This window comes from Gordonia asplenii (assembly GCF_012933505.1).
GTDB classification, from domain to species: Bacteria; Actinomycetota; Actinomycetes; order Mycobacteriales; family Mycobacteriaceae; genus Gordonia; species Gordonia asplenii.
The window spans coordinates 55,162-112,333 of record NZ_JABBNB010000020.1; the positions used below are offsets into that span (position 1 = coordinate 55,162).

Annotated in this window: 54 protein-coding genes (2 of these 54 running past the window's edge); 23 read left to right on the plus strand and 31 right to left on the minus strand. The window is 66.8% G+C overall.

Annotation, left to right across the window (positions count from 1 at the left end):
• Positions 1-851: the 3' portion of a MarP family serine protease gene (locus tag HH308_RS18235; protein WP_170195654.1), read on the plus strand. 349 nt of this gene lie to the left of the window's left edge; the window shows 851 of its 1,200 coding nt (coding positions 350-1,200); its start codon lies off the left edge, out of view; its stop codon occupies positions 849-851.
• Positions 852-1,184: 333 nt separating this feature from the next.
• On the opposite strand, the gene HH308_RS18240 is transcribed toward HH308_RS18235, so the two are convergent.
• From HH308_RS18240 to acs, 4 genes are all read right to left on the minus strand, one after another.
• Complete coding sequence (locus HH308_RS18240) at positions 1,185-1,946, minus strand: hypothetical protein (protein WP_170195655.1); 762 nt, start codon at positions 1,944-1,946, stop codon at positions 1,185-1,187.
• Positions 1,928-2,863, minus strand: coding sequence for an alpha/beta fold hydrolase (locus tag HH308_RS18245; protein WP_170195656.1), 936 nt, complete (start codon positions 2,861-2,863; stop codon positions 1,928-1,930). The genes HH308_RS18240 and HH308_RS18245 overlap by 19 nt, the downstream gene beginning before the upstream one ends.
• A 5-nt stretch (positions 2,864-2,868) precedes the next feature.
• Positions 2,869-3,399, minus strand: a complete 531-nt coding sequence (locus HH308_RS18250; RefSeq protein ID WP_170195657.1) for a phage holin family protein — start codon at positions 3,397-3,399, stop codon at positions 2,869-2,871.
• 140 nt (positions 3,400-3,539) lie between these two features.
• Complete coding sequence (acs, locus tag HH308_RS18255) at positions 3,540-5,480, minus strand: acetate--CoA ligase (protein ID WP_170195658.1); 1,941 nt, start codon at positions 5,478-5,480, stop codon at positions 3,540-3,542.
• Positions 5,481-5,699: 219 nt separating this feature from the next.
• On the opposite strand from acs, the gene HH308_RS18260 reads away from it, so the two are divergent.
• Positions 5,700-6,449 (plus strand): Fic family protein, encoded by a 750-nt coding sequence (locus tag HH308_RS18260; protein ID WP_170195659.1) that lies wholly within the window; start codon positions 5,700-5,702, stop codon positions 6,447-6,449.
• 10 nt (positions 6,450-6,459) lie between these two features.
• On the opposite strand, the gene HH308_RS18265 is transcribed toward HH308_RS18260, so the two are convergent.
• The 13 genes from HH308_RS18265 to HH308_RS18325 form a co-directional block, all read right to left on the minus strand.
• Positions 6,460-6,945 carry a nucleoside deaminase gene (locus HH308_RS18265; protein WP_170195660.1) on the minus strand — a complete coding sequence of 162 codons (486 nt, stop codon included), beginning with the start codon at positions 6,943-6,945 and terminating at the stop codon, positions 6,460-6,462.
• Positions 6,946-7,305: 360 nt separating this feature from the next.
• On the minus strand, positions 7,306-8,190 hold the full coding sequence (locus HH308_RS18270; protein ID WP_170195661.1) for an HAD family hydrolase: 885 nt from the start codon (positions 8,188-8,190) through the stop codon (positions 7,306-7,308).
• Between the two features lie 931 nt (positions 8,191-9,121).
• A complete protein-coding gene (locus tag HH308_RS18275; protein ID WP_312870696.1) occupies positions 9,122-10,048 on the minus strand; it encodes an NAD(P)-dependent oxidoreductase in 927 nt (308 codons plus the stop codon).
• Between the two features lie 51 nt (positions 10,049-10,099).
• Positions 10,100-11,569 (minus strand): MFS transporter, encoded by a 1,470-nt coding sequence (locus tag HH308_RS18280; RefSeq protein ID WP_170195663.1) that lies wholly within the window; start codon positions 11,567-11,569, stop codon positions 10,100-10,102.
• 10 nt (positions 11,570-11,579) lie between these two features.
• A complete protein-coding gene (locus HH308_RS18285) occupies positions 11,580-12,740 on the minus strand; it encodes a saccharopine dehydrogenase family protein (RefSeq protein WP_170195664.1) in 1,161 nt (386 codons plus the stop codon).
• A gap of 10 nt (positions 12,741-12,750) precedes the next feature.
• A complete protein-coding gene (locus tag HH308_RS18290; protein WP_312870686.1) occupies positions 12,751-14,235 on the minus strand; it encodes a flavin-containing monooxygenase in 1,485 nt (494 codons plus the stop codon).
• A complete protein-coding gene (locus HH308_RS18295) occupies positions 14,186-15,664 on the minus strand; it encodes a class I adenylate-forming enzyme family protein (protein WP_170195665.1) in 1,479 nt (492 codons plus the stop codon). Before HH308_RS18295 ends, HH308_RS18290 begins: the two co-directional genes overlap by 50 nt.
• A complete protein-coding gene (locus tag HH308_RS18300; protein ID WP_170195666.1) occupies positions 15,661-16,416 on the minus strand; it encodes a gamma-glutamyl-gamma-aminobutyrate hydrolase family protein in 756 nt (251 codons plus the stop codon). Before HH308_RS18300 ends, HH308_RS18295 begins: the two co-directional genes overlap by 4 nt.
• Positions 16,413-17,519 carry a zinc-binding dehydrogenase gene (locus tag HH308_RS18305; protein WP_211188590.1) on the minus strand — a complete coding sequence of 369 codons (1,107 nt, stop codon included), beginning with the start codon at positions 17,517-17,519 and terminating at the stop codon, positions 16,413-16,415. The genes HH308_RS18300 and HH308_RS18305 overlap by 4 nt, the downstream gene beginning before the upstream one ends.
• 28 nt (positions 17,520-17,547) lie before the next feature.
• Positions 17,548-19,038, minus strand: a complete 1,491-nt coding sequence (locus HH308_RS18310; protein ID WP_246284691.1) for an aldehyde dehydrogenase family protein — start codon at positions 19,036-19,038, stop codon at positions 17,548-17,550.
• Positions 19,038-19,916 carry a phytanoyl-CoA dioxygenase family protein gene (locus tag HH308_RS18315; protein ID WP_170195667.1) on the minus strand — a complete coding sequence of 293 codons (879 nt, stop codon included), beginning with the start codon at positions 19,914-19,916 and terminating at the stop codon, positions 19,038-19,040. The genes HH308_RS18310 and HH308_RS18315 overlap by 1 nt, the downstream gene beginning before the upstream one ends.
• Before the next feature lie 51 nt (positions 19,917-19,967).
• A complete protein-coding gene (locus HH308_RS18320; RefSeq protein ID WP_312870687.1) occupies positions 19,968-21,341 on the minus strand; it encodes a glutamine synthetase family protein in 1,374 nt (457 codons plus the stop codon).
• Positions 21,331-21,951 carry a hypothetical protein gene (locus tag HH308_RS18325; RefSeq protein WP_170195668.1) on the minus strand — a complete coding sequence of 207 codons (621 nt, stop codon included), beginning with the start codon at positions 21,949-21,951 and terminating at the stop codon, positions 21,331-21,333. The genes HH308_RS18320 and HH308_RS18325 overlap by 11 nt, the downstream gene beginning before the upstream one ends.
• Before the next feature lie 188 nt (positions 21,952-22,139).
• Here HH308_RS18325 and HH308_RS18330 point away from each other — a divergent pair, with 188 nt between their 5' ends.
• Positions 22,140-22,742, plus strand: coding sequence for a TetR/AcrR family transcriptional regulator (locus tag HH308_RS18330; protein WP_170195669.1), 603 nt, complete (start codon positions 22,140-22,142; stop codon positions 22,740-22,742).
• A gap of 464 nt (positions 22,743-23,206) precedes the next feature.
• Here the strand turns inward: HH308_RS18330 and HH308_RS18335 are convergent, their stop codons facing one another.
• The gene (locus HH308_RS18335) at positions 23,207-24,169 is read right to left on the minus strand and encodes an alpha/beta hydrolase (RefSeq protein WP_170195670.1); all 963 of its coding nucleotides are present in this window, start codon (positions 24,167-24,169) and stop codon (positions 23,207-23,209) included.
• A 105-nt stretch (positions 24,170-24,274) separates the two neighbouring features.
• Entirely contained in the window at positions 24,275-24,961 is a 687-nt protein-coding gene (locus tag HH308_RS18340) for a TetR/AcrR family transcriptional regulator (RefSeq protein ID WP_170195671.1), read from the minus strand.
• Between the two features lie 205 nt (positions 24,962-25,166).
• On the opposite strand from HH308_RS18340, the gene HH308_RS18345 reads away from it, so the two are divergent.
• From HH308_RS18345 to HH308_RS18365, 5 genes are all read left to right on the plus strand, one after another.
• Positions 25,167-26,066: a phytanoyl-CoA dioxygenase family protein gene (locus HH308_RS18345; protein WP_170195672.1), complete on the plus strand. Its 900-nt coding sequence runs from the start codon at positions 25,167-25,169 to the stop codon at positions 26,064-26,066.
• 51 nt (positions 26,067-26,117) lie between these two features.
• On the plus strand, positions 26,118-26,768 hold the full coding sequence (locus HH308_RS18350) for an MspA family porin (RefSeq protein WP_170195673.1): 651 nt from the start codon (positions 26,118-26,120) through the stop codon (positions 26,766-26,768).
• Positions 26,769-26,858: 90 nt separating this feature from the next.
• Entirely contained in the window at positions 26,859-27,515 is a 657-nt protein-coding gene (locus tag HH308_RS18355) for an MspA family porin (protein ID WP_170195674.1), read from the plus strand.
• Between the two features lie 58 nt (positions 27,516-27,573).
• Entirely contained in the window at positions 27,574-28,572 is a 999-nt protein-coding gene (locus tag HH308_RS18360; protein ID WP_170195675.1) for an NAD(P)H-dependent flavin oxidoreductase, read from the plus strand.
• 37 nt (positions 28,573-28,609) lie between these two features.
• Entirely contained in the window at positions 28,610-30,232 is a 1,623-nt protein-coding gene (locus HH308_RS18365) for a long-chain fatty acid--CoA ligase (protein ID WP_170195676.1), read from the plus strand.
• A 592-nt stretch (positions 30,233-30,824) separates the two neighbouring features.
• Here HH308_RS18365 and HH308_RS18370 read toward each other — a convergent pair.
• Positions 30,825-32,621 (minus strand): FAD-dependent oxidoreductase, encoded by a 1,797-nt coding sequence (locus tag HH308_RS18370; RefSeq protein WP_170195677.1) that lies wholly within the window; start codon positions 32,619-32,621, stop codon positions 30,825-30,827.
• Positions 32,622-32,680: 59 nt separating this feature from the next.
• The gene (locus HH308_RS18375) at positions 32,681-33,181 is read right to left on the minus strand and encodes a winged helix-turn-helix transcriptional regulator (RefSeq protein WP_170195678.1); all 501 of its coding nucleotides are present in this window, start codon (positions 33,179-33,181) and stop codon (positions 32,681-32,683) included.
• A gap of 107 nt (positions 33,182-33,288) precedes the next feature.
• Between HH308_RS18375 and HH308_RS18380 the strand changes: the two genes are divergently transcribed.
• The 5 genes from HH308_RS18380 (at position 33,289) to HH308_RS18400 (ending at position 37,953) form a co-directional block, all read left to right on the plus strand.
• Positions 33,289-34,251, plus strand: a complete 963-nt coding sequence (locus HH308_RS18380) for an esterase/lipase family protein (protein ID WP_170195679.1) — start codon at positions 33,289-33,291, stop codon at positions 34,249-34,251.
• 87 nt (positions 34,252-34,338) lie between these two features.
• Positions 34,339-35,394, plus strand: a complete 1,056-nt coding sequence (ssd, locus tag HH308_RS18385; RefSeq protein WP_170195680.1) for a septum site-determining protein Ssd — start codon at positions 34,339-34,341, stop codon at positions 35,392-35,394.
• Positions 35,391-36,578, plus strand: a complete 1,188-nt coding sequence (locus tag HH308_RS18390; RefSeq protein ID WP_312870688.1) for a TadA family conjugal transfer-associated ATPase — start codon at positions 35,391-35,393, stop codon at positions 36,576-36,578. Before ssd ends, HH308_RS18390 begins: the two co-directional genes overlap by 4 nt.
• The gene (locus HH308_RS18395; RefSeq protein ID WP_170195681.1) at positions 36,572-37,372 is read left to right on the plus strand and encodes a type II secretion system F family protein; all 801 of its coding nucleotides are present in this window, start codon (positions 36,572-36,574) and stop codon (positions 37,370-37,372) included. Before HH308_RS18390 ends, HH308_RS18395 begins: the two co-directional genes overlap by 7 nt.
• A complete protein-coding gene (locus HH308_RS18400) occupies positions 37,369-37,953 on the plus strand; it encodes a type II secretion system F family protein (RefSeq protein WP_170195682.1) in 585 nt (194 codons plus the stop codon). The genes HH308_RS18395 and HH308_RS18400 overlap by 4 nt, the downstream gene beginning before the upstream one ends.
• 371 nt (positions 37,954-38,324) lie before the next feature.
• Here the strand turns inward: HH308_RS18400 and HH308_RS18405 are convergent, their stop codons facing one another.
• The 3 genes from HH308_RS18405 to HH308_RS30480 form a co-directional block, all read right to left on the minus strand.
• Entirely contained in the window at positions 38,325-39,194 is an 870-nt protein-coding gene (locus HH308_RS18405; RefSeq protein ID WP_170195683.1) for an RNA polymerase sigma-70 factor, read from the minus strand.
• Between the two features lie 20 nt (positions 39,195-39,214).
• On the minus strand, positions 39,215-39,799 hold the full coding sequence (locus tag HH308_RS18410; protein ID WP_170195684.1) for a carboxymuconolactone decarboxylase family protein: 585 nt from the start codon (positions 39,797-39,799) through the stop codon (positions 39,215-39,217).
• A gap of 71 nt (positions 39,800-39,870) precedes the next feature.
• Positions 39,871-41,478 (minus strand): helix-turn-helix domain-containing protein, encoded by a 1,608-nt coding sequence (locus HH308_RS30480; protein ID WP_170195685.1) that lies wholly within the window; start codon positions 41,476-41,478, stop codon positions 39,871-39,873.
• Between the two features lie 169 nt (positions 41,479-41,647).
• On the opposite strand from HH308_RS30480, the gene HH308_RS18420 reads away from it, so the two are divergent.
• The 4 genes from HH308_RS18420 (at position 41,648) to HH308_RS18435 (ending at position 46,278) form a co-directional block, all read left to right on the plus strand.
• Complete coding sequence (locus tag HH308_RS18420; protein ID WP_170195686.1) at positions 41,648-42,760, plus strand: NDMA-dependent alcohol dehydrogenase; 1,113 nt, start codon at positions 41,648-41,650, stop codon at positions 42,758-42,760.
• A gap of 31 nt (positions 42,761-42,791) precedes the next feature.
• Positions 42,792-43,676 (plus strand): AAA family ATPase, encoded by an 885-nt coding sequence (locus HH308_RS18425; RefSeq protein ID WP_170195687.1) that lies wholly within the window; start codon positions 42,792-42,794, stop codon positions 43,674-43,676.
• A 107-nt stretch (positions 43,677-43,783) separates the two neighbouring features.
• The gene (locus tag HH308_RS18430; protein WP_170195688.1) at positions 43,784-44,644 is read left to right on the plus strand and encodes a vWA domain-containing protein; all 861 of its coding nucleotides are present in this window, start codon (positions 43,784-43,786) and stop codon (positions 44,642-44,644) included.
• Between the two features lie 128 nt (positions 44,645-44,772).
• Positions 44,773-46,278 carry an aldehyde dehydrogenase family protein gene (locus HH308_RS18435; protein WP_170195689.1) on the plus strand — a complete coding sequence of 502 codons (1,506 nt, stop codon included), beginning with the start codon at positions 44,773-44,775 and terminating at the stop codon, positions 46,276-46,278.
• A 162-nt stretch (positions 46,279-46,440) separates the two neighbouring features.
• On the opposite strand, the gene HH308_RS18440 is transcribed toward HH308_RS18435, so the two are convergent.
• The 5 genes from HH308_RS18440 to HH308_RS18460 all read right to left on the minus strand — a co-directional run bounded on the left by HH308_RS18440 (position 46,441) and on the right by HH308_RS18460 (position 50,048).
• Complete coding sequence (locus HH308_RS18440; RefSeq protein WP_170195690.1) at positions 46,441-47,505, minus strand: alpha/beta fold hydrolase; 1,065 nt, start codon at positions 47,503-47,505, stop codon at positions 46,441-46,443.
• Positions 47,506-47,557: 52 nt separating this feature from the next.
• The gene (locus HH308_RS18445) at positions 47,558-47,797 is read right to left on the minus strand and encodes a hypothetical protein (protein ID WP_170195691.1); all 240 of its coding nucleotides are present in this window, start codon (positions 47,795-47,797) and stop codon (positions 47,558-47,560) included.
• 111 nt (positions 47,798-47,908) lie between these two features.
• Entirely contained in the window at positions 47,909-48,346 is a 438-nt protein-coding gene (locus HH308_RS18450) for a hypothetical protein (protein ID WP_170195692.1), read from the minus strand.
• A 35-nt stretch (positions 48,347-48,381) separates the two neighbouring features.
• Positions 48,382-49,059, minus strand: a complete 678-nt coding sequence (locus HH308_RS18455; protein ID WP_170195693.1) for a YoaK family protein — start codon at positions 49,057-49,059, stop codon at positions 48,382-48,384.
• 38 nt (positions 49,060-49,097) lie between these two features.
• Complete coding sequence (locus HH308_RS18460) at positions 49,098-50,048, minus strand: alpha/beta hydrolase (protein WP_170195694.1); 951 nt, start codon at positions 50,046-50,048, stop codon at positions 49,098-49,100.
• A gap of 109 nt (positions 50,049-50,157) precedes the next feature.
• Here HH308_RS18460 and HH308_RS18465 point away from each other — a divergent pair, with 109 nt between their 5' ends.
• The gene (locus HH308_RS18465) at positions 50,158-50,640 is read left to right on the plus strand and encodes a MarR family winged helix-turn-helix transcriptional regulator (protein ID WP_170195695.1); all 483 of its coding nucleotides are present in this window, start codon (positions 50,158-50,160) and stop codon (positions 50,638-50,640) included.
• A 34-nt stretch (positions 50,641-50,674) separates the two neighbouring features.
• The gene (locus HH308_RS18470) at positions 50,675-51,625 is read left to right on the plus strand and encodes an alpha/beta hydrolase (protein WP_312870690.1); all 951 of its coding nucleotides are present in this window, start codon (positions 50,675-50,677) and stop codon (positions 51,623-51,625) included.
• Positions 51,626-51,627: 2 nt separating this feature from the next.
• Here the strand turns inward: HH308_RS18470 and HH308_RS18475 are convergent, their stop codons facing one another.
• Complete coding sequence (locus tag HH308_RS18475) at positions 51,628-52,980, minus strand: flavin monoamine oxidase family protein (RefSeq protein ID WP_170195696.1); 1,353 nt, start codon at positions 52,978-52,980, stop codon at positions 51,628-51,630.
• Positions 52,981-53,067: 87 nt separating this feature from the next.
• On the opposite strand from HH308_RS18475, the gene HH308_RS18480 reads away from it, so the two are divergent.
• From HH308_RS18480 to HH308_RS18490, 3 genes are all read left to right on the plus strand, one after another.
• Positions 53,068-53,688 (plus strand): TetR/AcrR family transcriptional regulator, encoded by a 621-nt coding sequence (locus tag HH308_RS18480; RefSeq protein ID WP_170195697.1) that lies wholly within the window; start codon positions 53,068-53,070, stop codon positions 53,686-53,688.
• A 99-nt stretch (positions 53,689-53,787) separates the two neighbouring features.
• Positions 53,788-55,113, plus strand: coding sequence for a flavin monoamine oxidase family protein (locus tag HH308_RS18485; RefSeq protein ID WP_170195698.1), 1,326 nt, complete (start codon positions 53,788-53,790; stop codon positions 55,111-55,113).
• Between the two features lie 49 nt (positions 55,114-55,162).
• Complete coding sequence (locus tag HH308_RS18490; protein WP_170195699.1) at positions 55,163-55,642, plus strand: nuclear transport factor 2 family protein; 480 nt, start codon at positions 55,163-55,165, stop codon at positions 55,640-55,642.
• A gap of 4 nt (positions 55,643-55,646) precedes the next feature.
• Here HH308_RS18490 and HH308_RS18495 read toward each other — a convergent pair whose 3' ends face one another.
• A complete protein-coding gene (locus tag HH308_RS18495) occupies positions 55,647-56,837 on the minus strand; it encodes a cation:proton antiporter domain-containing protein (RefSeq protein WP_170195700.1) in 1,191 nt (396 codons plus the stop codon).
• Between the two features lie 52 nt (positions 56,838-56,889).
• On the opposite strand from HH308_RS18495, the gene HH308_RS18500 reads away from it, so the two are divergent.
• Positions 56,890-57,172 carry the 5' portion of a phosphotransferase family protein gene (locus HH308_RS18500; RefSeq protein ID WP_170195701.1) on the plus strand. It continues 737 nt past the right edge of the window, so only the first 283 of its 1,020 coding nucleotides appear in the window; its start codon is at positions 56,890-56,892; the stop codon falls past the right edge of the window.

Consider the following 57,172-nt stretch of genomic DNA (forward strand, 5'->3'; position numbering starts at 1 on the left):
GGTTGCTGTCGATTCCGATCAGTCATTCCGCGGCGCCGTCGTTGGCGGGCGCGGTTGACGACTCGAAGACCCTCGGCGTCGTGGAAGCCATTGCGCCGCAATGGCTTCGCAATGTTCCCACGGAGTTCTCCAATCTGCTGGAGAGCTCCGGACTTCCGCAGGTCATCGGTCCGTTCGGCAGCGCACCGGTGGCGTCGGTCGACCCGCCTGACGCCGCGTTGACGAACCTTCCCGCGGTGTCGACGGCTCGACGCAGCGTCGTGAAGATCCGCGGTGAGGCGCCGAGCTGTCAGCGATCGCTGGAGGGCAGCGGATTCGTGATCTCGCCCGAACGTGTGATGACCAACGCGCACGTGGTGGCCGGCACCACCAAACTCGTGGTGATCAATTCGAACAATGTGCGGCGAACCGCGAGCGTCGTCTATTTCGATTCCAACACCGACGTCGCGGTCCTCGACGTCCCCGGACTGCCGTCGCCGGCCATGCGATTCGCCGACGCTCCGGCGGCGTCGGGCGACGACGCCATCGCCCTCGGCTTCCCCGAAGACGGACCGTTCACGGCCAGTCCGCTGCGCATCCGCGGCACCATCAACCTGGAGGGCCCCAACATCTACCAGACCGGCAAGGTGACCCGTGAGGTGTACACCGCGCGCGGCTCGATCAGGCAGGGAAACTCCGGCGGACCGATGATCAACTCCGACGGCGAGGTGCTTGGAGTGGTCTTCGGCGCCGCGGAGAACACCGCCGACGAGACCGGTTTCATGCTGACGGCGAAGCAGGTACAGAGTGCGGTGAGCCAGGGCGGCGAATCGAACACCGAAATGAGCACGGGTGCGTGCGTGAGCGGTTAGTGTGCGGTTGCGCTTCGCTCAGCCTGCGGTCCGGGTTTTCGCTGATTGAGCGAGCGCAGCGAGTCGAAATCGGAGTGACGCCACGTCATGAGTGTTTCGGTTGGGTTGGGTTCTTTGTCTCGCCGGCCCCCTCGTTACACCGAAGCTCGTTCCTCGCTTCGGCACTCGGGGAGCGAGATAGCGGCGCCTCGCTTCGGCACTCGGGGAGCGAGATAGCTGCGTCGGGTTTCGGCATTCGGGCAGCGGGTTGGTCGAGTTGCGGGCGGTCGCGCAGATGTTAGGTCCATCCCCCGTCTAAACGGCGTTGCACCTAAATTGGATCAGTTCCGGCGGTCAACGGGCGCTCTGCTCTGACTCGACCAAGTCAAGCCAAGTCTGGACCGCCGTCGGCGTTCGATCACCGTGCTTACGAAGGAGCTTGGCATAGCAGAACTGTGCACGGTAGATCGAAGCACCGTGGATGACGCGAGCGATTGCAAACGCGGCTAAGGGGAGCGCTGCGACTATGCGAAAAGCTATCAGCCAGCCCGTGTCGCAGGTGGTCCATATCCACAGTGCAGCAGCGATTGACACAGCTGCCGCCACGAGCGTGCCGAGTGGAGGTGGCCCATATCGAATCTGCTCGACACGGAAATTCGGTCGGGGATGACCGTTCTTCGCGTAGTAAAGGATTCGATATTGATCCAACACTCTTCGCTCGGCCTCTGGAATCGACCGCCTGGCCTGCTCGCCTATGGCGTTTCTGCGACGGTAGATGTCTTCGGCGTACTGACGTCGTTCTGCCATCTCTTGGGTGCGCCGCCGCCGAACGCCGAGGGGCTGCGAATCAACTCCATCGATCTCGACCACGACGGCGTGTTCTGCCGTGTCATTGTGTGAACGTTGAGTTTCGGGGGGACGCATGGCGACATCGTGCGGAACCACCGATAGTTCGCGAGCCGGTGAATGCTGAGACTTGTCGTCTTGGACCTTCTTGGTGAGATTTACCAGCTTCGCTGGCTCGACTTGCTTTTGCAGGTTTATACGTTTAGGTAGATCCACTTCCCGCTCAGACATCCCCTTGCTTTCGATCGCGCCTATTCCTTCGCCAGCCACTTCAAGATCAGCTCGTTCGCCTTGGTCGGTTGCTCTTGGTGCGCGAAGTGGCCGGCACCGGCGACCTGCCAGTAGTCCAGGCGGGAGGCCCAATTGTGGCTGGCCGCCATCAGTGAGTCGATGACGAACGGATCCTCCCGGCCGCGCAGGGCCAGCACCGGAATCGACAGTTGCTGGTCCATCAACTCCATGAACCGGAAGCCGTCGGGCCGGAACTGGGAACGGAATGCCCAGCGTCGATATTCGAGACTGCAATAGGCGACGCCGGGGATCTGTACCGCCGATCGGTTGCGCGCGACGACGTCGGAGAACTCCGCGCTGTGCTTCCAGCGCTCCGACGCCCGCTCGTCGAAGTACTGGGCGATGTAGGCGCCGTCGCCGCGAGTCAGGCGACGTTCGCCGAGTCGTGGCAACTGATTGTGCAGGAATCCGCCGAGAAAGGCGTTGCGCTGCTCGGCGTCGAACAATGCGGAATGTCGCAGTGCGCGCGGATGCGGTGACGCGATCACTCCGATGCGCGTCACCATGCGCGGGTGAAGGATGGCCGTGCCCCAGCAGACCAGCCCGCCGTCGGCGTGACCGATCAGCGTCGCCTCGGTGTGCCCGAGCGAGCGGATCAGTCCGTTCGCATCACCGGCGAGCGTCCAGCCGTCGTAACCGCGCGGTGGTTTGTCGGTGTCACCGTAGCCCCGCAGATCGACTGCGACGGCACGGTAGCCGGCCTCGGTGAGGCTCGCGAGCTGGTGGCGCCAGCTCCACCAGAACTCCCCGAACCCGTGCAGCAGCAGGACCAGTGGCCGGTCGGCGAGCCATCGGCCGTCGATCTCCACGGCATGGAAGCGGACGCCGTTGGCCCGGACGTCGAAGTGATGCCACGGCCCGTCGAACCGTACGGTCGAGGGATCGGGTTCCGGCACGTGCGTCAGTCGCGCTGGAGGTCACGCGCCGGTGGGATGCCGGGGTGTGCGGTCTCCGGCGCGCCGCCGGCGAAGGTGTTGGTGAGTACCGTGCGTGTCTCGGTCAGCGAGTCGATCGTCTTCTGCGGCGGATGCAGCCTGCGGAACACGACGTAGCCGATGAAGCCCGCGGCCGCGGAGATGAGGAGAAGCAGCAGAAACACGATGCCGAAGGCCGCCCAGCGGGGCAGCCACTCCGACAGCAGCTCGGCGAGGAAGAAGAAAAAGAAGAAGCTCGAGTAGAGCAGCATCAGGCCGGCGACCACCAGCAGACCCGTGCCGGTGCCAGCCTTCTTGGCCTCGGTGACGATCTCGGCCTTGGCCAGCGCGACCTCGGACCGAAACAGCGTCGACGCGCTAGCGGTAGCTTCTTTGACCAAGTTGCCGATCGTCGGCTCACCGTTGGCGCCCGCATTGGCGTCGGTCAGCGGGATCGACGGAACCGAATAGGACTGGCGACCGTCGTTGCCCGGACCGGCCGAGTTGCTGGGGCTCACAGAATCCTCCGTTGTTCGGGTAGTGGCGTTTATGTTGCCATGCCGCACCGACGTCGTGGGGTCAGGGCTGCGCGACACGACGCCGCCCCCGGGGAAGGAGTCTCCTCCGGGGGCGGCGCGCTCGGGTGTTCAGCAGCGGCTCAAGCGCGTTTGCGGCGGATGGCTTCGAAGACCGACGGGTCGACCAGCGTCGACGTGTCGCCCAGTTCGCGGCCCTCGGCGACGTCCTTGAGCAGGCGACGCATGATCTTGCCCGACCGTGTCTTCGGCAGCTCCGGCACGACGTTGATCTCGCGCGGCTTGGCGATCGGGGAGATCTCCACCGACACCTGCTCGCGCAGCTCCGCGATCAACGTGTCGCCGGTGTTCTCGACGCCTTCGCGCAGGATGACGAATGCGACGATCCCCTGACCGGTGGTCTCGTCGGCGGCGCCGATGACTGCGGCTTCGGCGACGCCGGAGTGCCCGACGAGAGCCGACTCCACCTCGGAGGTCGAGATGCGGTGGCCGGAGACGTTCATGACGTCGTCGACGCGGCCGAGCACCCACAGAGCGCCGTCGTCGTCGTAGCGGGCGCCGTCGCCGGCGAAGTACCAGCCCTGATCGGCGAAGCGTGACCAGTAGGTCTCTTTGAAGCGCTCGTCGTCGCCCCAGATACCCAGCAGCATCGACGGCCACGGCTGATCGAGGACGAGGTAGCCCTGCTCGCCGTGGGTTACCGGGTTGGCGTTGTCGTCGACGATGTTCGCCGAGATGCCGGGCAGCGGCTTCATCGCGGCGCCGGGCTTGGTCTCGGTGACGCCGGGCAGCGGGGAGATCATGATCGAGCCGGTCTCGGTCTGCCACCAGGTGTCGACGATCGGAGCTTTGCCGCCGCCGATGACATCGCGGTACCACTTCCACGCTTCGGGGTTGATCGGCTCGCCGACCGATCCCAGCAGCCGGATCGACGACAGATCGTGAGCGTCGGGGATGTCGCGTCCCCACTTCATGAAGGTGCGGATCAGCGTCGGAGCCATGTAGTAGATGGTCACGCCGTACTTCTCGACCACCTCGAAGTGGCGGTGCTCGTTGGGCGTGTTGGGGGTGCCCTCGTAGACCACTTCGGTGGCGCCGTTGGAAAGCGGGCCGTAGACGATGTAGGAGTGGCCGGTCACCCAGCCGATGTCCGCGCCGCACCAGAAGACGTCGCGGCCTTCCTTGTGGTCGAAGACGTTGTGGAAGGTGTAGCTGGTCTGCGTCAGGTAGCCGCCCGAGCTGTGCACGATGCCCTTGGGCTTGCCGGTGGTGCCCGACGTGTACAGCAGGAACAGGGGATGGTTCGAGTCGAACGCGTCCGGTTCGTGGTGATCCGACGACTCGCCGACGGTGTCGTCCCACCAGACGTCGCGACCCTCCACCCATGGAAGCTTCGGATCGTGGTTGGTGCGGCGGACCACCAAGACCTTCTCGACCGATTTCGCGGCGTCGTCACCGGTGCCCAGCGCGTCGTCGACGTTGGTCTTCAGCTCGGCCGGCTTGCCGCGACGGTACTGGCCGTCGGTGGTGATGACCAGTTTGGCTTCGGCGTCGTCGACCCGGGAGCGCAGCGCCGACGCCGAGAATCCGGCGAACACCACCGAATGGGTGAGCCCGAGGCGTGCGCAGGCGAGCATCGAGATGAGTGCCTCGGGGACCATCGGCATGTAGATGGCGACGCGGTCACCCGCCTGCAGGCCGATCGCGGTGAAGTAGTTGGCCGCGCGGCTGACGTCCGCGAGCAGTTGGCTGTAGGTGATGTCGCGGGAGTCGCCGGGCTCGCCCACCCAGTGGATCGCGACGCGGTCACCCTTGCCCGCCGCGACGTGGCGGTCGACGCAGTTGACCGAGACGTTGAGTTTGCCACCGACGAACCAGTTCGCGAAGGGGGCGTTGGACCAGTCGAGGACCTGCTCGAAGTCGGTGTCCCAATCCAGTCGACGTGCCTGCTCGGCCCAGAACTCCAGTCGATCGGCATCGGCTCGGTCATACAGCGCGGCGTTGGCGTTGGCCTGCGCGACGAACTCCGCTGATGGTGGGTAGACCTCGAGTGAAGCAGACATGAGTGGTGAGAGCCTTTCAAATCGACGGGCTGATGGGGCCACGGCGGCAACCTGAAGTCACGCACCACACATGGCGCACACTGTGAGAGTAGTCACTGGCCGATGCCGACGCATGGGGTTGGTGCGGGCGGCGGGGCTGGATGGCGTGGACCGCACGACAAGCGGTCGACCCCGTGCGCCGAACGGTCATCGTGCCGAGTCCCGTTAGGCTGGTCGACTGTGTCGAACGATCCCCTCGCCCCGCTCGCCGAACTTCCCGGCGTCGCCGACGCCGCCGACAAGGCCCGCGACGCGTTGAGCGCCGTACACCGTCATCCGGTGAACCTGCGCGGCTGGGTCAACACGTCCACCGAGGCGTCGTGGCGCGGCGGCAGGTCGTCGGCGGCCATCGACGGCGGCAGCGTGGAACTGCGCCGCGACGGCGACTTCGACGATCCCATCCTCGCCGGTGCGATGCGCGTCGCGCAGGCACTCGACGGGGACGCGCTGGAGTCGTTGACGACGGTGTTCCGGCGTGCGCCGATGCAAGCACTCGCTCGGCTGCACATGCTGGCCGCGGCCGACCTCGTCGACGACGCCGATCAGTTGGGGCGCCCGCGCGCCGACGTCGACGTTTCCGAACGTCTCGAACTGCTCGGCCGGTTGATCACCGGCGCGACGTCGGTGCCCGCGCCGGTCCTCGCGGCGGTGGTGCACGGCGAGCTGCTGGCATTGGCGCCCTTCGCCGAGGCGAACGGTGTGGTCGCGCGGGCGGCGTCGAGGCTGGTATGCGTCTCGTCGGGGCTGGACCCGCACAACCTCGGCGTCCCGGAGGTGACCTGGTTCCGGCAGGTCATCGAATATCGTGATGCCGCAACGGGTTTCGCGTCCGGGACGCCCGCGGGCCTGCGACGCTGGATCCTGCTGACGTGTACGGCGCTCGACGCCGGGGCGGCCGAGGCGCGCTCGATCGCCGACGCCGCGCGGTAAGTTCGAGACGCTAGACCCCCAGCGCCGCCGCGTGCAGCGCCCGGATCTCGTCGGCGAGGTCGGGGTCGGGCCCCGACGTCGGGACGGTCGGAGCGACGACGTTGATCGGCAAGGAAGCGACCGGCCCCGCCGCGAGATTCCACTCCGCCTGCCAGGCTGCGAGTTGCGCGGAACTGCTGGCGAAGACGATGCGCCCCAGGCCCACCCACGCGTGCGCGGCGCTGCACATCGGGCAGTGTTCGCCCGAGGTGTAGACCACTGACGTTCGACGCTCGTCGGCCGACAGATTCTGGACCGCCCACATCGCGATCGCGAGCTCGGGATGGCGAGTCGCGTCGCCGCCGGAGACGCGATTGCGGTCGGCGAACAAGGTGACCCCGGCCGCATCGACGAGCAGGGAACCGAATGCCTCGTCGCCGGCGGCGACGGCGTCGCGTGCCAACTCGACTGCGGCGCGGAGGAATTGACGGTCGGCGGTGCTGAGTTCGTCGGTCATCGGTCCATGATTGCGTATCGCACAATGCCCTGACAACGCACTGCGGGCGGCGCTCTGGAGAACCAGTTCGCCGCCCGCGTAGCACGGACTCAAGTTACCAAGCGTGCTTGGTGGGTTGTGGGTTTCGCCTCGGCGAGGGAGAGCGAATCGATGTCGACCTCGACCGCAGTTTCGCAGGCGCACAACGCTTTAGCCTTCTTGCGGCGTGCCCCGCGTGGGTGCTTGCCGCCCGTGCTGGGAAGTGCTCGGCGAGGGGGTCCGGCCCTTATCTTCTGGTTCGGACTTGGCCTTCCGAGATTTCCGTAAGACCTTTGTACACCGTGAGTCAGGTCACATCAAGCGTTCTCTGAAACGAGTTTTTCAGGCCATCGGGCGGCGTCGCCACCAGCCGTAATAGAGCAACGCTCCCAGCGTGGCCACGCCGATTCCGGTCGCCGCCGAGGCAGCAACGATCGCCTTCCGGTTCTCCCGCAGCCGGCCCGACAGCGCGACCGGCCGGTCGAAGGTGAGGATCGGCCAGCCTCGGTCGGCCGCCTGTTTGCGCAGCCCGCGGTCGGGGTTGACGGCCGTCGGATGCCCGACGACCTCGAGCATCGGCAGGTCGGTGACCGAGTCGGAGTAGGCGTAGCTCGCGGAGAGGTCGTAGCCGGCGGACTCGGCGAGTTCGGTCATCGCCTCGGCCTTGGCGTCGCCGTAACAGTAGAACTCCAACTCGCCCGCGTAGCGGCCGTCGACGACCTTCATGCGGCTGGCGCGCACCTCGTCGACGCCGAGCATCTCGCCGATCGGCGCGACCATCTCGATGCCCGACGCCGAGATCAGTACGACGTCGTGGCCCTGCGCCCGATGTGTCGCGATCAGCTCGGCGGCCTCGGCGAAGACGAGCGGTTCGACGATGTCGTGCAGCGTCTCGGAGACGATCGCGTTGATCTGTTCGACGTCCCAGCCGCGGCACATGTCGGTGACGTGGGCACGCAGCCGTTCGACCTGATCGTGGTCGGCGGCCGTCAGCAGGAACATCAGCTGTGCGTAGGTGGACTTGAGTACAGAACGCCGATTGATCAGGCCTTCGGCGTAGAACGGTCGGGTGAACGCGAGGGCGCTCGACCGGGCGATGACCGTCTTGTCGAGGTCGAAGAAGGCAGCGATACGGGGAGTCGCGCGATAGGGCGCAGACTGGTTGGTCACCCGGCCAGGGTACGTCCGTGCGGCGCCCGGAGCGAGAGTTTCCACCGGTGCGGACATGTGCCCGAATCGGCCCACATGGTTGTAGTTGCAAACATTATCTGGGCGTGTGTATAGTCGTGGATACCCGGTCTTTACCGGGGCCTTTCAGCCCGACCCCCCGGGGCTGAAACGCGATGACCCCGGCCTCCTCCCCCCCTGGCCGGGGTCGTCCCCTTTTTGGGGGCTTTTTGCGTGTGTTCGTTTCGAGTCAGGCGCCGACGCCGGTTGGCTGGTTGAGCCGGGCCGGAGCGTTCAGCGAAGACTATTCATTCCGCTGGTTGAGCCGGGTCGGAGCGCTAGCGCAGGCCCGTGTCGAAACCACGTGACCTGACGACGTCAGCACAACCAAACACTTAGCGACGACAGTGGGCGACCAGCCAGGCGTCGGTCGCCGTCGTCGAGTCGAAACCCATGTACCACAATGCCATTGGGTGCAATGGGCGTGGAGTTCGACCTGAACTCAACTGAATTCGTTGTGGCACTATGGTTTCCGTCGGGTTGGCGCTAGCGCAGGCACTCTCGACAAGCGAAATACGAGCCAACGGCGCTGGCCGTGTCCAAAGGCGGTCGTGCGAATTCTCGGCTGTTGCAAGGTGTTTGGTGGCGTTAGCAGGCTCATGTTGCGTGGTTTCGACACGGGTCTGCGCTAGCGCTTCGACCCGGCTCAACCGGCGGAGGGGTGCGGCTCAAACCGGCGGAGGGGGTGCGGCTCAAACCAGCGCAGGCGTACGGCTGGCAGCCTTGTGTTGCGTGGTTTCGACGCGGGTCTTCGCTAGCGCTTCGACCCGGCTCAACCGGCGGAGCGGGTGTCTCAACCGGCGGAGGGGGTGCGGCTCAAACCGGCGGAGGGGGTGTCTCAACCGGCGGAGGGGGTGCGGCTCAACCAGCGGAGGGGATGTCTCACCCAGCGGAGGGCGGCTCAAACCAGCCGGAGCGGGTCCGTCGGCAGCTAGCGGCCCGACCCGCACAGCGTCGCCTGGGCGGCGAATCCCTGCTGGCCCAGGCCGGCGGCCTCTGCGGCGGAGAGCAGTTCGGCCGAGGCCTCGATCATCCGGGAGCGATGACCCGCGCGGCGCATCGCGTCGAGGCACATCCCCATGCCCGCGGAATAGACCGCGATCGTCGCCTGGTCGGTGTCGTACCGTTTCGCCTCGATGTCCGCCGCGGTCGACGCGGTGACCGATCCCAGCAGGTCGACGACGGTCTGGGTGACGTCGGTCAGTTCGCCTGCCGTCAGCCCCTGTTCCAGCGCGTACGACGCCGCTTCGACATACGCGGCGAGCGCGGCGATGTAGAAGCCACCCGACATCGTGACCTCCAGGATGCTCGCGCCGCGTATCCGGGACGAGACGTGGGTCACGTGGCCGAGCGCGGTCAGCACCGATCGGTTGACGTCCCACGTCGGCGCGGGGCCGGAGACGAGGATCAGACCGTCCGGGGTGCCGATGTGCTCCGGGTAGCACAGGATCGATCCGTCGAGGTAGTCCGCGCCGCGGGCGGTGACCCAGCGGTGCATCTCGTCGGCGTCGTCGGGCGTACCGGTTCCGACGTTGACGATCGTCGTGTCCGCCCAGGTCGAGACCTCGTCGAGTGCGGATCGGGTCGTGTCGTAGGTGGCGGTGCAGGTCACGACCAGGTTCGTCGATCGGACCGCGGTGTCGATGTCGTCGATCGGGGTGACGCCGTGGTCGGCGAGGGCGCGTGCCTTCTCGGGCGTCCTATTCCAAGCCGCGACGGTATGGCCTTTGCGAGCGAGAGCCCGGGCGAGCGCCGATCCCATCAGGCCGCAGCCGACGACGAGCACGTCGTAAGTACTGTTGGGTGTGGTCACGTGAGGATTCCTTTGGCTGTTGGTTGATTGGGATTGGTGTCGTATCGGCGGCCGGGTCGGATTGCCTGCGGCCGCCGATACGAAGTGGGTGGTGCGTCAGACCGCTGCGGTGGTCCGTCGGCGGTTGCGGGCCTGCGACACCACGACGGTGACGACGATTAGCAGGGCCAATCCGACGGCTACCCAGTAGGCCACGCCGTACAGGTATTCCTTCGCCACCGCGATGTCGGTGCCGGTGAGCAGCACCGTCGACGTGCTCAGGATCAGCGTGACGAGCGCCGAGCCGACCGCGAATCCGACGGCCATGGCGACTCCGCCGATCGCCGCTGCCATGCCCGCCTTCTCTTCCGGTACCGCGAGCTGAACGATGGCCAGGCAGCCGGTGTAGCCGACGGCGCAACCGAGGCCGATGACGGCCGCGCCGACCAGGTAACTCCACTGCTGATCGTGAACCACCGCGAGCAATGCGAGCCCCGCACCGGCCAGGAGCGCACCGGCGATCAAGACGGTGCCACCGCGGCCCGCGACGACCGGCTTCTCCGCAATGGAGCCGGCCACCAGGAAGGTAACCGCGAACGGCACCATCAGGAACCCTGTTTGCAGTGCGGTGCGGCCCAGTCCGTAGGACTCGCCGGCCGGGAGGTAACTCGGATCCATCTGCACGTAGTTGCTCAGCAGGACCAGGAAGGCGGCGTTCACTACGGCGAACAGCGCGATGGCGATGCAGGCGGCGGCGACGAAGGGTGCCCGCACTAGTTCGGCGTCGAACACCGGTGTCGCCGATCGCCGCTGAGCCACTACCCAGCCGATCGCAGCGATGATGCCGATGGCAGCCGGAATGAGCGCGGCGGAGCCCCAGATCACGCCTTGGGTCAGGGCCAGCAGGATCGTCGCAACCCAGGCGACCATCCAGACGGTGCCGAGCGTGCCCATCGGGGTCCGGGCGTTGGAGACCGTCGAGCGAGGGATCGTGACCCAGCAGGCGAGAGTCGTGACGGCGAAGATGGCGGTCAGAATATAGAAGAAGTCCTGGATGGAGAGATCCTGGACGATGATGCCGCCGCCGATCATGCCCGCGACGATGCCGACGCCGGTGGACACCACCAGCACGGCGACGGCGGTGCTGAGCCCGCCCTCACCGAGTGTTCGACGAAGCAGACCGAGCGGGAGCATCTGCGAACCGCATCCGAAACCGAGGATGGCCGCGCCGATGATCAGGGTCGCATAGGAGTTGCCGATGGCCGGGATCACGGCGCCGACAGTCAATGCGCCGGTGGCGATCACCGCCGCGCTGCGATCGCCGATCACATCCGAGACCCGGGGCAGCAGGACGAAACCGGCGCCACTGCCCAGGGTGAGGACCGTGAAGATCCAGGTGGCGGCCGATACGGTGGTGAGCTGGTACTGCGCCTGGATAACTGGAAGCAGCGGCGGTAGCACGAACACGATCGCGTTCGACAGCAGTGCGAGGAGCGCGCCGACAGCGATGAGCGCCAGCCGCCGCGCTCCTTCCTGGACACCGTCGGCGGCGATGGTCACCGGGACTGCGGTGGGGATGTCGTTCATGGGAGGTTCCTTACTGGGCGTCGGCGCCGACGATCGGCTCCGAGGTGATGTCGAACAGCGGTCCGGCGGCGTCGGGAAGGGTGTAGAGCGGGTCGAGCGATTCCATGAGGAGGTCGAAGGGAACGAGGTCTTCCGGGGTATTCACACCGGGCCGGGAGATCTGCCCGCGCAGCAGCATGCGGGCGCTCACCGCTGCCGGGATGGCGGTGGCGCCGGCCATCCGCCCCTCCGACCAGCGCTGAGTGCTGACCGCGGTCCGCGTCGGAACGCCGGCCCGCTCGCCGACGGCCAGTGCCCACAGGCTGGGGGTACGACGAGTGCGCGGTGCATCGACGGGGCGGCTGATACCGTCCTCGACGCGCAGTGCGGCATCGTGGACCGACAGTTCGCCCGCGTCGACGGCGGCCATGATCGGTGCGATGCCGCCGAACCACCAAGCCGGACCGGCCATGACGTTGTAGCAACGGCGCAGGTCGGGGTACCGCCGAGGCAGGGTGACGGTCTCCGGGTGGCCGATGGTGCGGACGTCGATGTCGCCGAGGCCGGGATAGTGCAGGCGCATCGGTTCCAGCGGGGTCACCAGGGCGTCGACGCCACCCTCGACGACCCGTACCTTTCCGGTGCATTCGTGGACCAGGTGCAGTATCGCGGCGGCCGGGCGGGCGCCGCCGGGTTCGCTCTCGGTACCCGCGACCACCCACCCCGTGTAGAGCTCGTGCACGACGTCGAGCTCGGCCGCGGCGCGGGCGGCGAGAACATTCGACACACCGGGGCTGGCCCCCATGCCGATCAGCGCGGTGACGCCGGCGGCCTGGGCACGCGCATGCCACTCGAGTGCTTCGAGCGTCGGCTCCCAGTCGTCGTTGATGTCGACGTAGTCGACGGCGGCGTCGATCGCGGCGCTGAGCACCCGCTCACCGAAGATCGTGAACGGGCCCAGCGTGCTGAGCACCACCGCGGACCCGGCGAAGTGCGACGCCAGGTCGTCGGCGAGGGCGTCGACGACGACGGGCCTGATCTTGCGCCGACAATGCTCGTCGAGGGTGAGCAGGGTCAACGGCTCGACGTCGCGGTCGAGGACCTGCACCTCGCTGACCTCGTCGAATGTCGCGAGGGTCTCGACGGCTTTGCGGCCCATCGCGCCCGCGCCGCCAACAACGGTTACCAACATGTCGTGCTCCTTATCCGAGGTTTTCGTAGTGCAGAACGCCGTCGTCGACGGAGACGAGAAGCTCCGTAGTGTCGGCGTATCGCTGCGGGTTGATCCAGGGCGCGGTGTCGCCCTGATGCGGGAGATGCGCTTGCGCGCGCTGCAGGTACCCCGACGACACGCCGGTGACGTAGGGGAGGGCGGGTGGCTCGTCGGTCAACCGTGGAGTGACGCGCGTGGCGCCGACGTCGTCCATGTGCTGCAGAATTCGGCACCAGTACTCGTTGACGGCCTCGATGCGCAGCGTCCACGACGCGTTGATGAAGCCGAAGGCGTAGACCAGGTTCGGCACCCCGGAGTAGGCGAGCCCCTTGTAGGTCCAGCACTGCCCGATGTCGACCGGGACGCCGTCGACGTCGAAGACGGCCTCGCCGCCCATCACGACGTTGAGTCCGGTGGCCTTGACGATGATGTCGGCGTCGATGTGTTCGCCGTCCCACATCTCCACCCCGGTCGGCGTGATCCGGGCGATCTCGCCGGTGGCAACCGCCGCGCGGCCGTCGTCGATGGCGTGGAACAGATCGGCGTCGGGGACGACGCAGACGCGTTGATCCCACGGTTCGTAGGTCGGCGTGAAGTGCCGCTTGCGGACGTCCTCGCCGACCACCTCGTCGATGGCCTCGAACAGCAGCTTCTTGAAGGCCTCGGGCTGCTGCCTGGCCTGCGCGTACGTCTCCTGCTGGTTCGCGAGATTCCGCAGCCGGATCCGCGTGAAGGCGACTTCGGGACCGAGTTCGCGGCGCAGGTCGTCGGCCTCGACGTCGATGCCGTCCTCGACGAAGACGTAGCTCGGCGAGCGTTGAATCATGGTCACCTTGGCGGCGTCGCGCGCCAGGTTGGGGACCAGCGTGATCGACGTCGCGCCGGACCCGACGACGGCGATGTTCTTGCCGGCATAGTCGAGGTCGGCGGGCCAGTGTTGCGGGTGGATCAGCCGGCCGGCGAAGGTGTCCTCACCGGTCAGCGTCGGGTTGAAGCCGCCCCGGTAGCTGTAGTAGCCGGTGCCGAGATAGACGAATCGGGCACGCAGGACTTGGATTCCGTCGGCGGTTTCGACGGTGAGTTTCCACTGGTCGTCGGCGCTGTCGAAGGACGCCGCCGCGAGTCTCGACCCGAACCTGATGTGACGGTCGATGCCGAAACGTTCGGTGGTCTCGCGCAGATACTCCTTGATCGCCCCGCCGGCGGCGATCGCCTCCGGCGCGGTCCACGGGTTGAATCCGTAGCCGAGGGTGAACATGTCGCTGTCGGAGCGGATCCCCGGATAGCGGAACAGGTCCCACGTTCCGCCGACGGCGTCGCGCGCCTCGAGGACGGTGAACGACTTCGCGGGACAGTTCTGCTGCAGTTGGACGGCGGCGGCGATGCCGGAGATCCCGGCCCCGACGATCACGACGTCGAATTCGTCAGCGGTGTACATCTGATGCCCTTTCACGGTGGTTGCGTGCGATGGCACGCCGATCGGCCTTGCCCGACGCCGTGCGCGGCAGTTCGTCGTAGACGGTCCAGTGCTCGGGGACGGCGTAGTCGGGGAGTTGGGTTCGCAGGTGCGTGCGCGCGGCGTCGACGTCGAGCTCGGTCGACGACCGCAGCATCACGGCGACTCCGACACGCTGTTGCAACACGGGGTCGTCGATGGGGAAGACGGTCGCCTCGGCGATGGCCGGAAGGGCGGAGATCTTCGATTCGACGTGCGCGGGGAGCACCTTCTCGCCGCCCCGGTTGATGACGTCGTCGACGCGGCCGGTCAGCCACAGCAGGCCGTCGGCGTCGAGAAAGCCCAGGTCGCCGGTGCGTAGCCAGTCGCCGCTGATCTTCGCGGCGGTCAGTTCGGGCTGGTTGAAGTAGCGGCTCATCCGGGTCCGGCCGGCCACCCACACTTCACCCGGCTCGCCGGTCTCGCCGACGATCCGCACCTCGACGCCGGGCACCGGCAGGCCGACCGACTCGCCCTTGGTGGTGATCAATTCAGCCGGCAGGACCGTGCAGGCCGAGGTGAACTCGGTCAACCCGTACCCGTGTAGGAGCACCAGCTGTGGCCAGCGGGTCAGCAGTTCCTCCGACCAGGCGGCCGGCATCGGGCTACCGCCGAACACGACCACCCGAGCCGTCGCGTATGCGGCGTCGGCGTCGTCGGCGACGGTGAGCAGCCGCAGGATGCTGGGCACCGCGGTCAGATAGGTGACCGGACGTCTGCGCAGCTCAGCCAGCGCATCGGCGGTGCGATAGCGCCGCAGCAGGTGGGTGCTCGCGCCGACGGCGAGCATCGCGCCGAGCTGATCGTTGAATCCGGTGTTGTGGAACAACGGCACCAGTACCAGCGTGCTGTCGTTCGGTCCCAGGTCGGCGCATCGCGCGATGGTCTCCGCCGCACCCGACACGGCGTCGTGCGAGAGCACCGCCCCCTTCGGGGTCCCCGTGGTGCCGGAGGTGAAGCTGACGACCGCGTCGTCGTCGAGTACGGGCCACGGGTGGCCGTCGTCGAGCGGGCTGTGGTTCGACGCCGCGAGATCGTCGAGCCGCACGGTGACGCGCCGTGCGCTCTCGGCGAGTGAACGGTGGTCGTCGTCGTAGGCGACGACCACGGCGTCGAGCAGGTCGCATTGCTCGCGGAACTGGTCGACGTTGAGCCGATTGTTGGCCGGTGACACGATCGCGCCGAGCCGCAGCCCCGCGAGATATGCCAGCACCCAGCCGATGCTGTTGTGCCCGACGATGACGAACCTGTCGCCGCGGCGTACACCGAGGTCGAGCAATGCGCCGGCGACGCGGGCGACCCGGGTCCGCAGGTCGGCGTAGCTCAGCACGACGTCGGCGTCGACGAGGGCGACGCTGTCGGGGGCGACGTCGGCGTGCGCCCACACGGTGTGCACGAGTGTGGTCATGACAGCTCTCCGACCAGCGACGCGGCACGCGCCTGTTCGACGACCCACTCGAAGGACGGATCCAGCTCGACGATCGCCTCGGGATGCCACTGCAGACCGAGAACGGGCCGGCCGGGCAGTTCGATGGCTTCGACGACGCCGTCGGGTGCCCGCCCGGACACGATCAGACCGTCGCCCAGGTCGGCGACCGCCTGGTGATGCCACGAGTTCACGGCGAACCGGGGTCCGTAGAGCCGCGCGGCCAGTGTCGCGGGCGTGAAGTCCACCGGATGCTCCTTGTCGGGGCGGCGGTCGGGGATGGCTTGCGCCGAGACGTGGGTGATCGACGTTTTCGGCAGGTGCGGGATCAGCGTTCCGCCGAGTGCGACGTTGAGTACTTGATGTCCGCGGCAGATGCCGAGGATCGGGATACCGCGGCGTATTGCGTGGCGGACCAGCGCGATCTCGTAGTCGTCGCGTCGGCGGTCGATGGTCAGGACTTCACCGTTGTCGGCGTCGAGCGGCGGTGGTCCGCCCCAGATCACCGGGTCGATGTCCTGCCCGCCGGTGACGACCAGCGCGTCGATCCGTTCGACGACGTCGGTGCCCGCGCTCTCATACGGCAGCTGGATCGGGATGCCGCCCGCCTCGGCGACCTTCTTGCCGAACTCGGCCCAGAACATGTCCACCTCGCCGGCCGCCCAGCGCTGGTCGAGGCCGTTGAGGGTGGTGCCGGAGATCCGGCGGCCGGTGATGGCGACCAGTGGTTTCATGATCGTCTCCTGATGTCGGCGACGACGCGCGTGAGCCCGCCGTCGTGCATGAGTCGAAATCCCTCGTTGAGCTCGTCCAATCCGACGAATGCCGAGAGCATGCGATCCAGATCGAGTCGGCCCTGTTCGTAGAACCGCACGTAGTTGGGGATGTCGATGGGGAATCGGTTGGACCCCATGAAGGCGCCGTGCAGACGCTTCTCGGACGCGAAGAGGTCGGCGGCACGGATCGAGAGGGGCTGACTGTCGGGGACCAGGCCCAGCACGGTGGCGGTGCCGCCCGGACCGAGCATGGCGAACGACTGCTCGACGGTCGCGGCCAGACCGATCGCCTCGAACGAGTAGTCGACGCCGCCGGAGGTCAATTCGCGGACCGCCTCGACGCTGTCGGTGGCCGCGGCGTCGACGGTGGCGGTCGCGCCGAAGGTGAGCGCATCGGTGAGCCGCTGCGCGTTGGTGTCGACCGCGACGATGGTGGCCGCACCCGCGAGGCGAGCACCCTGGATGGCGGCGATGCCGACTCCACCGCACCCGACGACGGCGACGCTCGATCCGGGTTCCACGCGGGCACTGCGGAACACCGCGCTCATCCCGGTCACGATCGCGCAGCCCAGCACCGATGCCGCGGCCAGCGGCATCGAATGGGGAATGGCGACGACGGAATGCTGGTGAACGACCATCGCGGTGGCGAACGCGCCCAGTCCCGCGGTGGGATGCACCGATGCGCCGAACTGGTTGGTGAGGACCGGCCGGTCACGTTCGCGGAGCCGACCACGGCCGGCGCACAGCGTCAACCGCCCGGCCAGGCAGTAGTGGCAGGATCCGCAGTAGGAGCTGAGGCAGGTCACCACGTGATCGCCGGGTACGACGGTGGTGACGCGGTCGCCGACGCGGCGGACCACGCCGGATGCCTCGTGGCCGAGCACCGTCGGGCAGCCGGCGGGCCAGATCCCGTCGATCTCGTGCAGATCCGAGCGGCACAGGCCGGCGTAGTGGATGTCGATCAGGACTTCGTCGGGGCCGGGGTCGTCGAGCAGGAGGGTCTCCAGTTCGAGCTTCCCGGGGGCCGCGTTCAAGACGGCGGCGGTTATCTGTTCAGGCATGGCATTCTCACTTGGCCGGTGGCCGCGACTACAGCGCGATCCACGTGTGCTTGAGGTGGGTGTACTTGTCGAGGGCGTAAACGCCCTTGTCAGAGCCGTTTCCGGACAGCTTTCGGCCGCCGAACGGGGTGGCGGGCACGCCCTCCTCGTAGGAGTTGACCCACACATTCCCGACGTCGAGGCCGCGCGAGAGCCGATGGATCCGCGAGACGTCACGCGTCCAGACCGATGCCGCGAGACCGAACTCGGTGTCGTTGGCCAGGCGCAGCGCCTCGTCTTCGTCGGTGAACGGGGCGATGCAGACGACCGGGCCGAAGATCTCGTCGCGGACGATCTGCATGGCCGGATCGGTCTCGGTGAACACCGCGGGAGCGACCACGGAGCGGGTGTCGTCGAGCGGCTGATCGCTGCCGGTGCGCAGGGTGGCGCCGTCGGCGAGTCCGGACTTGATGTACTCGAGCACCGTCGTGGCTTGGCTGCGGCTGCTCAGTGGTCCGAGGTCGGTCGCCGGGTCGAGCGGATCGCCGATCGTCAGCGCTTGCACGCCCGCGCACACGGCGTCGACGACGTCGTCGTAGACCGAGCGCTCCACGTAGAGCCTGGTCCCGGCGGTGCACATCTGGCCGGTGTTGAAGGTGAACGCCCAGATCGCGGTCTTGATCGCGACGTCGAGGTCGGGGGCGTCGGCGAAGATGATATTCGGCGATTTGCCGCCGAGTTCCAGCGAGACCGTCTTGCCGTTCGACGCCCCGGAGTCACCGAGCAGTCGCAGCCCGACGTCGGTCGATCCGGTGAAGGTCAGGCACGCCACCGAATTGTGCGTCGCCAGCGCCGTGCCGACGGTCGCGCCGCGGCCGGTGACGACGTGGAACACACCGTCGGGCAGGCCGGCGAGGCTGCTGAGTTCGGCGAGCCGCAACGACGAGGCCGACGTCGCGAGCGCGGGTTTGAGGACGACGCTGTTCCCGGCCATCAACGCGGGTGCGATCTTCAGCATCGCGAGGGACAGCGGGAAGTTCCACGGGGTGATCGCCGCGACGACGCCGACCGGCTCGCGAGTGACCAGGGCCAATGCGTCGTTGAGGCCGCGCGGCGACTCGTCCATGAGCTTGTCCGCGAGCTCGCCGTACCAGCGCAGCACGCGCGCCGTCGTCGCGACCTCGATGGTGCGGGCGTCGCGGGCGGGCTTGCCCATCTCCCGGGAGACCAGGACGGCCAGTTCGTCGGCGTTGCGATCGATCAGGTCGGCCCAGGCGATGAGGGTGCGCCCGCGGTCGGTGGGCGAGATTCGTGACCAGGCGCCACCGTCGAAGGTGGCCGCCGCCTGCTTGACGACGCGGTCGACGTCGGCGGCCGACGCCGCGGGAACGGTGGTGAACTCGGTGTCGGTCCAGGGGTCGCGCAACGGCAGGGTGGCCAGATCGGCGGCCTCGGCCCAGGTACCGCCGTCCCACATCCCGAAGGAGGTGGGCACGGCGGCCGCCAGGTCGCGCCAGCCGGATGTGATGGCGGTGGACATCAGACTGCGACTCCGGCGTGCAGGCCGGCGTTTTCGACGTCGCCGAGAACGACCCGCGGGTCGGCCATTTCGCCGTTGTACTCGATCCACCCCATGTACGGGTTCGACGCGGTGAACCCGAGCAGATCCTGGATCTCGCGTGGCATCTGCCTGATCTCGTCGAGGGACAGCGACAGGTAGTGGTTCTCCTCCTGCCGCAGGTAGCCGCGGAAGAAGCCCAGGATCGCACCGGTCCGCACCGAGTCATCGGTTACGTTCTGGCCGCCGCCGTGGTAGGTACCGGCCAGCCACATCACCGCTGAACCGGCGGTCATCTCCGCGGGAATGGTCTCGGAGACCAGGGGCATCCGCTCGTCGTCCCAGAGGTGGCTGCCGGGGATCACCCGGGTGGCGCCGTTGGCCTCGGTGAAATCGGAGACGGCGGTCATCACGCCGATCCCGTCGGTGCGTCCCGGATGCACGGTGTAGAAGATGCTGTCGTCGCGGTGCAGCGGCTGCAGGCCCTGACCCGGGTGGATCTGAATGCACTGGGTCGCGCCGATCTGATAGGTCGGCTTCTCGTCGACGCGGTCCTGGCCGTACCACATTCCCTTCGGGGTGCCGAGGAAATGTGCTGCCGCACCGTGGATTACGGGGCTGAGTGCGGCAGCGTCGAGGCCGCGGGTGTGCTTGAAGAGCCGGCCGAGGCGGCGGGTCTTGGTGCCGGCGAAGTACGGGTCGGAACCGTCGGGGGTCGCCGTCATCAGCGGAGTGAGGTCGGCTTTGACGGTGGCGAGCTGCTCGGCGGTGAGCAGGTCGGGCAGGCGGACGACGCCGTCGGCTTCCAGGACGGCGATGGCTTCGTCGGCGGTGTATGCGTCACGCAATTGTGCGGTCATTGTTCTTCTCCTTGGCGTGTGCTGCGGTTGGTTCTTCGTTCGGATACGGGCTCAGGCGAGTTCGAAGTAGCGCTTCGACTCCCACACGGAGAGTTGGTCGTCGTCGCGTTCGGTCTCGGTGTGGTAGGTGATCCATTCCCACCGGCGGACACCGATCCAGTTATCGATGAACTCGTCGCCGAGGTACTCGCGCAGCGTCGTGTCGTTCTCCAGCGCCTCCAGGGCGGAGTACAGATCGGCGGGGATACGCGGCACCACCTCGCCCGGTGCGCCCCACGCCATCAGGTTGAACGCGGCGGGCGGCTCGGTCTTGTTGTCCAGACCCGACAGGCCGGCGGCGAGGAACGACGCCATCGTGAGGTAGCAATTGGAGTCCGCGGACGGCAGCCGGTACTCCAGCCGGGTCGCGTGGGGACCGTCGAGGACGGCGCGTACCGCGCAGGATTTGTTCGCGATTCCCCACGTCACCGTGGTGGGCGGTCCCTCCAGGTCGAGCAGCCGCCGGTAGGAGGTGATCGTCGGCAGGGCGAAGCTCGTCGCGGCTTCGAGTGAGCCCATCACGCCGCCGAGGAAGTTGAGCATGCGGTCACTGGGTTGGGTGACGTCGGCGGCGTCGAAGAAGACGTTTCCGTCGTCGTCGGAGACCGACACGTTGAGGTGGGCGCCCTGGCCGTACTCCGCGGACCACTTCGACATGAACGTCACGGTGCGGCCGAGCGAATAGGCCACCTCGCGCATCACCTGTCGGGTGCGGGTGCAGCGGTCCGCCGCGGTCACCGCGTCGGCGGGCGGAAGATTGAACTCGATCTGTCCGCTGGCCGCCTCGTCCGACCATCCCTCCCATTCGATGCCGAGTTCGTCGAGCCGCGCGGTGACCGCCTCGCCGTATTCGACGAAGTCGGGCGATTTCGCGAGAATCATTGCGGCGCCGGCATTTCCGCCGAGTGGAGTGAGGTTCTGGTAGTCCTGAGCGCGCGCCTGATCGATGGACTCCACGAAGACGGTGGCCTCGATCTCGACGGACGCCTTGACCGTCAGACCGCGGTCGGCATAGGCCGCCACGATGCGCTTGAGTGCCTGACGCGGGTCGGATTGCACCGGCTCGCCGTCGGCGGTCCAGAAGTCGCAGATCACCGAGGCCGTTCCCGGCTTCCATTCGAGGAGGGTGCTCTCGTCGGGCCGCAGCGAGATCTCGGGCATGAACGCTCCCTGCCGCCAGGACGGCAGCCGGTAACCCAGATGAGCGTGGTTGGAGAGGTCGAGACCGAGGACCAGGTCGGCGATGGCCACTCCCTTGGTACGAGCAGAGCGGTATTTCGCGGGCGACAGCATCTTGCCCAAGAGCGCGCCGTCGAGATTCGTCGCCTCGATGCGAACGGTCTTGACGTCGTCGATGTCGTCGAATGCGGGGCTGTCAGAGCTCACCACACACCACCTTCTGGTTGGCGCCGAACAGCGCGGAGAAAACAGGGAATGTCATGTTGATGCCGAACTCGCCGCCCTCGAGGACCTCGAAGAGAGTCGAGCGACCTTGGAAGAAGCTGGTCAGCGCGGCCGCGGTGCCGAAGACGCCCTGTCCGTCGGGTTCGTGATCACCGAGTTCGGTTACGGACTCGTCGTCGGCGCAGCAGACGTTCAAGCCGATCGGCATGCCCGGCGCCGCCGCGGCGCGGGTCCAGAACGCATCGGCCGCGGTGCGCCAGTCGACGTCGCTGCGCGTGAGCAGCGCGGCGATCGCCGAAGCGAAGTCGTCGGTCGCGGGCCGGCTGGGCGTCGGATCCGACCACCGGACCTGCCAGGTGTTCTCAGCGTCCGCGGTGGCGTCCGCGGCGACGATCAGCTCGCCGTCGACGACGCTGACGTGCGCTTTCTGTGCATCGGAGGCCGACATCAGCGTGACGGTGTCGGTGCCCGCGGGGACCTCGGCGCCGCGAGCGAGTCCCTCGCGCAGACACCGGGCAACCGATAGCACCATCGGGGTGCGGCGCCCGGAGATCTGTACTCCGCCGGGCTCGGGGATGGACGGGTGAGACATCGTGAACCTCTCTCGATCGTCTGTCATGATCATTTGATTTACTCAAACGATTAACTCATGTGACACAGCCCACGTCAAGTGTTCGGTGTGAGGTCGTTCGGCAAAGCCGACTATCCTGGCGAATGACGTATCCAAATGATTAAGTCGGGCCAGGTGTTCGCTCGGTCCGGCCGAGTGAGGAGTTCGCGATGGCGCATATCCCAGCTGTCGAACGTCGACGCCAGATCATCGAGGTGGCGGCCCGGGTGATCGCACGCGAAGGCGTCGCCAAAGCGACGACGCGGCGTATCGGCGCGGAGGCGAAGGCCAACATCGGCACGCTGCACTACACCTTCGGCACCAAAGACGAGCTGCTCGACGCCACCTACGAGTACTGCTGGGACATGGCGCGGGAGATCGTCGACGCCGCGGTCGAGGCGGGCGCGGGGCCCGGTGGTACGGCTCGCGAATTCCTGTCGCGCTACGCCGAACTAGCCATCGCAGACCCGGATCTCATTGCGGCGCAATACCAATTGCTGTGTTGGGGAATCACGCAGCAGGCCCGCAAGGAACAGTCGGGCGAGTTGATGGGACAGCTCGACGACCTCGTCATCGAAGCGCTGGATCGCTCCGATTGGGCGCACGGGCTACCGATCAGTCATCACCGGCTCGGGCGGATCATCGTCTCCCTGATCGACGGAATCCTGCTGCGGTTCATCGTCACCCATTCGGCAGACGAGTGCCGAGCCGACGTCGCCACCGCCACTGAGCTACTCGAAACCCTGCTTTCGGCGCCCGCGCCGAGCAAGTGAGACGCGTAGTTCGCTCGCTGTCGTGCCGAAGCGACTTTCCCGCTCCCCGAGTGCCGAAGCGACTTCCCGCTCCCCGAGTGCCGAAGCGAGGAACGAGGGTGACCACCCCGTTCCCCGAGTGCCGAAGCGAGGAACGAGCTTCGGTGTAACGAGGGGTCTGGTGAGCCGACGATCGCAAGCCGACCCGAACACTCGTTACCTGAATAGTCAACTGTTTCAAGGTGTTTGGTGCGTTGGCGTCGTCGGCTCGCGTGGTTTCGACACGGGCCTACGCTAACGCTCTGGCCCGGCTCAACCAGCGGGCGGAACAAGTCCTGGCCCGGCTCAACCAACGGGCGGAACAAGTCCTGGCCCGGCTCAACCAACGGGCGGAACAAGTCCTGGCCCGGCTCAACCAACGGGCGGAACAAGTCCTGGCCCGGCTCAACCGGCGGGGTGGAATACGCTCTGGCCGGCTCAAGGACTCAACAAGCGGGAGTCACTGCCGCCAGAAATGCGCAGATGGCGTCGATCGCCTCGCCGGTCTGGGCGAACTGCCCGACCTCGGGTACGAATCCGTGAAAGACCCCGGGATACCTGATCGCGGTCACCTCGACGTCGTCGGCGTGCAGGCGCGCCGCGAATGCCTCGGCGTCGTCGCGGATGGGGTCGACCTCGGCCGTGATCACGATCGCGGGTGGCAGTCCGCGCAGGGACTGTGCGCGCATCGGCGCCGCGAGCACGTCGCCGGGCGCGCGGGAGGATCCGTCGACATAGTGCGCGAAGCACCATTTCGCGTCGGCCGTGGTCAACAGGGGAGCGTCGGCGAACTCGGTCCACGAGTCACTTGCGAATCGGTCGTCGACGGCGGGATAGATGAGCACCTGGGCGGCCGGTCTCGGACCACCGCGTTCTCGGAGATCGAGACATGTTGCGGCAGTGAGGTTTCCACCTGCCGAGTCGCCGCCGACGGCGATCAGGTCGGAGTCGATGCCGAGTGTCGCGGCCGACTCGTGCAGCCAGGCGAACGCGTCGAGCGCGTCGTCGAGGGCGGCCGGATAGGGGTGCTCGGGTGCGAGCCGATATTCCAGCGACACCACCGTCCACCCCGACGTCCGCGCGATCGTCCGGCAGAGCTCGTCGACGCCGTCGAGCGTTCCGAGGATGAATCCGCCGCCGTGCAGGTACAGGAGCGCGGGTGCGTGCGCGGAGTGCGTGTGCCGGTACACCCGAGCTCCGACGTCGCCTGATCGCGTGGGGATTCGTATCGTTTCGACCACGTCGACCGGCGTCGGAGGGGCATCTGACGGCTGCGTTGCGGTAATCGCGCGAGCTGCGTCGACGCCGAGTTCGTGCAGTGGTGCGGGCAACGCCGCGGTGATGCCGTGGGCGACGGCCCGGGCGTGGTCGTCGAGGAGATTCCAACAGAGTGGTGTGTCAAGAGCCATCGTCGTCATTCCCTGCCGAGGTGCTCAGCGCGACTGATCCGCGCTGAGAGTCATATGATCATGTCATTTGACTCTCGGAATGTAAGGATTGCAACAGGAAGTGACTCAGCTCACTTTGACCCACGACACCAACGACGCTGCCACGGGTTTCGGTGCGTGCGGCATCGGTTGCGAGGGGGGCGGCGTCACGCCGACGGTGTCGCGGGTGCGCGCGGCGATCCAGGCGTCGAGCACTCCGAGCAGGATGTCCGCCTGTTTGCGGGCTTCCGCGACGTCGCCGAAGACCGCCCAGCTGATGGCGAATCCGTCGGACATCGCGCCGATGACATAGGCGAGGTCGTCGATCAGTCCGGGCGGGATCGTCGGATCGCCGTCGGCGGCGTCGGCGAGAATCGACTGGAGAGTCTGTGTGACCTCGTCGTAGACGTCCTTGGCTTGCTCGTCGACTTGACGTTGGGCCCAGCTGATCAATTCGAGTGCGGCTTTGGCGAAGTCCGGTTTGGTGATGTACCAGTCGAGCAGGCTGCGGAGGAGTTCCCGCGCGGTGGCCGCGAGACCCTCGCTGATGTTGTTGCGCGCCAACACATCACGATACTCCGTCACGACATGCTGGAACACTGCGGCAAATAGCAGTTCCTTGGTCGCGAAGCAGTAGTGCAACGTCGCGAGGGGCGCGTTGGCGTCCTCGGCGATTCGGCGCGTGGTAGCGCCGTCGACGCCGCGTGCGGCGATGACGCGTACGGCGGCTGCGACGAGATCGGCGCTGCGCTCCGCGGCGGGGATGCGAGCCATGTCGTCTCCATTCGAGTTTCACGATCGGTTGACAAAGTCAGTCTTGATGGTAACGCCCTAAGCAAGGCGTTCGAATGATCGAGTCATAGGTCTTGATCAGTTGATTATTTTGCTCTATGGTTATGACCGCCATCACACCCCGACCGCCCGACGTCATCTGTCACGTCGCACGAAGCGCGGGGGCGCGCTCACGAAAGGCATCACCATGACCACCCCGACTCTCACCCGACTGACCCCCACCGCCACGGCCGACGATGCCGTTGCCGTCATCATGCGCGACGGTGGAGTGATCATCGAAGGACTCTTCGACGACGCGACGATCGAAGGACTCAAGAACGACCTCAACCCTGTGCTCGACGGCCTGGACACCGGTCACGACGAGGTCTTCGCCGGTAGCAAGACCAAACGAGCGAGCGGCTTGTTCGCGCGTACCGAGCACATGGTCACCATCGCGATGAACCCCCTCTACCGTGCGATCGCGGACTCGATCCTCAACAAGCCGATCGACATCTTCTTCGGTGAGGACGCGGTGCCCAGCCCCGCGGGAAAGAACATCGGAGCGACGATGGCCATCAAGATCGGTCCCGGCCAAGGTGCGCAGCCTCTGCATCGTGACGATTCGGTGTGGCTGTGGCGCCACCCCGGTTACGGACGCGAAGCGCGAGTGCAGATCATGGTCGCGGTCAGCGACTTCACCGCGGAGAACGGCGGGACCCTGGTCATTCCGGGTTCGCATCTCTGGGACGACACACGTGCGCCGCGGCGCGACGAGGCGGTGCCGACCGAGATGAAGGCGGGTTCGGCGCTCATCTGGATCGGCTCGACGTATCACGGCGGTGGGCAGAACACGACTACCGATACCTACCGGTTCGGACTGTCGATGGGCTACGACCTCGCCTTCCTCCGGTCGGAGGAGAACGCCTTCCTCACCTACAACCTCGATGACATCCGCAAGCTGCCTAGTGAGCTGCAGCGTGAACTCGGTTGGTCGTCCGCGCACTACCTCGGCTGGGTCGAAGTCGGCGGACAGATGGCAGATCCGATGGATCTCCTTGCGCGCGAGGAGTATTCGTCGATCGACGCCGGACTCCCCGCGTCCGTCTGACAGTCACTCACCACCCAACAAACTTTCAAATCAAACCCAGGAGACATCCATATGCCTATTAATTACGTTGTGCCGCTGAGGCGTTCGGCAATCCTCACAACCGTGGCCGCTGCTGCGATAGCCGGAGTCTGCTTCGTCGGCGCCGATGCGGGTGCGGGGGTGTTGCCGGATGGGTTTAAGCGGGTGGTTGGTGGTGATGGTCGGGTGGTGCAGATGTGGCGGATCGGTGAACGGGCGCAGCCGATCACGTCGGTGGCCAATAATGGTGCGGGTCGGGCGGCGACCATCTCCGGCAAGTATCGGGTGACCGTCAGCCGCGGCGGCGGGAATGTGCAGTTGGGGTATCTGGTGGGTTGTCAGGTCCAGTTGGGTGATCTGACCGCCGGGGCCACCGCGGTGCTTTCGGCGGTGCCGAGTGTGTCGGGGTCGATTTCGTTGCCGTTGGCGCCGGGTCAGGTCGTTGATGTGGCCAATGTGTTCAACCAGGATTTCGCGACGCACACACTGTCGTTGGAGACCCAGCATCAGCAACTCGATGTCCAGGGCTGCGGCGGGTACGCCCAAGCGCGTAGTTATGTGCGGGTGATCGCCGCCGACGGCTACACCTCTGACGGGGTGGGCGGGTCGAAGGGCGGCACCGTCTCCGGCAGCGGCGCGATGGTGCAGGCCACCCTGTTCGGTGCCCCGTTCAGTCTCGGATGAGCTTCACCACCAGCCATGCCACAACCTCAATCCACAACACCTCTGTCCGCCCGTTTGATCTTGCCTCGACGTGTCCCGAAGGAACCGATGATGACCCGCTACTCCCTGGCCCGTTCTGCCCGCCTGTTCGGTACGGCGGTGACGGTGTTCGCCGCACTGGCGTTGACTACCCCGCATGCTCAGGCGGCGCCGCTGCCGGGTGGGTATGCCGCGCGCACTCTCGATGATGGGACCCGGGTCACGGTCCGGTTGGTGGGGGAGAAAGTGGGGTTGCAGGGCGCGAGTGTGGCGGCGACCCCGACGACGCGGGAGGGGTGGCTCAGCGGCACCGTCGAGGTGAGCGTGAACGGGAAGGCGGTCAACTACACGGCTGTCTCACCGGGCTACGACGTGGGATGTCAGGTGAATTTCTCCGGTGGTGGGGCCAGCGGCGGCGCCGGTGGGGATACCCAGGGGGCCAGTAACAATGTGAACGCCGGCGCGGTGGTGACCCTCGGCCCAGGGAAAGCGGCCTGGGTTCCGGTGATCGCCACCACCTCGGGGGACACGACGGCCTACAAGTACTACACCGTCAACTCGTACACGTTCACCGGGCCGTCGGGCAGTGTCACCTACAGTCAGCAACCGTTCCGGATCAACGGGTGCGCCGGCTACGCCGCCGCCCGCGCCCGCATCATCGTCGAAGTCTCCACCCCCTCCGTCCGCACCTGGATCACCCTCATCGGCCAACAATTCACCCTCGGATGACCTCGTCCGGCGACCTCACTTATTCCACGCACACATATTCGATGAATTGAGTCAATTCATGTTCAGTACCCGCTTCACCGAGACATTCGGGATCGATCATCCGCTTGTCTGTGGTGGCATGACCGCTGTCGGGACCGCCGATCTCGTTGGCGCAGTTGCCAACGCCGGTGCGCTGGGATTTCTCACCGCGCTGACCCAGCCGACGCCAGAAGCGCTCGCAGCCGAGATCGTGCGTTGCCGCGACATCACCGATCAGCCGTTCGGCGTTAATCTGACGATCCTGCCCACCATCACTCCGGTGCCCTACGACGAGTACCGCGACGTCATCATCGACATGGGCATCACGATCGTCGAAACGGCCGGCGGAAACCCGGCGCCGCACCTGCCACGCTTCCACGCCGCCGGCGTGAAAGTGATTCACAAAGCGGTCAGCGTGCGCCATGCCCGCAAGGCCGAGCAGTTGGGCGTCGACGCCGTGAGCATCGACGGTTTCGAGTGCGCGGGGCACCCCGGCGGCGACGACATTCCGGGACTCGTCCTGATTCCGGCAGCGGCGAAGGTGCTCGATGTTCCGGTGATCGCGAGCGGTGGAATCGCCACCGGGGCGGGCCTGGTCGCCGCGCTCGCACTCGGAGCGGATGCGGTGAACATGGGGACGCGCTTCATGGCGACTACCGAGGCACCCATCCATGAGAACGTCAAACGCCAGATCGTCGCCAATTCGGAACTCGACACCCAGATCGTGTTCCGTGAGTTCGGCAACACCGCGCGAGTCGCGCGCAATACGGTCTCCGTGGAGATCGCACAGATCTCCGGGCACGAGGGCGCGACTTTCGACGACGTCGCGCACCTCGCGAGCGGCGCTCGCGCCCGAGCGAACGTCTACGGCGAGGGCGACGTCGAGGGAGGAATGTGGTGGGCGAGTCAGGCCCAAGGGCTGATCGACGACGTCGCCGACTGCGCCACCGTCGTCCACGACATCATCGCTGAAGCCCAAAGCATTGTCGCAGAACGACTTCCCGGATTTCTCGCCCCCCAACCAGCGACCACGGCATGAGGACGCCGGCAAGCCTCACCGATTCAGGAGCAACCCGATGTTGAGCACGATGCAAGACTCCCAGTTGTCAATTGCCCAGTTGCTGCGCTACGGCAGCACTTTTCACGCTGATCAAGAGGTGGTGACCTGGACTGAGTCCGGCGCCCGGCGCCGCAGCTATGCCGAGGTCGGTCGCCGGTGCGCTGCCCTCGCGCATGCACTCCGCACACTGGGTGTGACCGGCGACCAGCGCGTCGCGACGTTCATGTGGAACAACGCCGAACACCTCGAGGCGTATCTGGCGGTTCCGTCGATGGGCGCGGTAGTGCATCCCCTCAACATCCGACTATTTCCCGATCAACTCGTCCACATCGCGAACCACGCCGAAGATCATGTCGTCATCGTCGACCAGAGCCTCCTGTCGCTGCTGGTGCCGCAGCTGCCGCACCTGAGGTCGGTCAAACACCTGGTGATCACCGGACCGAACGTCGACGATGTCGACGTTCCCGCCGGTATCGAGGTCCACTCGTACGAAGATCTGCTCGCGTCGTCGCCGACCGAGTTCGACTGGCCGGAGATCGACGAACGCGCGGCTGCCGCGATGTGCTATACGTCGGGCACCACCGGCGACCCCAAGGGTGTCGCCTACTCGCACCGCTCGATCTACCTGCACTCGATGACCGTGTGTACCACCGCCGGTCCCGCGCTCAAGCAGGGCGATCGGGCGTTGGCGGTCGTACCGCAATTCCACGTCATGGCGTGGGGGCTTCCGTACGCAGCCTTCATGACCGGTGCCTCGCTGATCATGCCGGACCGGTTTCTGCAGCCCGAACCACTCGCCGAACTGATCGCAGCCGAACGGCCGACCTTCGCGGCCGCGGTGCCGACGGTCTGGCTGGGGCTCCATCGTCACCTGCAGCGCCACCCGCAAGACGTGTCACACATCGACGAGGTGATTGTCGGTGGGTCCGCGGTTCCGGCGTCGCTGATGCATACCTTCGCCGACGATCACGGCATCGGAATGCTGCAGCTCTGGGGGATGACCGAGACCTCGCCGCTCGGATCGGTGGCGAGGCCGCCGGCCGACGCCGAAGGCGAGGAGCGCTGGCGCTACCGCTACACGCAGGGGCGATTCGCTCCTCTTGTTGAGGCACGGCTCATCGGGCCCGACGGCGCCGTGGTACCGAATGACGGCGAGAGCATCGGCGAACTGGAGGTCCGGGGACCGTGGGTGACCGGCGAATACTACGGCGTCGATGCGCCGGAGAAGTTCCACGACGGCTGGCTGCGCACCGGAGACGTCGGCTCCATCAGCCGCGACGGCTTTCTCACGCTCACCGACCGTGCGAAGGATGTCATCAAGTCGGGTGGTGAGTGGATCTCGTCGGTCGATCTGGAGAACGCCGTCATGGCGCATCCCGCAGTCATCGAGGCGGCGGTGATCGGCGTCCCCGACCCGAAATGGGACGAACGACCGCTGGTTGCCGTCGTGCTGGATGAGAACGCCGACGTCAGCGTCGCGACCCTGCACACCTTTCTCACCGACCGGGTGGCGAAGTGGCAGCTGCCGGAGAATTGGGCCATCGTCGACGACGTTCCCAAGACGAGTGTCGGAAAATTCGACAAGAAAAGGCTGCGCTCGCAATTTCACGACGGCGACTTGACGGTGACCAGGATCTGATAGTCGGCAATTCGGATTGCCCTACAGATAAACGGGTGGCGCAACAATAATTGTTGCGCCACCCATTTTGTCTGTAAGGTAATTTGGATTGTCTGCACGTGCGGCGGACTGAAATTGCGTTCAAATCGCCAACGGGTCAGCGGCGGCCGATCTCGCTTATCCCGGACCGGGACACATTGTGATCTGAAGGTGAACTCGCATCCCCCTCGCCGGCATCGAAGGGCAGTCTGCCCTCCGACACCCGTCGCGGGGATGCGTATGCACACCTCAACCCACCTCAGTCACCACCGAAAAGTCCTCGCACCCACTGGTAGTACGGTGTCGCATTTAAAGAGTTGTATGACGTTGCGTTTCTCTGCTGGTTGAGCGAGCGGAGCGAGTCGAAACCCCGCCGGCCGGACGATAACGAAACCCACAGCGTCACAGTGGTTTCGACTCGGCTTCGCCTAGCTCAACCAGCAGGACACGGCGAAGCAGGGTGCGCGCAAGATATCAATACCATTAGGCACGACACACCACTAGTAACCGTACGGCCCGACAGTCCCACCTGAGCCGACGGCCGCAACCCTGGCGCTGGAGCGTCTCCTATACGCTACGTATGCCCCACCGACCCGCCGATCTCGACGATCAATCTCTGTAGCTCATCTACGTGATCCTGATATACGCCCCGCGGCGTCGTCGCGTGCTCGACGCACAGCTTCGCGGCAGCCGCGGTGGCGATCGCGTGCTGGCCGCCGTTGCCCATGAACTTCGTCACCGACCCGGCGACATGAGTCACGCTGATGTGTTTGCCAGCCATCATCAGATTGTCGACGTCTGCCGAGTACAGGCAACGGAACGGCACTTCGAACGGGGTGTCGTCGCGGGTGTCCCACTTCCAATCACGCAGCCGGAAATCGTATTTGTCGTGGCCGCCGTAATGCAGACAGAATGCCCCCGAGTTCCACGCCGCGGTGTCAGCGAAGTCAGCGTGTTCGCGGATGTCGTTCTCGGTGAGGATGTAGTCGCCGCGGTATCGCCGGAATTCGCCTTGCGCGGGAACATGGGCAACCCAATCAAGAGTCAAATGCGCATAATTCTTCGGCTCCAGGGTTTTGACGTTGGAGAAGGTCCCGTAAATCGCACACAGCAAGTGATCGCGAATGTGTTCGGTGTCGGTATACGGATCGAGATGTTGGCCGTACTCCCAGAAGTGACTCAGCGGACTCAGCATTCTGCGTCGCGTTGCCGGGTCCGGAGTCCGTGCGTGACCGGCAACCGGGCCGGCGCCATTGTCGACGCCGGGGCGCTGCAGTTGGCCACCGAGATCGGCGTAATCCCGAGCGACGTCGACGGCCCACGGCACCGGCGGAAATCCGGTCGGTTGGTCGGCCTCACGTGTCCGGAAGAACACCGTGTTTCCGTGATGCGACTCGATGCGCTCGGTCGGTGCGAGCGACTCGTCGAACTCGTCGCGACTCTCCTGTCCGAACATCGTTCGCGCTCCGGCGAGCAGTCCGAGGATCGCCGTGCCCGAACAGTCGATGAACACCGACCCCCGCAATCGACTCTCCCGTCCGCTTCGGGCGTCTCGCGCGTCGACCGACGTGATCGCATCGCCGGTGCGTACTACGTCGTAGACCTGGTGTTCGAGGAACACGCTGACCGTGGGTTCGGCGTCGAGCAGCGCGAACGCGACGAGGTCGCCGTCGTCGGTGCGCGCCGACAGTTCCTTGATCAGCGCCCCGGTCTCGCCACGCGGGGTGATACCGATTTCGACGCTGGCATTTCCGCCGAGCACCGGGCGATTTTGGACCAGCGCGACGGTCAGGCCGAGCCGTCCGGCAGCCAGAGCCGCCGCGCATCCGGTGACGCCGCCCCCGACGACGACGACGTCGAAGGTACCGCCGTCGACGGGCTCGTCGGGCAGTCCGCGTAACCGACGACGCCACGCCCGCGCCTGCGGGCCCGCACCGTTGGGCGGTTCCGCGTCGCCGGTGCTCAGGTAGACGGCGTCGCATCGGCCGTCGAAGCCGGTCAGATCTGTCAGCGCGATCTGAGTGGGGCCGCCGGCCAGCTCGATTCGTCCGGCATCCTGCCACGACCAGTCCTGTCCGTTCGCGCCGAACTCCACCGGCAGCGGTTCGCCGCCGATGGTGACGCGGAACCGCCCGGGATGGTGCGACGGCACCCAGTCTTTCGAGCGAACCCAGACGCGGTAGGAGCCCGGGTCGACGTCGATCGTGGTCACGGCGTCGGCGACGGGCAGGCCCAGACCGTGCGCCAGCAGGTAGGGCGACCCCATCTGTGTCTCGAACTGGGAGTCGAGGAGCCAGCCGCCGTAGTCGTCGAACTCCTCGGCTTCGATGAGGATGTCAGTCGTCGGCGCGTGGGGGAGTGGGTCCGGCATGGGAAGCCTCTTTCGTGAACATCAAGGCTTCTCGCCCTGTCACCACTGAGGATACCCGGCTAGCTTTCAATTTGACAGTCAGATGACCGGTTCGATGTGCCGACGGCCGTCGGTCCCGCGTTGGTCACCGTGTCGCGATGATCGAGTGCCACCCCGGGATGTGCCGGGCAGGCGACGACTGCGGCGACCTGTTCGCCGCAGTCGCGGTGCCGCACCTGCCACGACCCGCCGCCTACGGGCGCCCGATGCTTGTCGCCCCAGTTGAGCAATGCGATCAGGACGGGAAACAAGTCCAGACCCGCGGCCGTCAGTCGGTACTCGCGCCGCGTGCGCATGCCGGGTTCCCGATACTGGATCGATTCGACCAGCCCCGCGTCCTGTAGCTCACGCAGTCGCCGCGACAGCACGGCCTCGCTGATCCCGACATGCTGTTGCATCTCGTCGAATCGATGCACCCCGTTGAACATCTCGCGGATCACCAACATCGACCACTTCGCGCCGACGACGTCGAGCGCGGCTTGAACCGAGCAGTTCTCGGTACTCACATCCAGCCATCGCATGCCGTTCAGCGTAGGCCGCCGGCGCTGAGACGATTCAGCTGATTCGTCCCCGTACCAAGCAACCGCTTGGTAGGCTCGCTGGGTCAACGGCAAACAGGGGAGTGACCATGAATCGCACACGTCGACTCGCGACGGTGCTCGCGGCAGTCAGCACGGCACTCGCGCTCGCGATGGGACTGTCGTCGACGGCGAGTGCCGCCCCGACGTCGAGACTCCCCGAGGACTACAGCTTCTTCGCCGGCATCCCGTATGAGTTGTCGCACCCGGGCGGGTCGCTGCCGGGCTCCAACGACTTCTCCTGCAAACCGACGCCCGCACACCCGCGTCCGGTCGTCCTCGTGCATGGCACCGGCGGCGCGCGGACCACCAACTGGGGCGCCTACGTGCCGATGCTGAAGAATCGCGGCTACTGTGTCTTCGCCCTGACCTACGGCGCGATTCCCGGTCTGCCCTGGCCCGCCACGGCGGTCGGCGGCATGGGCTCGATCGTCGACTCCGCCGGTCAACTCAAGCGGTTCGTCGATCGAATCCGCGCTGCTACCGGCGCGAAAACCGTTGACATCGTTGGGCATTCGCAGGGCACCTACATGCCGACCTACTACCTGAAGAAGCTCGGCGGCGCGCGCTACGTGACCAAGTACGTCTCGCTGGCGCCGCTCTGGCATGGCACCGGCGGCGATCTTCTCGCTCCGGTCGCGCGCTTCATGGGTCAGTTGACGAACACCGACGCATGGCTGCCGGTCTGCAATGCGTGCTCGCAGATGTCGCCCGGGTCGGCGATGAACGATGCGATCTGGGCGGGTGGCTCGCCGTACGTCAAAGGTATCGACTACACCAACATCTCCAGCCGCTACGACGAACTCGTGCTGCCCTACACCAGCGGTCAAGTCCCCGGACGTCCCGGCGAGTCGGTACACAACATCGTCGTACAGGATTCCTGCGCAACCGATTACAGCGATCACCTGGCCATCGCCGGGTCGCGGCGCGCGGCATATCTGGTGCTCAACGCGCTCGATCCGGCCCATCCGGTAGCGGTGCCCTGCGTCGTGGTGCCCCCGTTCACCGGGTAATCCACAGCAGCCGGGTTATCCACAGATCACCTGTGCGAAACCATTTCTGACAGAGTCGGTCTCCGCTGCGTCGGTGACACTGGGCCGATGAATTCTCTGCTGGCTCTCGTCTCCGACGACCTGCGCGACTCGGTGGCGCAGTGCGCGGCCGCCGCCGGCTACCAGATGATCGACGCCGACGTGGCCTCCTGCGGTCGTGCCTGGCGCTCCAGCCGGGCGGTGATCGTCGATCCGGTGAATATCCTTGCCCTGGAAAGCCGTTCGATGCCGCGCCGCGACCTGGTCGTGCTCGTCGCCAGGTCCGCCGAACCCGCCGGGGTGTGGCGCGCCGGTGTGGCGCTCGGGGTGTCAGCCGCGTTCGAGCTGCCCGACGACGAGCCGGCACTGGTCCGGCACCTGTCGCAGTCACAGCGGGCTTCGGCCGGTCCGGGAAGCGTCGTCGCGATCCTCGGCGCCCATGGCGGTGCAGGCGCCACCGTCTTGGCCGCGGCGACGGCCATAGTCGCAGGCGACGAACGCCACGCGCTGCTCGTCGATGCCGACGAACTCGGTGCCGGAATCGATCTCACCCTCGGCGTCGAAGACCAACCCGGGCTGCGCTGGCCCGATCTCACCGCCTCCACCGGACAGATCGGCGCCACGGCCCTGCATGATGCGTTACCGACTGCCGGGCAACGACTTTCGGTCCTCACCGGGCGCCGAGACGATCGCCGGCCGATCGGGGCGTCGACCCTGAGCGCCGTCGTCGACGCCGGGCGAACGGCCGGTGACGTTGTGGTGGTGGATGTTTCGCGTGCCGACACCGAAGTCACCCGCACCGCACTCGTCGGCGCGGACGTCGTAATCCTGGTCCTCACCGCGAGCGTCGCGTCAGTCGCGTCGGCCCGCGCGGTGCGCACCAGACTGCTCGACGCCGCGCCCGTCGTCGAACTCGCCGTCCGCGGACCCGCGTTGAGCGGCCTGCGCGCCGCTGACGTCGCCGACGCGGTGGGCCTGCGGTTGCTGACCGCGTATCGCCCAGATCCTCGATTGGCGAGCCGCCTGGAAACGACGCCGCTGAGCCGGCTGATGCGAAAACCGTTGCGCCGTGCGGCGGTCGACGTCGTCGGACGTGTCTTGCGGGCTCGGCCGGTGGCGTCGTGAACGCCCAGGTGCCCGAGGATCGCGACGCGCTGCTGGACCGAGTACGGACCCGGCTGGCGGCGTGTTCGTCGGAGCCGACGCCGGCGTTGATCGCCGATGCCATCCGCGCGGAGGCGCGGGGCATGCTCGGTGATACGGATCTTCTTGCGGCTCTGCGGTTTCTGCAGACCGAGCTGGTCGGGGCGGGCAGACTCGAGGACCTGCTCGCCGAGCCCGACGTCGCGGACATCCTCGTCGTCGGGCCCGATCAGGTCTGGGTCGACCGCGGTTCCGGACTCGTTCGGGTGCCGATCGTCTTCGACGACGAGGCGTCGCTGCGACGACTCGCCGCCCGTCTGGCGTTGGGCGCGGGTAAGCGGCTCGATGACGCCCAGCCGTGGGTCGATGGGCAGCTGTCCAACGTCGGGCGGCGGGGTTATGCGGTGCGCCTTCATGCGGTGATCCCGCCGATCAGCCCGGACGGAACATGCCTCTCGTTGCGGGTATTACGATCGGCCACACAGGATCTCGGTGCGTTGATCGCCTGCGGGGCGGTGCCGCACGACGCCGCCGAGCTGCTGCGCCGGGTCCTGCGCGCCCGTCTCACGTTCCTGATCTCCGGCGGGACCGGCGCAGGCAAGACAACCCTGCTCAGTGGTCTCATCGGCGCCATCGACCCGTCCGAGCGGATCCTCTGCGTCGAGGACGCTCCGGAGCTGGCGCCCGACCATCCACATCTGGTTCGGCTGGTCGCTCGGACCGCGAATGTCGAAGGGATAGGCGAGATTCCGATGCGAACGCTGGTGCGACAGGCCCTGCGCATGCGACCCGACCGCATCGTGGTCGGGGAGGTCCGCGGTGCCGAAGTGATCGACCTGCTCAGTGCGCTGAACACCGGCCACGACGGTGGCGCCGGGACGGTGCATGCGAACTCGCCGGCGGAGGTGCCGGCGCGCATGGAAGCTCTTGCGGCACTTGGCGGAATGGACCGGATGGCGTTGCACAGCCAGTTGGCGGCGGCGATCTCGTTGGTGTGCGGCGTCGTTCGACGCCGCGACGGTTCGCGTGGGCTCGCTGAGATCGGCGTAGTACGCCGTGGTGCCGACGGATTGGTTGTGGTGGAGCCGATCTGGCTGCGCGAGCGTGGATTCACGCCGCAGCGCGCACTGCTCGACGACGTTCTCGACAGGCGAACGGCATGCTGACGCCCATCTGGTGCGCGACCGGGGCATTGGTGCTGCTCTGGTGGCCGCCACCGCGGGAGCGCCACCGCGTCGTCGACCTCTCCGGTGAAGAACTGGCACGACGCCGCCCGCGGTGGACGCCGGTGGCCGCGGTCGTCGTTCTCGGCGGTGGGCTTCTTCTCGATCCGTCGGTCGCCGTCTCGGCCGCTATCGTGGCGGTGTTGGGAATCTGGTTGCAGCGCAGGTCTTCTCGGCGAGAGCGGCTGCATCGCGAGACTACCGACCTGTTGTCGGCGTTGTCGGCGATCACGGCGGAACTCTCAATCGGGACGCCACCGCCAGCCGCCTTCGCCCTGGCCGGAGCCGAACTCGCCGAACGTGATTCGACGGTGTCGGAGACGATGCGCACCATGGCGTCGCGAGCTGCGCTGGGAGGTGCGCCGCGTGCCGAATCGAGTGCAGTCGGCGGCCCGATCGACCCGCAGTGGCGTCGAATCACGCTGGCGTGGGAGATCGCGCACGAGTCCGGCGTACCCATCAAGGACCTCTTGGAATCCGTCCGGTCTGACTTGGCCGCACGACGAGGGTTCGCCGCGCGGACCGACGCCGGGCTCGCCGGACCGCGTGCCACCGCAGCGGTGTTGGCACTGCTGCCGATCCTGGGGATCGGTCTGGGCCAGGCCCTCGGCGCTCATCCCATTGCCATTCTCGCCGGCGGCGGGATGGGCGGTGTCTTGCTCGTGGTGGGTACCGCACTGGGTGCCGGGGGACTGTGGTGGTCCTTGCGTATCGCCGACCATGTTGTGGCGCAATGATGTCTACGTTGGTGATGGCAGTCGCGATTGCCGCGGCGATGTGGATGTGGCCCGCGTCCCGATGGTCCCTCTACCGAGTCACTCGATACGAGCCACCCGCGCGCGAGGCGCGGTGGCTCGGAGTACCGCGCGACTCCGCCGATCCGTTCGACGTCGCGGCTGCCTACGACCTGTTCGCGATCTGCCTGCGCGCGGGCTTGCCGGTGAGTGCTGCGGGATCTGCGGTAGTTCGTTGTCTGCCAGGCCAATTGGCGCAGCCATTGCAGCGGTCGGTCGATCTCCTCACGCTCGGCGCCGACCCCGAACAGGCATGGCGAGAGCTGGAGACGACGCCGGCGCTCGCCGACCTGGCGGTGCTGGCTCGACGGTCGGCGCGGGCGGGGTCGTCGATGTCGGACGGTCTGCTGGAGTTGGCGGCTCGTGCCCGAGAGCAGGCCGGCGACGCCGCCTTGGCCGCCGCCGAGCGTGCGGGCGTGAAAATCAGCGGACCCCTCGGCCTGTGCTTTCTGCCTGCCTTCGTGTGCTTGGGAATCGCACCGGTGGTGATAGGCCTGGCAGGCACGGTGCTGGGCGGAATGTAACCACAGCTCCCCTCGTTACACCGAAGCTCGCGAGCTCGCTTCGGCACTCGGGAAGCGATAGGGCGCGCGGGCGGACCCCGGTCCCCGAGTGCCGACGACGAGCTTGCGAGGCGTCGGTGTAACGAGGGGCCGGCGAGCCGGGCTCGTCGACGCAACCACCACTGTGGTCCTTGAAAGCCTCACGCATCCAACGTCTTTCACCCTACGTACGGAGACCTTGAGTTCCGAAAGGCCTGGAGGGAAGCAGGCAATAGCCGAACTCCCACGGCGGCAATCCCTTCCCACGGCGGTAGCTACCGCCGTATTTGCGGGTTGCCGCCGTAAGTGTTCGACGAGCGCGGCGCGAAGGAACCGCAGCAGCGCCAGATGACCTACCGATTCAACCGCACCTCGTGCGCGAACCGCTCCAGCTTCTCCGGGTTCCGGATGGCGTAAATCCTTGTGATCACACCGTTTTCGACGATGACCTCGACGGCGGTGTCGAGCCGCCCGTCGACCACCACGCGCCCGCCGATGCCGCCGTTGATGATGCCGGTCTCGACGACGGCGTTCGGCTGGAACCGCGACAGGCCACTGAGCAGTCGTGCCACCGCGAGTGCTCCGGTGACGGGCTTGCGCGCGGCGGTCACGATGCCGCCGCCGTCGGCGATCAGCACGACGTCGGGTGCCAGCGCCGCCAGCAACGCGTCGATGTCGCCGCCGGCCACCGCCGCGAGGAAGCGCTCGGTCACGGCTTGCTGCTCGGCCCGGTCCACCTGAACGCGCGGTCGCCGGGCGGCGACGTGATTGCGCGCGCGATGCCCGATCTGCCGCACCGTCGCCGCGGATTTGCCTAGCGCAGAAGCGATTTCAGCATATGACAGGTCGAAGACCTCCCGCAGCACGAAGACCGCGCGCTCGGTGGGCGTGAGAGTTTCGAGCACCGTGAGCATCGCGATCGAGACGCTTTCGGCGAGTTCGACGTCGTCGGCGACGTCCGGGGAGGTCAGCAGCGGCTCGGGCAGCCACTCACCGACGTAGTCTTCCCGACGCCGGGACAGACTGCGCAGCCGGTTCAGCGCCTGGCGGGTCACGATGGTGACCAGATAGGCGCGCGGATCGGCGACGGTGTCCCGGTCGACGTCGGACCACCGCAGCCAGGTCTCCTGCACCACGTCCTCGGCGTCGGCGGCCGAGCCGAGCATCTCGTAGGCGACGGTGAACAGCAGGCTGCGGTGATCGACGAACGGATCCTCTGTCATGAGTCGAGGCTACTGACGACTCAGGCGACGACGTCGCGCGTCGGCTTCGCGAGCGCCAATTCGCAAGCGGCAGAGAACCCTTGGGATTCGATGCCGAGTGCGTTGTTGCCGCGGGTCGTCGCATTGGCGAAACCGATCACCGCGGTCAGCTCGACGACGGCGGCGGCGCCGAGCGCGGCGGTCAGGCCGTCGACCATCTCGTCGGTCACCGTAGGCGGGGTGACGGTCATCGCCTCGGCGTACCCCAGCACGTCGCGTTCGAGCGGACTGAACACGTCCGACTCGCGCCACCGCGGCACCTGGCTGGCCTTGCGCTCGTCGAGTCCCTCGGTGTGGCTGAGGAAATAGTTGAGATCCAGGCACCACGAGCAACCGACCAGGGAGGCGACGGCCATGTGTGCGAAGGTCTTCAGCTGCTCGTCGCAGTCGTTCCACTTGCGGACCTTGCCGCCGAATGAGTTGACCCCCTTCACAACCGCGGGGCTGTGCCACATCACCTCGGCGGGTTCGGGGACGGCGCCGAGCATCTTGGCGCCGAATCGCTTGACGAGGACTCCATAGAATCCGGTGAGTTCTTTCTTGGGCAGGCGGGCTGTGGTGGTCATGTCGTTCCTCCTCGGTGTTTTCAACGGGTCATGCATGAGACACCGCGGGAGGCGAAAGTGTGACACCACGTTCAGTACGTGGAAATCCGCAACGACCTCATCTTCGCGTACAGCGTGGTACGCGAGATACCGAGCGACTCGGCGGTCCGCACCTTGTTGCCATCGTTCTCCCGCAGGGCAGCGATGATCGCCGAGCGTTCGGCCCGTTCGATCGGTGCCATCTGCCGCGCGGGCCCCGACGACCGGTATGCCTCGGGAAGGTCGTCGACGGTGATCGCTCCGTCCGAGCGACGGCCGACGACGTACTCCACCACGGTCCGCAGTTCGCGCAGATTTCCCGGCCAGGGCTGCGCGGCCAGCGTCTGCAGCGCCCCGGGCGTCAGGTGCAGGGTCGCCGGGCCCCCGACGGCGCGGATCATCGTGCTGACCACCCGCGGCAATTCCGACACACGGTTGGCGAGCGGCAGTAGCTCGACGCGCTCGGTGCACAGGCCGGCGAGTGCCGCGGCCCGGCCGGTCAGATTCTCCACCGGCCCCGACACCAGGATGAGCTGGGCGATGCGACTGCCGTCGCCGAGCCGGTTCATCACCACGGCCAGCACGTCGTCGTCGAGCAGGTCGACACCGTCGACGCACACCAGTCCCTGCCCGGTCCCCACCGCCGCGTCGAAGTCGCGCACCCACGCGGCCGGCCCGTCCAGCAGTGCCGATGCCGCCGACAGCACGGCGAGCGGGCGAGTCCGGGCGATCTGTCGTACCTGCGTGCTGCGCCCCGACCCCGGCGGACCGCTGATCAGGATGGGTTCCTGGGACCGCGGCAGCGCGGGCCGCCCCCCGACGCTGCGCTTATGGAGCCCCTCGATTTCCAGCAGCGCTCCCGTGCGCGTGCCGCCGACCCGGGCGGCCCGCACCGTCGCCTCGACGCCGGATTCGAGGGTGATGGTGATCGAACTGTCGTCGCGTACGTCGCCGGCGATGATTTTGAGCAGGGCGAAGTCGGCGGTGCCCAGCATGGCCATCGCCGCCTGGTTGGACATCAGCAGGTCGTGGCCGATCGCGACGACCGCGCGGCGTCGGCCCGACTGACGTTGAAATGCGGCGAGAAGTTCCCGGTCGGAGGCCCGCCCGCCGTCGAGAAGGCGCTGTTCGATGTCGGCGACCGCGCCGGCGACGAGCGCGGGCAACAACGGATTGGTGGTGTCGGCCAGGACGCTCAAGTCGAGCACGCCCTCGATGCGGCGCGTCGTCGGGTGAAAGATCGGATGCCCGTAACAACTGAACTGGCGCAACGGCACTGCGAAATGTTCGACGCTGTTGACGCTCATGCTGCGCCTGGTCTCCAGGACGGTGCCGGGTGCATTCGTCCCGACCAGTTCCTCGACCAGCGACGTGCCCACTTCCAGGCCCAGCGCGTCGAACGCGCGCAATGAGTCGCGGTCGTCGCACCATCGATGTGCCACGCGGCCCTGCCGATCGACGAGCAGCGAGGAATAGTCCGATCCTTCCAGCCGTGTGGTGAGCTCGTTGAGAACGGGCAACGCGGCTGCCAGCAGCGGTCCCGCCTGATCCACTTCCCCCTGAACCACTTGATCGAATACCGCTTCCGGGTCGAGGCCGGCGGACGTCGCGCGATGCCACGACTGAGCTATGGGCTCTCGGAAGGCTCCGATGGCGGACACGGTGGACTCCCGATCTGGACGTTGAGAGGCGGTATTGAGACTGAGTCTTATCACCGTTGTACCGACGGCGACAACAGTGTTCAGATTCTGAACACCCGTATGTCGCCAGAAGCGGCAGAGTGGTCTATGTCACTGAGTCAACTGACATCCCACCAGGAGGAGTCATCCTATGAAGACCAAGGCCGCAGTCGTCTACGAAGCGGGCAAGCCCATCGTCATCGAGGAACTCGAACTCGACGACCCGCGCGACGGCGAGGTTCTGATCCGCTACACCCACGCCGGACTGTGCCACTCCGACGTGCACATCGCCCACGGCGACCTCGAAGCGCGTCTGCCGATGGTTCTCGGTCACGAGGGCGCCGGAATCATCGAGAAGGTCGGCCCGGGCGTCACCCGCGTGAAGGCGGGCGACCACGTCGTGTGCAGCTTCATCCCGAACTGCGGAACCTGTCGCTACTGCGCCAGCGGCCAACAGTCCATCTGCGACATGGGGGCCACGATCCTGGAGGGCTACCTGCCCGGCGAGCGCTTCCCGATCACCGGACCGCGCGGCCAGTACGGCGCGATGTGCATGCTCGGCACCTTCAGCCAGTACGGGGTGATTCACCAGAACTCCTGCGTCAAGGTCGACGACGATCTCCCGCTGGACAAGGCGGTCCTGGTCGGGTGCGGCGTGCCGACCGGTTGGGGCGCGGCCGTCAACACCGCCGACGTCCAGCCCGGTCAGACCGTGCTGGTGATCGGCGTGGGCGGCATCGGCATCAACGCCGTTCAGGGTGCGGCGCTGGCCGGAGCGAAGAATGTCATCGCAATCGACCCGCTGGCCAACAAGCGCGAGAAGGCGATGGAACTGGGCGCGACGCACGCCTTCGAGTCCACCGCGGCGGCGATGGACACCATCACCGACCTCACCCGGGGTCAGATGGCCGACTCGGCGATTCTCACCACCGGACTGATGACCGCCGAAGTGGTGGAGGGCGGCTTCAACGCGATCGGCAAGGGCGGCTCGGTCGTCATCACCGGACTCAACAAGCTCACCGAGACCACCATCCAGTTGCCGGGGTCGATCCTCACGTTGTTCCGCAAGAACGTCAAGGGCAGCCTGTTCGGCGACTGCAACCCGACCGTCGACATCCCGCGCATCCTGGGCCTGTACCAGTCCGGCGACCTCAAACTCGACGAGATCATCACCAAGACGTACACGCTCGACCAGGTCAACGAGGGCTACGACGACTTGCTCAACGGCAAGAACGTCCGTGGCGTCGTCGTACACGAGCACTGAGTCGACGTAGAGAGGACTGCACGAGACCGACATGACGACAGTGTCATCAGACGTCGAGGTCATCGATCGCGCCAGGGAAACCGAGCTCCTCGAGGCGGCGTTGGCCAGCGGCGCCAACATCCTCCTCGAGGGGCCGCCGGGAACGGGCAAGTCCACGCTGCTGCGGCGCGTCGCCGCACGTAGACACAGCGCATTCGCGCTCGTGGAGGGCAATGCCGAGCTCACCCCGGCGCGCCTGGTCGGGTACTTCGACCCGGCGCAGGTACTCAGCCGCGGCTATCACCCCGATGTCTTCGTCGACGGCCCGCTGCTCACCGCGATGCGCGACGGCGGGCTGCTCTACGTCGAGGAGCTCAACCGGGTGCCCGAAGAGACGCTCAACGCGCTGTTGACCGTCATGTCCGAACGCGAGATGACGGTGCCGCGACTGGGCACCGTCCGGGCGGCCGCCGGGTTCGGCGTGGTGGCCGCGATGAATCCGTACGACGCCGTCGGGACCGCGCGCGTGTCCAGCGCGGTCTACGACCGCACCTGCCGTATCGCGATGGGCTACCAGTCGGCACGCGCGGAGGAACAGATCGTGGCCCAGCGGGTTGCCGGGCCCTCGGAGGACTGGGTCGCGCGGGTGGTCGAATTGGTTCGCGCCACCCGCGATCATCCGGAGCTGCGCGTCGGCTCCTCGGTCCGCGGAGCCATCGACCTGGTGGGACTCGCCGGTCAGCTCGCTCGTGTGCGCGGCGTCGACGGCGACGATTGGCAGGCGGGACTCGACGCCGCGCTGGTGGCGCTGAGCGGGCGGATCAGAGTCGACGAATCGTCGCTGCGAACTCCCGAAGCGGTGATCGAAGAGCTGTACCGGCGCATCTTCGGCGCTGCGCCCTCGAGTGCGGAGGACGGATCGCCGGGGGAAATCTGAGCCCGCCCCCAGCCGGGGCGGGCGCACCCCCGCCGGCCGACCAGAACGGATCGGAGCCACCGAATTCGCGTCGCGGCCGACCCGACCGCACCACTCCCCGCCACGAAATGGCTCGTCACGCGCGGTTCAGCGAGCTGTCTCCGGAAGTGGGGGAGCTCGACGTCGACGCCGTTCGCGAGGCCGTCGCCGACGATCCGGACACCGTGCTTCCACTGCTCGCTCTGATGAGCCGGGCGACCGACCCCGAGCTGCGGCGCAAGGTGCAGTCGTTGGTCCCGCGGCTGGTCATCGACCGTGCGCGGGCCGGACCGCACGGCAAGATCGGGTCCGGGCGGCTGCGTCCGGTCCCCGCCGACCGGGGCGGCGACCTCGACCTCGACTCGTCGATGGAGTCGGTCGCCGCCGCCTACGCCGCCGGACGCAGTCCGCGGCTCGACGAACTCGTCGCGTCCGCGTGGCAGCGACCCGGCACCGCACTGTGCCTGCTGATCGACCGTTCCGGGTCGATGGAAGGCGCTCAGTTGGCTACCGCGGCGATGGCCGCGGCGGCCTGCGCACTGCGGTCGAATCAATCGGGCGGCGAACTGTCGATCGTCGCCTTCGACCGTCGTGCCGAAGTGATCGTGCCGCTCACCGCACCCACCGGGGTCGACAAAGCGGTCGAGCAGGTGCTCGGCCTACGCGGCCACGGAATGACGTCGATCGATGCGGCATTGCGTTGTGCCCGTGAGCAACTCGCGGGTGCACGCGCCAAACGGCGGATCACCGTGCTGCTGTCGGACTGCCGGGTGACCGACGACGTCGATCCCGTTCCGTCGGCGCGGGCACTCGACGAACTCCTCGTCATCGCACCGGCTGCCGACGCCGACGCCGCGAGAGGCCTCGCCGCCGAATCCGGCGCACGCGTCGCCGAACTGGATCGATTGGTCGATCTGCCGCGCATCCTCGACGACCTGCTCGCACCCTGAGCGCCGGGCGCCGTGTGCGCCGGGCGCGCCCTGAGCGCCGGGACGAATGTCCAGATGTTGAACACCGCGCCGTCGTTTCTGCGACGAGCATCACAACCACGCAAACAATTCGGATCCTTGGAGGAACCATGACCGATCTACTGAATCCCACGTCCGCTCTGCTGCCCGCGGTATCCGACTGGCTCTCGCGCCCGAAACAACTGTTCATCGGGGGCGACTGGGTCGACGCGGCGTCGGGGCGCACATTCGAGACCCGTGACCCGGCGACCGGCGAGGTGCTGACCCAGATCGCCTACGGCCAGGCCGAGGACGTCGATCGGGCCGTCCGCGCGGCGCGTACCGCGTACGAAGGCGAATGGGCGCTGTGTACGCCCGCGCAGCGGCAGCGCCTGCTGTTCCGCATCGGCGAGGCGATCTACGAGCACGCCGAGGAACTGGCCCAGCTGGAATCGCTCGACAACGGCAAGTCGGCCGCGGTCGCTCAGGCGGTGGACATCACCTGGGTCGCCGAACTGTTCGAGTACTACGCCGGCTGGGCCACCAAGATCGAGGGGCGCACCATCCCCGTGTCGGTTCCGTGGGCGCCCGGCACTCAGTGGCACGCGTACACGCTGCGTGAACCGGTCGGTGTGTGCGGTGCGATCGTGCCGTGGAACTTCCCCCTGCTGATGGCGGCGTTCAAGGTGCCGGTGGCATTGGCCTGCGGCAACACCGTCGTACTCAAGCCGGCCGAGGACACCCCGCTGTCCGCGCTGCGGTTGGCGGAGATCATGGCCGACTGCGGACTGCCCGACGGTGTGTTCAACGTGGTGACCGGCTACGGCGACGCCGGTGCGGCGCTGGCCGCGCACGACGACGTCGACAAGATCGCGTTCACCGGATCGACCGAGGTCGGGCGTCTCATCGTCGACGCGGCCAAGGGCAACCTCAAGAAGGTCAGCCTCGAGCTCGGCGGCAAGAGTCCGCAGGTCGTCTACGCCGACGCCAACCTGGACCTGGCGATCCCGGGCACCGCGTCGGGCTTCCTGTTCAATCACGGACAGACCTGCACCAGCGGAACCCGACTACTCGTCGAGGATCGTATCTTCGACGAGTTCACCCAGGGCGTCGCCGACGTCGCCGCGGCCAGCAAGCTGGGCCCGGGACTCGATCCGACCAGCGAGGTGGGTCCGCTCGTCTCCCAGACCCAGCTCAACCGCGTCCTCGGCTACGTCGACCAGGGTTTGCGGGACGGAGCGCGAGCGCTCACCGGTGGTCGACGGCACGGCGATGCCGGCTACTACGTCGAACCCACCGTCCTCGTCGACGTCGATTCGTCGTTCAGCGTGTACCGCGAAGAGATCTTCGGTCCGGTGGTCGTCGCGACACCGTTCAACGCCGAGCGCGGAGTGGCCGCCGCCGCCAACGACACCCCCTACGGTCTGGCCGCCTCGGTGTGGACCCAGGACGCCACCAAGGCACATCGCACGGCACGACAGATCAAGGCCGGCACGGTGTGGATCAACTGCCACAACGCATTCGACGCCGCTCTGCCGTTCGGCGGCTACAAGGAAAGCGGCTGGGGCCGGGAACTGGGCGCCTCGGCGATCGACGCGTACACCGAACAGAAGTCGATCAACATGCTGCTCGCGTGAGCCGAACGGGGGAGTCATCCGCGGCCGATCGCCTCCAGACAATCATCAGGCTGACCCCCGAGGGCCGTGGCATGCGCAGCCACGAAGTTACTCGATCCGGCCGACGAGTCGTTGCTGCGGCAAGAGGCTGGACGACATCTTCACCTGATGGTGGCCGGTGCGTCAGACTTCGATCGCCAGCAGTTCGCCGAGGTGCTTGTCGATCTGCTCCATGAACGTCGGAGCGACACCGAACAGTCCCAGGTGTCCGAGGATGTCGTTGACGACCCGGAACTCGCTGTTGGGGATCATTTTCTGTTCGGGCTCGCAGTCGCGGGGCGGGAACAGCTGGTCCTCGTCGATCGGCATCACGAAGGTCTTCGCGGTGATGCGTCCCAGCGCGGCGGCCAGGTCGCCGTCGGTATGCCGGGCGACGTCGCCACGCTGCCACGCCCACGACTGCGTCAGCAGATCGTTGGGATCCATCGCGGTGAACACCGGCTCGAGGAAGCCGGCCAGGAACGCCTCCTTGGACTCGAACTCGAGCCCGCGGTAGACCTCCTGCTTCCAGAACTCGCTGGACAACCCTTTGATCGCCCAGATGTGCGCCTGGCGGGTCAACCCGTCGACGACGTCGGCGTTCGTTGCGTACTCGCCGTCGTTCCAGCCCGGGTCGGATTGGATCTGCTCGCGGATGACCTGCGCGATCAGATAGTCCTCGGGGGTGTTCTGTGCGGTACCGGCGATCGGCGCGGCACGCAGGACCTTGTCGGGGAATCGCACGGCCCACTCGTAGGTCTGCTGAGCGCCCATCGACCCGCCGACGACCAGGGCCAGTCTGTCGATCCCGAAGTGCTCGCGCAGCAGTCGCTCCTGCGCGACGACGTTGTCGCCGATCCGGACATCCGGGAACTTCGACATCGTGATTCCCGCATTCGCACCGTCGGCGTTGTGCGGCGACGTCGACAGTCCGCTGCCGATCTGGTTGATGCAGACGATGAAGTATTTCTCCGGGTTGAGCGCGTGGTCGGCGCCGACGTATACGTCGTTCCAGGTCTGGTGTGTTCCCGAGTACCAGGTCGGAATCAGGATCACGTTGTCCTTGGCTTCGGCGAGCGTGCCCCACGTCTTGACCGCCAACTGACAGTCGGGGATCACGCCGCCTTCTTCGAGGGTGAGTTCACCGATGCTGATGACGTCGTAGTCGCCGTGGAATTCGCTGGTGTAGAAGGGATTGTTGATTGCCATTGGTCAGATTCTCCTCAAGTGTCGAATGGATCGGGTCGGCCTGCGGACAGGGCTACGAGAACTCAAAACCCTTGTACCCCGAGGCGGCCAAGGCGTCGGCGCGTTCCCGGAAATCTCCGACGCCGAGGTAGGACAGGATCTGGCCGTGCGGCTTGCCCGGCACGTTGGCGCGGTTCCACATCGAGAGGTTCTTCATCGGCAGGGTCCGGATGGACACTTTGAGCAGGTCGACCTCGGGGGCGATGGTCTGGATCACCTGGAAACCGGTGAAGTCGTCCTGGCCGTCGAACATGTTGCTAAACGGCGCCGACAGCATGCCCGCGCACGAGACGAAGATCTGGGTGTCGTAGACCTACTCGTCACTGCTGGTAGATGCCCGCGACGCCCGCTCCGACGAATGCGGTCAGAACAGTACGACGACGGCGATCAGCACCAGCGTCGCCACTGCGAACACACCGTGCGCCGCGACGGCGGCGATCGGCAGGTTCTTCGATTCGGGAGCGCGGTGCGCGGCCCCGGGCCCGGTGCCCAGGCCGGTCGACTGCCGGTACGTGGGAATCCAGCGGACGAACATCGTGATGCCCAGCGCGGCGGTCATCACCAGCAGCACCAGACCGGCGGGCGCCGAACCCCGGTAGTCGGTGATGACGTGGACCAACCACGCGGTGGCGGTCGCAATAGCCAGCGTGACGTGGCTGAACACCAGCGTCGGGGGCAGCCGGCGATGGCGGCCCGTGCGGCTGCGGGCGCGTCGGACGTCACCACGGGTCAGCCACGCACTCAGAACGACGAGTCCGGTCAATGCGGTGCACACGAGCGTGATCAATGCTGCGATATTCATTGGCGAACCGTCTCCTCACGAACGTGGAGAAGACACTACTGGTCGTGTGGATCGTTGGATCGGACCCACCACGTTGCCAGGGTCGTCGCGGTCAGTCCCGCGAACACGAGCCACAGGACGGCCAAGCCGATCTGGGTGTAGGCCCATGCGCCCAGCATCGCGCCGAGGGCGAGTGACAACCATTGACCGAACGGTCGTACCCACGACCATCGCGGGCCACCGAAGAAGACTTCGGCCAGCCGCTGACCGGCTTTCACGAGAGTCCCGGTCATGTAGGTCAACCCGACCGACACCTCACCGTCGCGCAGGAACGTCGCGTTGAGCATGCCCATCGCGACGGTCGCGATGAGGGTCGCCGGGACCGGGAACCAATCGAGCATCGACGCCGCCGCCGCGAGTCCGACGACGGCCGACGTCCCGGCGAGTACCGTGACGCGGCCGTCGAAGTTCCGCGTGGCTCCGATCTGGTCGCCCAAACGTGAAGCGACGGAACCGATTACGGTGCCCACGACGAACAGCCCGATGATGCCCAGCGCCTTGCCGATACCGCCCGCCGAGGCGTGGACCACCTCGGTGGACAGTCGGGTCGTGTTGCCGGTCATGAAGGAGATGAAGTAGCCGCCCAGGTTGAGGAAGCCGACGGCGTCGAGGAATCCCGCCGTCGCGGTCAGGCACAGCGCCAGCGCGAATTCACGTGGTCGGATCTTCGGCATGCACCGATCCAAGCAGATCTCGTGTGGCGCTGTGCCATTCAGGCGAGGGCGTCGCGCAGGAAGGCGGTGGCCTGGGTGATGGCAGCCTGCGCCGCGTGGGTCTCGCGCAGGGCGTTGAGCATGACGAAGTCGTGGATGGTGCCCTGATAGCGCACGGCGGTCACCTCCACTCCGGCCGCCCGCAGCTTGGCGGCGTAGGCTTCGCCCTCGTCGCGCAGGACGTCGGCTTCACCGGTGATGACGAGCGCCGTGGGGAGGCCGGCGAGTTGTTCGGTGGTGGCACGCAGCGGCGACGCCGTGATCTGTGCCCGTTCGGCCTCATCGGTCGTGTATTGATCCCAGAACCACTGCATGGCGTCGCGGCGCAGGAAGTAGCCCTGCGCGAACTGGTGGTAGCTGGCGGTGTCGAAGGCGGCGTCGGTGACCGGGTAGAAGAGCACCTGCGCGCGCAGTGCGACGTCGCCGCGCTCCTTCGCCTGCAGCGTCAGCGCGGCAGACATGTTGCCGCCCACCGAATCTCCGACGACGGCGAGTCGGCTGCTGTCGAGGCCGTGCTCGGCGCCGTGCGCGACGATCCACTGCGCGGTCGCATAGTTCTGCTCGATGGCGACGGGGTAGCGGGCCTCGGGCGAGAGGGTGTATTCGGGGAAGACGACCGCCGCGCCGGTCAGGGTCGCGAGTTCGCGGACGAGACGGTCGTGGGTGTGTGCGTTGCCGAAGACCCAGCCGGCACCGTGGATGTAGAGGATCACCGGCAGCGGTCCCTCGGCGTTCGGCGGCGTCACGATCCGGGCGCGGATGTCACCGGTCGGCGCGGCAACGTCGATCCAGGTCTCGTCGACGTCGGGCTTGGCGACGTCGCCGCCCTGTACTTCGTCGACGGCCTTGCGCCCCTCGATCGGGCCGAGGTCGAACAGGTAGGGCGGATTGGCGGTCGCGGCGGAGAAGTCGGCGGCTGCGGGCTCGAGTACGGGGGTGATGTCGGTCATTGTTCTCGTCCTTCGTCGTGGTTGAGTGAGTGACATCGATAAACCTAGTACAAAAGTATCTAGTACACAAGGTAAAAGTGCGCGAGGCTTTTTCGGGTATCATTGCCGCATGTCAACGCAGTCGGACGCCCCCGAGTACTCGAGCGACCTCGATGATCAGATGTGCTTCGCTCTCTACGCGGCGTCGCGCGCGGTCACCGCGCTGTATCGGCCGGTGCTCGACAAGCTGGGGCTGACCTATCCGCAGTATCTCGTCATGCTGGTTCTCTGGCAGCAGGGAGCGGTACCGGTGAAGGATCTGGCGCTGGCATTGCACCTCGAATACGGAACGTTGACGCCGATGCTCAAGCGGCTGGAGGCGGCCGGGGTGATTCGACGCGAACGCAGTATCGCCGACGAGCGTGTGGTGATGATCGTGCTGACCGACGCCGGCGTCGAATTACGTTCGCGCGCAAAGGATGTGCCGGCCTACATCGGTGCCGGGATGGACCTGGAGCCGGTCGAGTTCGCGGACCTGCGGGCGGCGTTGCGAAAGCTGACCGCCAACGTCGAACGGGCGACGGAGGAGGCGGCGTCGGCGCCGGCCGGTTAGGGTCGAAGCACGCCGCCGACGAAGGGAACCCGACGTGTCGAACTTCCACCCCGACCTCCGGTTCGGACGATTCATTCCGCGGGTATCGGTCGGGCCGAAGAGCACGGCCGCGGTGAACAGATTGTCGATGCCGCAGCCGCGGGTGCCGGTCGACATGATCATCGAGAACGTCATCGTCCCGGGGCCGCTCGACGCCCCCGACGTCCGATTGCGCATCTACCGACCGCGTGCGGTCGCATCGCCCGCCGCTGTCCTCTACTGGATTCATGGCGGGGGATTCGTGCTGGGCTGGGTCGAGCAGGACGAGAAGATGCTCGTGAACTTCGCCCGCACGCTGGGGATCGTCGTCGTATCCGTGCAGTACCGACTATCGCCGCGGCATCGGGCGCCGGCCGCCCTGGACGACGCCTATGCCGGCCTGACGTGGCTCTTCGCCCAGGCCGACGCCCGCGGTTACGACCCTTCGCGGGTCGCGATCGGCGGTGCCAGCGCCGGCGGCGGCCTCGCGGCGGGGCTCACCCTGATGACGCACGACCGCGGGGAGTTCCCGCAGGCCTTCCAATTGCTCGTGTACCCGATGCTCGACGATCGGACCACGCGCAGAACCGATCTCGACACTTCCAGCGTGCGAGTGTGGGAGCCGGCGAGCAATGTCTTCGGCTGGTCGTCGTTTCTGGGCGACGCGTTCGGGACCGACGACGTGTCGCCGTACGCCGCGCCCGCCCGCCGGGTGGACCTCTCGGGTCTGCCGCCCACCTGGCTCGGCGTCGGGACCACCGATCTGTTCCACGACGAGGACGTCGAATACGCTCGACGCCTCACCGCCCAGGGCGTCGACTGCGAAACGACGATCGTCGACGGCGCCTTTCACGGCTTCGACATGCTCTTCGCCAAACGGCCTGTCGCACAAGAGTTCTGGCGTAGTCAGGCCCGTGCGTTGCAGCGGGCCCTGCGTCCCGACCTCCCCGAGGACGTGCTGCTGTAGCGTCAGCTCAACTCGCCGAGTACCTCGGCGGCGGCCCGACGTCCCGACCGCACCGCACCATCCATGTAGCCGTTCCATTCCTCGGCAGTCTCCGCACCGGCCCAATGGATTGCGCCGATCGGCTCGGACAGCGACTTGCCGTACTGAGTCCACACGCCCGCGCCGAGACGTCCGCCGTAGCAGCCGCGGGTGTACTCCTCTTCCATCCAGTTCTTCTCGACGTAGTCGATCGGCGACAGCGCTTGCTCGCCGAAGAGTTTCGCCAGGGTGTTCAACGCGCTCGCGCGGCGCTCGTCGTCGGACAGCGCCGCCGCCGTGCGCGCGTGGGCGCCCTCGAAGAAGGCGACGATGACGCCGCAGCTGGCATCGGCGGGTGAATTGTCAAGTGTCACACTGAGTTCGTCGTCGAGGCTCACGCCGAAGCCGTTGAGTCCCGCCGTGCGCCAGAACGGCGTCTCGTAGGCGATCTGCACTTTGATGACGCTACCCATCGGGATCTGCTGGGTGAGACCGTCGCGCGACGCCGGGAGGGCGGGGGAGTAGGCGAGGCGGCCGGCCAGGGTCGGCGGAATGGCGACGATGACGCGCTGCGCGCTGATCTCGCCGCCGTCGTAGGCCACCGTCACACCCGCGGCGTCGTGGGTGATCGTGCGAACGGGGCTGTTCAGCCGCACGATGCCCTCGCCCAGTTCCTGCGCCAGTCGCTCGGAGATCTGGTGGGTGCCGCCCACCACCCGCATCTCCTGTGCGCCGCCGGTGGTGGCGACCAACTGATCGATCATGCCGCCGGACTTGATGTAGAACAGGAAGTGGAGCAACGACATCTCGGCGACCTCGGCGGAGAACACCGCGGGCACGATGCCACCCCAGAAGGCTAGTGCACCGGGGTCGTCGGTGTTGGCGCGCAGCCAGCCGTCGAGGGTCTGCCGGTCGAGTTCCGCGGCGTCGTCGGTGAGCCACGGCGACGACAGGGAGACGGTCGCGGCGAGTGCCTCGAGTTCCTGCTGCAACCGGCCGACTTCCATCGCGGAGTCGATCGGCAGGCCGAAGGTCTCGTCGTCGTAGTGGGTGACGGTGCCGTTGTACGCGGTCACCGACGTGCCGGTGTCGTAGGTGTTGAAGGTTTCCAGGCCCAACTCGCGGACGAGTCCGAGCACCTCGGTTTGCGTCGGGCCGATCCACTGTCCGCCGAGCTCGATCGGTACGCCGTTGTTCAGTACGTGCCCGCAGTTGCGGCCGGCGACGCGATCACGCGCTTCCAGCACGATCACACTCTTGCCCGCTGCTGTCAGCTCGCGTGCCGCGGTCAGTCCGGCGAGTCCGGCTCCAACGATGACGACGTCGGTGGTGGTCATGGGGTCTCCTCAAATTCTCGGTCGTGCGTCCGACTTGAAATGTAGGCCACTGTGATGCGGATCGCAAGGGGTGTGTCAAAATCGGCTATGGCATACGTGAAGGCGGCCGAACGCGAACAGCAGATCATCGCCGCGGCGATCCGGGTGCTGAGCTCGGTCGGTGTGCCCGCGACCACCCTGCGTGCGGTCGCGACCGAAGCGGGCATTCCGCTGGGGACCCTGCACTACATCTTCCCGTCCAAGGACCAACTGCTGCAGGCGGTGATCTCCGCCGTCATCGGCGAGATCTCCGACATCCTGCGCGCCGACCTCCAGACTGATTCCGGCGTCGAGCATGCGCTGCGCCATGGCATCGGACGTTTCTGGAATCGATTGGTGGAGAACGAGATCGGCCTGCAGATCATGCAATATGAGCTGACCGCGTATGCGCTGCGAACCGACGGTGCCGCCCATCTAGCGGCGATGCAGTACGACCGATACAGCGCGCTGGTGACCGACTTCTGCGAGCGGGCGGCGCAGGCCGCGGGGGAGCGGTGCGCGGTGGGATTCGACACGCTCGGGCGGCTCGCCCTGGGCATCGTCGACGGGTTGATCCTGCAATACGCGGCTCGGCCCGACGTCGATCGTGCGCATCGCGACCTCGAATACGCGTTGGACATGATCGTGCTGCTGGCCGATCCGCAGAAGGTGGCCCGCACTCCGCGCTGAGTCGGGATTCGCCGCTCACTTCATCCACCCGTTGCGTTCTGGGTCACAGTCGGCTTAGTATTTCTCATACGGTTGACCGACAAATTTTGGGAGTGACTCATGACCGACGCATCCGTTCCCGCCTCGACGCCGCACCGATCGACCACGGTCGCCATCGTGGGCGCGGGCATCTCCGGGCTGATCGCGGCCCGTGAACTCTCGCGCAGCGGCGTCGACGTTCTCGTCGTCGAAGCGGCCGGGCGAGTGGGTGGCCGAACCATGGCGGTGACCACGTCACTCGGCTCGACCGTCGACCTCGGCGGTCAATGGATCGGACACGGACACCACCGGTTCGAGGCGCTCGCCGCGGAAGTGGGCGCGAGCACCTACGCCATGCACACCCCGAAACGTCCCGCGATCCTCGACGGTGACAAGGAGGTGGGCCAGGCATCGTCGACGTCGCTGGTCGCCAACGCCGTACTCGTGGCCTGGGAAATCGCGGCTAAGGTGGGCGCACCGAGCCGGTGGCGCGACAAGTCTGTGCAGCAATGGATTTCGAAGGTGCCCGGTGCGGGTGCCCGGCGGCTGTTGGAGGTCCTGGTCTCCGTGTCGACCTGTGCCGAGCTCGACGAACTGTCGATGCACGCCTTCGCGTCGTTCATCAAGTATCAGGGCGGCCTGACCACCATGATGGCGACGTCGGGTGGCGCGCAGGACAGTCTGGTGGTCCAGGGAGCCGGCCACTTGGCTCGGGCCGTCGCCGCCGAGCTCGGCGACCGCGTGCTGCTCGACACCGCGGTCACGGCCATCGACCGCAACGATTCGGGGGTGAGGCTGCAGACGTCGTCGGGCGAGATCCGTGCCGCGAAGGTGGTCGTTACCGTGCCGCCGCCGATGGCGCGCCGGATCGTCCACCGCCCCGAGCTGCCCGCACAGCGTGCCGAACTCGAACGCACCATGTACATGGGGTCGGTCTACAAGGCGATCGCGGTGTACCACACTCCCTTCTGGCGCGACGTCGCCGACGCCGAAGCGGTGACCCTGGCGGGAACCGGCGCAGCGGTTTTCGACACGACGCCGCCCGGTGGGCCCGGACATCTGTGCATCCTGGTCGCCGGACCGCAGGCGCGCGCCCTCGATGACCTCACCGAGGAGCAGCGTCGGACCGCGCTGCTCGAACCGTTGGCGAAGCGGCTCGGCGCCGATATCTGCAAGCCCGTCGACTGGTATGAGAAGTCGTGGCACACCGACGAATTCGCGGGCGGTGGGTACTCGGCGCTGCCGCTGATGGGCCACGACGACGGCTACTACCCGATCTCCGCCCAACCCGTCGGCCATGTGCATTGGGCCGGAACGGAGACCGCGAGCGAACACGCGGGCTACATCGAAGGCGCAATCGAATCCGGCGAGCGCGTGGCCCGCGAGGTCGCGGGCGCACTGGCCTGACCCGCAACCGCGGCCGATCACCCAAAACTCAACTCAGACAGGATAGTTCATGACCACCTACACTTCACCCGCCGACGCCGCGACCTTCGCCGCCGACGTCGAAGCCATCACCAACGAGAGCCGCGTCGACGATTTGCTCGCGCTGTTCGCGGCCGACGCCGTCGCCGAATGGATCATGGACGGCGCCTACGACAAGCACGAGGGCATCGACGCGATCCGCGCGGCGAGCATCGAACTCGTCAGCGTCTGCAGCGAACTCGGGCTGCACGTGCGCAAGACCGTGCAGTGCGCCGACGCCGAGAACGTCGTCCTGACCTGGACCGGCGGATTCGGCGGGGCGCAGAACCAATTCGGCACCGAGATCTGGACACTGCGTGACGGGCTGGTGGTGCGCCAGCAGATGTACTCCTACCTCGACGTCCGGCACAGCGATTCGCCGCTGGCGAGTGTCCGGCTCCTCGGTGTGGCGCCGAAAGTGATTGCGTCACTGGTGAAATACCGGTGGCGGAATGGAACGTTGCGCAAGTGACCCGTCATCGTCGATAGACCCGTGGCGTCAGCCAGGTGGCTGCGACGCCGTGCAAGAGCAGACTGCCCAGGACGACGAAGCACGTCGCCACCAGCACCGGGTAGCCGTCGTGCTTGGGCAGCGAGTTGTACGCGATCAGTCCGAACACGATCGACGCCGCGCCGCGCGGCCCCATGAGCGCCATGAACAGTCGATCGCGTCGTGAGGTGTCGGTGCCGATCAACGCGACCGCCACCGGCAGGGCACGGCCGATGGTTAGGGCGAAAATCGCGAGAACCGCGGCGGGCCACCAGGAGAACGAGTTCCCGATCAATGTCACGGCGGCGACGCCGAACGCCAGCCAGAGCAGGAGATTGACGAACTCGGTGACATCCTCGGTGAGTCGGAAATGATCTGCGGCGTCGTCGAATTCGCCGAGCGCGATCCGAAATGCGATGCCGCACACGAACGCGGCGACGAATCCGTTCCCATGCACTGCCACCGCGACGGCGAAAGTGAACACCGGCACCACGAGAATGCCGATCCGGATGCTCTGGCTGCCGGCCCATTCGTGGCGCAGCGCGGTGCGGAACAGGAGTCCGAGCAACGATCCGACCGCCGCACCCACTCCGACCGCGATGACACCCGCGGGTGCGGCGTCGAGAAACGCGGTCACTACCTGCGTGCCCTTGTCGGGCGACGTCGCGCTCAGTGCGAGCGAGGCGAGCAGCAGTGGCGTGACGAGCCCGTCGTTGTAGCCGCTCTCGATCGCGAGCCAACTGCGGACACGTTCGGGGATCAGTCGATTACGGACCAGGGAGGTCTCCGGCGAGAAGTCGGCGGGGATCGCGATGCACGCGATCGCGAGCACGGCCGCGGCGGACAGTTGGAAGGGCAGCATCAAGCCGACCGCCAGCACGAGGATCAGCGACAGTGGCAGCGCTATCGCGAGGAGGCGGACCGGCACCGGCTGTAGATGCGACCGCAGGGAGCCGCGCACGTCGATGGCATCGGTGAACAGCAGCAGCGCGAGGATGATTTCGGCGACGGTGAGCGCGGTATGGGAATTGAAGCCCTCGGCCGTGTCGGAGGAGAGTGACCCGATGGTCGCGCCGAGCGCCGTCATCAGGATCGGGCCGGTGACCGAATAGGCGCGCAGCTTCTTTTCGGTCACGGCCCACAGCAGCGCGGGTGCGGTGACCAGCAGCAGGATCATGACCCACAAGTATCACGCCATCGCCGACGCGGCGCCGTGGCATGGTGGACCCATGCCACAGCCATCTCCCGCACCCGCGGGCGTCGACGTCGACGCGGTGTCGGCCTGGTTCGCCGACAATGTCGCGGATTCGGTTGCGCCGCTGACGTTCACCCAGCTCGCGGGCGGCCGCTCGAATCTCACCTATCGCGTCGGCGATGCGGAGGGCAACCGTTGGGTGCTGCGCCGGCCACCGCTGACCTCGACCGACCCGACCGCCCACAGCATGGCGCGCGAGTGGTCGATCCTGAGTCTGCTCGCCTCGTCGCCGGCGCCGACGCCCGCACCGGTGGCGC

Excerpts from the sequence above, each read along its gene's own strand:
- HH308_RS18440 (WP_170195690.1), bottom strand. The coding sequence starts at position 47,505 with ATGGCAATCAACAATCCCTTCTACACCAGCGAATTCCACGGCGACTAC.
- HH308_RS18370 (WP_170195677.1), bottom strand. The coding sequence starts at position 32,621 with ATGCCGGACCCACTCCCCCACGCGCCGACGACTGACATCCTCATCGAA.
- HH308_RS18295 (WP_170195665.1), bottom strand. The coding sequence starts at position 15,664 with ATGACCACACTCGTGCACACCGTGTGGGCGCACGCCGACGTCGCCCCC.
- HH308_RS18265 (WP_170195660.1), bottom strand. The coding sequence starts at position 6,945 with ATGACCGACGAACTCAGCACCGCCGACCGTCAATTCCTCCGCGCCGCA.
- HH308_RS18480 (WP_170195697.1), top strand. The coding sequence starts at position 53,068 with ATGGCATACGTGAAGGCGGCCGAACGCGAACAGCAGATCATCGCCGCG.
- HH308_RS18310 (WP_246284691.1), bottom strand. The coding sequence starts at position 19,038 with ATGTCCACCGCCATCACATCCGGCTGGCGCGACCTGGCGGCCGCCGTG.
- HH308_RS18490 (WP_170195699.1), top strand. The coding sequence starts at position 55,163 with ATGACCACCTACACTTCACCCGCCGACGCCGCGACCTTCGCCGCCGAC.
- HH308_RS18325 (WP_170195668.1), bottom strand. The coding sequence starts at position 21,951 with ATGTCTCACCCGTCCATCCCCGAGCCCGGCGGAGTACAGATCTCCGGG.
- HH308_RS18405 (WP_170195683.1), bottom strand. The coding sequence starts at position 39,194 with ATGACAGAGGATCCGTTCGTCGATCACCGCAGCCTGCTGTTCACCGTC.
- HH308_RS18475 (WP_170195696.1), bottom strand. The coding sequence starts at position 52,980 with ATGACCACCACCGACGTCGTCATCGTTGGAGCCGGACTCGCCGGACTG.
- HH308_RS18450 (WP_170195692.1), bottom strand. The coding sequence starts at position 48,346 with ATGAATATCGCAGCATTGATCACGCTCGTGTGCACCGCATTGACCGGA.
- HH308_RS18330 (WP_170195669.1), top strand. The coding sequence starts at position 22,140 with ATGGCGCATATCCCAGCTGTCGAACGTCGACGCCAGATCATCGAGGTG.
- HH308_RS18380 (WP_170195679.1), top strand. The coding sequence starts at position 33,289 with ATGAATCGCACACGTCGACTCGCGACGGTGCTCGCGGCAGTCAGCACG.
- HH308_RS18315 (WP_170195667.1), bottom strand. The coding sequence starts at position 19,916 with ATGACCGCACAATTGCGTGACGCATACACCGCCGACGAAGCCATCGCC.
- HH308_RS18375 (WP_170195678.1), bottom strand. The coding sequence starts at position 33,181 with ATGCGATGGCTGGATGTGAGTACCGAGAACTGCTCGGTTCAAGCCGCG.
- HH308_RS18435 (WP_170195689.1), top strand. The coding sequence starts at position 44,773 with ATGACCGATCTACTGAATCCCACGTCCGCTCTGCTGCCCGCGGTATCC.
- HH308_RS18430 (WP_170195688.1), top strand. The coding sequence starts at position 43,784 with ATGGCTCGTCACGCGCGGTTCAGCGAGCTGTCTCCGGAAGTGGGGGAG.
- HH308_RS18420 (WP_170195686.1), top strand. The coding sequence starts at position 41,648 with ATGAAGACCAAGGCCGCAGTCGTCTACGAAGCGGGCAAGCCCATCGTC.
- ssd (WP_170195680.1), top strand. The coding sequence starts at position 34,339 with ATGAATTCTCTGCTGGCTCTCGTCTCCGACGACCTGCGCGACTCGGTG.
- HH308_RS18425 (WP_170195687.1), top strand. The coding sequence starts at position 42,792 with ATGACGACAGTGTCATCAGACGTCGAGGTCATCGATCGCGCCAGGGAA.
- HH308_RS18270 (WP_170195661.1), bottom strand. The coding sequence starts at position 8,190 with ATGTCCGCACCGGTGGAAACTCTCGCTCCGGGCGCCGCACGGACGTAC.
- HH308_RS18345 (WP_170195672.1), top strand. The coding sequence starts at position 25,167 with ATGACCACCCCGACTCTCACCCGACTGACCCCCACCGCCACGGCCGAC.
- HH308_RS18350 (WP_170195673.1), top strand. The coding sequence starts at position 26,118 with ATGCCTATTAATTACGTTGTGCCGCTGAGGCGTTCGGCAATCCTCACA.
- HH308_RS18410 (WP_170195684.1), bottom strand. The coding sequence starts at position 39,799 with ATGACCACCACAGCCCGCCTGCCCAAGAAAGAACTCACCGGATTCTAT.
- HH308_RS18455 (WP_170195693.1), bottom strand. The coding sequence starts at position 49,059 with ATGCCGAAGATCCGACCACGTGAATTCGCGCTGGCGCTGTGCCTGACC.
- HH308_RS18355 (WP_170195674.1), top strand. The coding sequence starts at position 26,859 with ATGACCCGCTACTCCCTGGCCCGTTCTGCCCGCCTGTTCGGTACGGCG.
- HH308_RS18400 (WP_170195682.1), top strand. The coding sequence starts at position 37,369 with ATGATGTCTACGTTGGTGATGGCAGTCGCGATTGCCGCGGCGATGTGG.
- HH308_RS18395 (WP_170195681.1), top strand. The coding sequence starts at position 36,572 with ATGCTGACGCCCATCTGGTGCGCGACCGGGGCATTGGTGCTGCTCTGG.
- HH308_RS18485 (WP_170195698.1), top strand. The coding sequence starts at position 53,788 with ATGACCGACGCATCCGTTCCCGCCTCGACGCCGCACCGATCGACCACG.
- HH308_RS18285 (WP_170195664.1), bottom strand. The coding sequence starts at position 12,740 with ATGTTGGTAACCGTTGTTGGCGGCGCGGGCGCGATGGGCCGCAAAGCC.
- HH308_RS18365 (WP_170195676.1), top strand. The coding sequence starts at position 28,610 with ATGTTGAGCACGATGCAAGACTCCCAGTTGTCAATTGCCCAGTTGCTG.
- HH308_RS18340 (WP_170195671.1), bottom strand. The coding sequence starts at position 24,961 with ATGGCTCGCATCCCCGCCGCGGAGCGCAGCGCCGATCTCGTCGCAGCC.
- HH308_RS18300 (WP_170195666.1), bottom strand. The coding sequence starts at position 16,416 with ATGAAACCACTGGTCGCCATCACCGGCCGCCGGATCTCCGGCACCACC.
- HH308_RS18465 (WP_170195695.1), top strand. The coding sequence starts at position 50,158 with ATGTCAACGCAGTCGGACGCCCCCGAGTACTCGAGCGACCTCGATGAT.
- acs (WP_170195658.1), bottom strand. The coding sequence starts at position 5,480 with ATGTCTGCTTCACTCGAGGTCTACCCACCATCAGCGGAGTTCGTCGCG.
- HH308_RS18460 (WP_170195694.1), bottom strand. The coding sequence starts at position 50,048 with ATGACCGACATCACCCCCGTACTCGAGCCCGCAGCCGCCGACTTCTCC.
- HH308_RS18305 (WP_211188590.1), bottom strand. The coding sequence starts at position 17,519 with ATGCCTGAACAGATAACCGCCGCCGTCTTGAACGCGGCCCCCGGGAAG.
- HH308_RS18335 (WP_170195670.1), bottom strand. The coding sequence starts at position 24,169 with ATGGCTCTTGACACACCACTCTGTTGGAATCTCCTCGACGACCACGCC.
- HH308_RS18495 (WP_170195700.1), bottom strand. The coding sequence starts at position 56,837 with ATGATCCTGCTGCTGGTCACCGCACCCGCGCTGCTGTGGGCCGTGACC.
- HH308_RS18280 (WP_170195663.1), bottom strand. The coding sequence starts at position 11,569 with ATGAACGACATCCCCACCGCAGTCCCGGTGACCATCGCCGCCGACGGT.
- HH308_RS18360 (WP_170195675.1), top strand. The coding sequence starts at position 27,574 with ATGTTCAGTACCCGCTTCACCGAGACATTCGGGATCGATCATCCGCTT.
- HH308_RS18445 (WP_170195691.1), bottom strand. The coding sequence starts at position 47,797 with ATGTTCGACGGCCAGGACGACTTCACCGGTTTCCAGGTGATCCAGACC.